The sequence below is a fragment of the Streptomyces sp. NPDC059788 genome (assembly GCF_042732265.1).
GTDB lineage: Bacteria > Actinomycetota > Actinomycetes > Streptomycetales > Streptomycetaceae > Streptomyces.
Map to the genome: position 1 here is coordinate 1 of NZ_JBHWHY010000036.1, position 56016 is coordinate 56016.

Consider the following 56016-nt stretch of genomic DNA (forward strand, 5'->3'; position numbering starts at 1 on the left):
GTGCCCGGACCGCGCGCTGCGGTCCGGGCACCGGGGCCCCGTCGTGCCGGCGTCCGCTACTCGGCCTTGATCGCCGCCAGCATGTTCAGCCGCGCGGCCCGGCGGGCCGGCCACAGCGCGGCCAGTACGCCGACCACCGCGGCGAGCGCCAGGAAGAGGCCCATCCGGCCCCACGGGAGCACCAGCTCGTAGGTGCCCATCGAGCTGCCGATCAGCTCACCGGCCGCCCAGCCGAAGAAGACGCCCAGGCCGATGCCGAGGACCCCGCCGAACAGCGCGATCACCAGCGACTCCAGCCGCACCATCCGCTTGACGCCGGCCCGGTCCAGGCCGATCGCCCGCAGCATGCCGATCTCCTGCGACCGTTCGAAGACCGACATCGCCAGGGTGTTGACCACGCCGAGCACCGCGACGACCACGGCCATGGCGAGCAGCCCGTAGAGCATGTTCAGCAGCAGGTTGATCATCTTCGCGATGCCCTCGGACACGTCCTGCTTGTCCTGCACGGAGATCGCCGGGTTCTTGCCGAGCGTCTCGACCAGCGAGTCCTTGGCCGCCTCGGACGCGCCGCCCTTCGTCTTGACCATCACCTGCCGGTCGGCGGGCTGCTTCTGGTGCGGGGTCAGCACGGAGGTGTCGAGCAGGATGCCCCGCAGCATGTCGTTGCCCTCGAAGACACCGGAGACGGTGAGCCGCCCCTTCTTGCCGTCCTCGAAGGTCGTCTCGAAGGACGAGCCGACCTGCCAGCCGTGCTGCTTCGCGGTAGCGCTGTCGACGACCGCCCGGTTCGCCTTCGGGGCGCCGAGCCCGTCGAGGGAGCCCGCGGTGAACTTCAGGTTCGTCAGCTCGCCGATCGCCTTGCCGTCGACCCCGGTCAGGGGCTCCGACTCGCCGCCGATCCGGGCGTCGGCCCGGCGCAGCGGGCTGGACGCGGTGACCTCGGGGTCGGCCGCCAGCTTCTTCGCCACGTCGGGGGAGAGCGGGCCCATGGTGGCCATGCCGACGACGTAGTCCGCCTTCAGGGAGTCGGTCGCCATCTTGTCGATGCCCTTTTGGACACTGCCCGCGATCACGGTCAGGCCGGTGACCAGGGTCAGGCCGATCATCAGGGCGGAGGCCGTGGCGGCCGTACGGCGCGGGTTGCGCACCGCGTTCTGCCGGGCCAGCTTCCCCGAGACGCCGAAGGCACGCAGGACGGGCGCGACGGCCGCGATCAGCGGGCGGGACAGCAGCGGGGTCAGCACGAAGACACCGATCAGCAGCAGCCCGGCGCCGAGCGCCATCAGGCCCTTGCCGTCGGCGCCGATCGCGGTGGCGCCCAGCACACCGGCGGTGCCCGCGGCGGCCAGGACCGCGCCGATGGCGTTGCGGACGACCAGGGACCGGGTGGTCGCCGCGGCGTGCACGCTGTTCATCGCGGCGACCGGCGGGATCTTCGCGGCGCGGCGGCCCGGCAGCCAGGCGGCGAGCACCGTCACCACGGTGCCCACCAGCAGCGAGACGACGATGGTGGAGGGGGCGACGACCAGCGGGCCCTCCGGAACGGTGCCGAGGGCGCCGGTCAGCGCGCGCAGCCCGGCGCCGATGCCGATACCGGCCAGCAGACCGGTGACGGCGGCCACCGCGCCGACCACGAACGCCTCGATGAGCACCGAGCGGGTGACCTGGCGGCGGCTGGCGCCCACCGCGCGCATCAGGGCCAGTTCCTTGGTGCGCTGGGCGACCAGCATGGTGAAGGTGTTGGCGATGATGAAGATGCCGACGAAGAGCGCGATACCGGCGAAGGCCAGCAGGCCGGTCTTCATGCTGTCCATGCTCTTGGCGATCATCTCGGCCTGGTCGTCGGCCATCTTCTTGCCGGTGACGGACTCGGCGGTGTCCGGCAGCACCTTGTCGACCGCCGACTTCAGCGCGTCCTGGGACGTGCCGGGCGCGGCCTTGACGTCGATCTCGCTGAACTCGCCGGGCGCGCCGAACAGCTTCTGCGCCGTCGCGGTGTCGAACAGCGCGAGGCTGCCGCCGGAGGTGACCGCGCCGTCGTCGGTGGTGAAGATGCCGGAGACCTTCATCTCGCGGACCGGGCCGTCGACGGACAGCCGTACGGTGTCGCCTGCCTTGTAGCCGGCCTTCCGGGCGGTCCCGGAGTCCAGCGCGACTTCGTGCGCTCCCTTGGGGGCGGTGCCGGACGCCATCGGGAAGCGGGCGTCCTTGCCGTCGGCGCCGGGGTAGTAGTTGCGGCCCTGGGAGCTGGCGCCGTTGCCGGCGAGCTCGCCCTTCTTGTCGGCGATGGCGGTGAACCCGTCGACGGTGCCGGTGGCGCCGGCCGCGCCGGGGACCTTGCCCGCCTTGTCGAGCAGTGCCTGGCTCAGCCCGGGGGCCTTGCCCGGATTGGCGTCGGCGGCGTCCGAGCGGTGCGGCGAGACGGCCACGTCCACGCCGGAGAGACCCTTCTGCGAGCTCTTCTGCGTGGCGTCGGAGAGGGTGGAGGTGAAGACCAGGGTGCCGGAGACGAAGGCCACGCCGAGCATGACGGCGAGGACGGTCATCAGCAGCCGGGCCTTGTGCGCGAGCACGTTGCGCAAGGCGGTTCGGAGCATTGTCAGTCCTGTGGGAGTGGGGCGGTGAGCTGGCTGCTGGTGCCGGTCAGCTGACCCGGCCCCTGGCGTCGAAGCCCTTCATGCGCTCCAGCACCCGGTCGGCGGTCGGGTCGGCCATGTCGTCGACGATCCGGCCGTCGGCGAGGAAGATCACGCGGTCCGCGTACGCCGCCGCCACCGGGTCGTGCGTCACCATCACCACGGTCTGGCCCAGTTCCCGTACGGAGTTGCGCAGGAAGCCCAGCACCTCGGCGCCGGAGCGGGAGTCGAGGTTGCCGGTGGGCTCGTCGGCGAAGATGATCTCGGGCCGGGAGGCCAGTGCGCGGGCCACCGCGACGCGCTGCTGCTGGCCGCCGGAGAGCTGGTTCGGCCGGTGCTTGAGGCGCCCGGACAGGCCGACGGTCGTGACGACCCGGTCCAGCCACTGGCGGTCGGGCTTGCGGCCCGCGATGTCCATCGGCAGCGTGATGTTCTCCAGCGCGGTCAGCGTCGGCAGCAGGTTGAACGCCTGGAAGATGAAGCCGATCTTGTCGCGGCGCAGCCGGGTCAGATGCTTGTCCTTCAGGCCGTTCAGCTCGGTGTCGCCGATGAGGGCCGAGCCGCGGGATATGGCGTCCAGCCCCGCCATGCAGTGCATCAGGGTCGACTTGCCGGACCCGGAGGGGCCCATGATCGCGGTGAACTCGGCCTGCCGGAAGTCGACGGACACCTGGTCGAGCGCGACCACCTGGGTCTCGCCCTGTCCGTAGACCTTGGTGAGATCCGTGGCGCGTGCGGCCACCGTGGCGCGGGTGGCGGTGGGAACGCCGGAGTGGGTGGTGGTCACGGGAAGGGACTCCTGTCGAACGTCGGGACCGTGGGGGCTGCCGGTGAAAAAGCCGCCCGTTCCATCGTGGGGGCGGTGCCGGTACGGCAACGTCAGCCCTTGAGGCGGTCCTGGGGGAGCCCTGGGGCGTAGCGCGGGGCCGGTCGGTCATCCCTGGGTATGACGGCGACCCTCGGTGGCGGGGGGCGGGAAGGGCGCTCGCGGGGGCGCGCGCCAGGCATCGAGTTTCCGTCAATCCGGGCACGTTTCGCGGCAGCCGCCGGAACGGCGGGGGTGGGCCGCAGGCATGTGCCCAAGGCCCGTACCAGTCGCTGATGACCCCTCAGTTGCCAATAAAATAAGACAACCTCGGGAAGACGGACCCCTGTTCAGACGGTACTGCGGGCTAGGCTCGTGCTGCCCCCTTTGAGGCGGCATGGGGGTTCCCAGGCCCGGATGGTGGAATGCAGACACGGCGAGCTTAAACCTCGCTGGCCTTCGGGCCGTGCCGGTTCAAGTCCGGCTCCGGGCACAGTACTTGGGCGTCGGCGGACGGCCGGCGCGTGGGGCGCGCGGGCGCCCGGAGTGGTCCGGCCCCGGCGGCCTGCCGGAGCGGTTACTTCCGATCGTGGAACCGGTGCGTGTGTGCGTCACCGCTCTTGACGTCATCGGTCTTGATGTCGCCTTCGTCCCTGTCGTCCGGCCCGCCGCCGTCGGGGCTCGCGGGCGCGGCACCGTCGGCGGACGCCGCGGCACCGCCGGGCGGCCAGACCGGACGGATCTCCGGCGGGACGGCGGCCAGCGCGTGCCCGACGGTCGGGAAGCAGGCCAGCGCGTCCACGGCCCGGGTGACCAGGAGGACGTGCAGGACGCGCACCCCCAGGGAGGCGAGCAGCAGCCGCCCGTTCATGCGCCGGCACAGCCATTCCAGGGCGAGCAGGCAGTTCAGGCCGCGGGAGTCGCAGAACCGCAGCGCGGTCAGGTCCAGCACCAGGAACCGGTGCCCCGCCGCGATCACGGCCCCGGACTCGTCCAGGAACTGCCGCTCCGCGTGCACGTCCAGCTCCCCGGCCACCCGGAGCACCGCGCACTCCTCGGCGTCGACGACCGTGGTGATCGTCAGGCGCCGCCTGCCTTGGGACATCGCTCCTCCACGTGTGCACCCGGACGCGGCCGGGCTGCCGGGGCGGATTCCCCGCTACTGCCCAGTGTGCCGGGCGGCGCGTCCGTCCCCCCGGCGCCGGTCCGCTCCGGGCGGCGCGCCCCTGCCGCCCGGGCCGTCGGGAGCCGCCCCGTGTGGGGGCGGGAGGCGCCCCGTACCGCGGGGCACGGCCGCATTCGGCGCACCGTGCGAATGCGTGCGGTCGCGGATAGCGCAAGCATTTCCACGGGGGAAACGCTGGTGCTGCAAATGGTCGCACTTCGGACCCGAACAGATATATCACATGGCAGCGCGTGTTCGATCACATGCGGGGCGGTAGACATCCGATGTCACATTTCTGCGCACGAGGAGAGAAAGCATGCGCAAGTTCATCGGTCGTACCGCCGGCTCGGTCGCCATCGCCGCCCTTGCCATCGTCCCGCTCTCGGGGATGGCCTCCGCTGCGTCCTGGGACGACGCGCCGCGGCTCACCGCCGGCAGCAACTGCGGTGCCAAGTACGGCAAGTTCCACTGTGACCGGGTGCACAAGGAGCACAACGAGTACAACGACAACAAGGCGTACACGTACAACGACAACGACACGTACAAGTTCAAGTACAAGAAGAACGTCACCAAGGTCGGCCTGGCGATCGGCAACGTCGAGCAGTGAGCCGGCTGCCGCGGGACGGGCGAAATCCCGTACCGCCGTCACGCTGAAGACCGGGAAAGGCCCCGCGGATCGCGGGGCCTTTCTCTGTGTGGCGGGATTATGACAGCCCGCAAGCGGAAAGACACGGTGAGCACAGCCGGCCGTGGTTTCGCTCATTTACGCGAGGCCGGCACCGGGCGGACGGTCTCGGGAGCGCTGTTCGCCATGCCCCACTCCCAGTCACCCCGGCAGTGCGGTGATATGTGTCTACGGTTTCGTGGCATTCGGGTGAACCGGCGAAACTGAACTGGCGGCCACGAGTTGTCCAGGACGCTCCGGAAACGGGCACTCCGCTTCGAGAAGGGTGAATCGTGATCAAGAAGTTCCTGGCCACGACGGCCGTAGCTGCGTCCATCGTCGGCGTTTCGGCCATGGCGGCTCCGCAGGCCATGGCGGTCGGTGACGGTCGCGGCACGTCGACGGCCAACGGCAACGGCGCGGAGCAGGCGTTCGGCAACTCCAGCACCGAAGGCGACATGGCCCCGCAGCTGAGCCTGATCGACGGCACGCTCAACAAGCCCTGCATCGGTATCCCGATCGACGCCAACCTGCAGTCGATCGTCGCGCTCGTCAACGTCGGCATCCTGCAGGACGTCCTGTCCTCGCCGCAGAAGCAGCAGTGTGTCGAGAACTCGACGCAGTCCAAGGGTGACGAGCCGCTGTCGCACATCATCGACAAGCTCCCGCTGCTGTCCGAGAACGGCGTCAACAACAGCTGAGCCGGGCAGTCGTAAAAGGCCCGGGACGTCGGTTCTCTCCTCCTGAACGAACCGGGCCTTTGCGCTTTGTGAAAAGCGCGCGCAGTACCTGCATTACCACTCTTCTGGCTGGGCCCCGCGCTGAACCATATGGGCGATTCCTCGTGAAAATCGACTTCGCGGGAGTTTCGTCGGCGCGGACGAATCGTTAGGCATATTGGTAGCGGTGTTACGGGTGATCTTGAGGGTGCCCGTGCGGCACGAAGGACGTGACCGTTTCGGACTCCGCTGCGGAAAGGGCTGAAAGTGAAGTACGCGAAGGTTGCCGCAGTCGCTGCTGGAACGCTCATGGCGGTCGGGGCCGCCACCCCGGCGTTCGCCGACGCCGGCGCCTCGGGCGCCGCCCAGAACTCGCCCGGCGTCATCTCGGGCAATGTCCTGCAGATCCCGGTGCACATCCCGGTCAACCTCTGCGGGAACTCGATCGACATCATCGGTCTGCTGAACCCGGCGTTCGGCAACACCTGTGTGAACGACTGACGTACCGCGTCGGACGGGTAGCAGAGGATGCAGCGAAAGGCCCCGGCGCGCCAGCCACGCGTGCCGGGGCCGATCGCCGTTCGAGGGGCCCAGAAGCGGTGAAACCAGCGGAGTTTCTCTTTCGGGCCGGCATCGTTAACCACTGAAAAAGCGGTGATCCGGGCAGTGCCGGAAAGATCGCGCGGCGAGTTCGGCCGCGGCTGCGGGCATCACCGCTCAGGAAAGGACAGCTGAAAGTGAAGTACGCGAAGACTGCCGCGTTTCTGGCCGGTTCCGCCATGGTTCTGGGAGCGGCGTCCCCCGTTTTCGCCGGCACACAGGGGCAGGTGCCGAGTTTCAGCCTGAACGGTGGCCTCACGGACGCCCTGAGCAACAAGCAGCTGGACGGCCGGCAGCTGGACCCGGTGGTCGAGACGGTCGAGGGCACGGCCGAGGGACTGCAGAAGTCCAAGGCCACCAGGAAGCTGCTGAAGACCGTCGGGGACGTCACCGAGAAGACGCCGGGACTTCGGGGTGTCGAGGTGGCCAAGCCGGCCGGAAAGCGCGGATAGCGCCCGGCCCGCGGATATGCCGCCGGGCGGTGCGCCGGCCGGGACGCGGCCGATTCCCGGGGAGCCGCGAAAGGCACCGCGGGGCCGGGGCGCCGGCCGCAGCCACAGCTGTTGCGCTCAGTTGTGTGCCACATCATTTGAGTGATGTAGCAAAACCATGCTCGTCACACCGAGTTGTTCAGATCGCCCCGGGTAAAGGGCATCCCGAAACGCGAAGGATCAAACATGATCAAGAAGGCGCTGGCAACGGCAGCCACGGCTGCTTCCTTTGTCGGTATCGCGGCCGCCGCCGCCCCGCAGGCGGTGGCCGTCGGTGACGACCGTGGGGTCAGTACGGTCAACGGCAACGGTGCGGCCCAGACCTACGGCAACTTCGCCACGGCGGGGAACATGAGCCCGCAGTTCGCGCTCATCCAGGGCTCCTTCAACAAGCCCTGCATCGCCCTGCCGGCCAAGGCCAACCTGCAGTCGATCGTCGCGCTGGTCAACGTCGGCATCCTGCAGGACGTGCTCTCCTCGCCGCAGATGCAGCAGTGTGTCGAGAACTCGACCCAGGTCAAGGGCGACGAGCCGCTGTCGCACCTCATCGACAAGCTCCCGGTGCTGTCCGCCAACGGAAACAACAATCAGTGACGGAACCCGTCGCTGCGTGAAACCGGGGCCGGGGCCTGCGGTGCCGTCGACCGGCATCGCAGGCCCTTTCGCGCGCACCGCCGGCCCGCCTCAGGCGGGCTCCTGCGGGCTTTCCAGCAGGTCCCTGCGCAGACTCATCAGCGCCTCGAAATCGGCGAGCCGCGCAAAGCGGCCCAGTAGTACATCGACGTCCACGTCGTCACCGCGGCGCACCGCGTCCACGATTTCCTCTTTCACGCGCATCGCGTCCATGGGGGCGGCCATGCCAGAACCCTTGCCCTTTCGTTATTCGGCGGACCGGGAGAAGCGTCCCCTGGAGAACCGTGCGACAGCCGACACGGAAGAGTGGAATTACGGGTCCGGGAACTGGAATGTCGATCTGTTCGGGTGATGATGCGCAACTTTCTCAGCCGTGACCGGTTGTTGCTTACAGGGCTCCCTTCGTCATGGGAGTTCATTTCCTGAAGGGGTTTCGAGATGAACAAGATGATGGCGAGCGTGGCGGTTGCCGCGTCTCTGATCGGTGTCTCCGCGGCCGCGGCTCCGCAGGCCATGGCAGTGGGGGACGACCGCGGTACGGCGACGGCCAACGGAAACCACGCGGGCCAGGCGTTCGGCAACGGCGGCACCGAAGGCGACATGAGCCCGGACGCCACGCTCATCGGCGACTCGCTGAACAAGCTGTGCATCGGCATTCCGGTCGACGCCAACCTGCAGTCGATCGTGGCCCTGGTCAACGTCGGCATCGCGCAGGACATCCTGTCCTCGCCGCAGAAGCAGCAGTGTGTCGAGAACTCGACGCAGGGCAAGGAGGACGAGCCGCTGTCGCACCTCATCGACAAGCTGCCGCTGCTCTCCCAGAACGGCGTCAACAACGAGTGACCCGTCCGGCGGCCGGCCACCGGCCGCCGAAACCCGTCGAGGGACCGCACGCCGCCCGCGTACGGTCCCTCGACGGCGTCCGGGCACCTTCTCGCCCTCCCGTACGTCCTACAGGGGAGATCCACTGGTGGGAATCGTCCCCGTGCGGGGTTGATCACCCGAAGTTGCGGTGAAGATCCTGCTCAAGAACTAGAACGTGCTTTTGCCAAGCCATTACCCTTGTGGGAAGGCCGCGCACGGCGGCCATGGAGGAGTGAGATGAGGAGCAGCAACCCGGTCTTCTCGCGACGGGGGTTCAGCCGCGACAACAACGGCTACGCGGGCTTCAACGCGCCGCCGCAGGCCGGGGGCCCCGCAGCGAACCCTTACGCCGGAACGAACCCGTACGCCCAGGGCGGCAACCCGTACGCCCAGGGCCCCACCGACGCATCCGCGCAGGGCACCCAGGCACCGCAGTACGCGCCGCAGACCACCCGCCCGATGACGATGGACGACGTCGTGCTGCGCACCGGCATGACGCTCGGCACGGTCATCGCCGGTGCGGCCGTCGGCTGGATCTTCCTGACGCAGAGCCTCGGCTTCGCCATCGGCGCCGGGCTGATCGCGATGGTGCTGGCGTTCGTCCAGTCCTTCAAGCGCAAGCCGTCGCCGGCCCTGATCCTGACCTACGCCGCCTTCGAGGGCCTGTTCCTCGGCGCGCTCAGCGGCGCGATCAACGATCTGCCGAAGCTCAGCGGCGCGCCCATGCAGGCGGTGATGGGCACCATGGCGGTCTTCGTCGCCATGCTCGTCGCCTACAAGACCCGCATCATCCGGGTCACCGCCCGCTTCACCCGCTACCTGATGATCGCGCTGCTCGGCTTCGTGCTGCTGTCGCTGGTCAACGTGCTGTTCATGGCCTTCGGCGGCGGTGACGGCCTCGGCTTCCGCAGCGGCGGCATGGGCATCCTGTTCGGTGTCGTCGGCGTCGTGCTCGGCGCGCTGTGCCTGGCGCTGGACTTCAAGCAGGTCGAGGACGGCATCGCGTACGGCGCGCCGCGCGAGGAGTCCTGGCTGGCCGCGTTCGGCCTGACCGTGACCCTGGCGTGGATCTACATGGAGCTGCTGCGGCTGATCTCGATCCTGAGGGACTGAGGTCCGCCGGAGGGCCGGCCGCCGTCCGTGCGGCCGGCGCCCGGCGCGGTGACGTGACGAAGGGCCCGTGGGGAGTCTTCCCCACGGGCCCTTCGGCGTTCACCCGGGCGGGCACGGCTACAGCTTGCGCGCGGCGCGCCTGAGGTCGTACTCGTGCACGATCGCCTTGGCGTGCCCGTAAGCGAGGTTGTGCTCGCCTCGGAGCCAGCTGACCTTCTCCTCGAAGCGGAAGAGAGCGGGGCCTTCATCTACCGTGCGAAGCCAGTCGGAGACTTCACGGCCGGTGCAGTGGGGGATGCGGGAGAGCAGGTTCCGGTGGGTCTCTTCGGAGAAGAGTTGAGACATCGGCGCCTCCGGACGCGTTCGATGCTGGTCCTTCAGCCCACCGTGCCTGACCGTTGGGGTGTTGGCAACCACCCGGGAGTGGCGCATAAGCTCGGCCTGTGCTTGACGTGATGCCTTTGCAGACTGCCGTGGACGCCCTCGCCGACCGCCTGCGGGCGCTGCCGCAGAGCACCCTGGCGCGCGGTTCGGCGGCCGAAGCGCTCGCGCTGGCGCGCGAGTTGGCGGGCCGTGCGGAGCGTATCGAAGAGCCCGGACGGGAGCCGCGCGCGTTCCCGGACGCGGGGATGTTCGCGGTCGGTGACCAAGTGGCGGTGGCCGGGCACGACTTGGTGGAGGCGGTGCGCGCCGCGGGCGACGAACGGGAGCTGGCGTCGGCGGTGGAGCTGGTACGGGGGGCCGCGGTGCGGTGCTGAGGCCCCCGGTGGGCTGCTTCCGGCCGGATTCTCAGAGGGACGCGATGACGCGGTCCGCGAGAATGTAGACACTCTCGTCGGCGGCCGGGCCCCAGGAGAACGTCAGGGCGTACGCGCCGGAGATGCCGGAGCCGCCCAGCAGGACCGGGGTGCTGCCCTCGCGCAGGGCCGCGGCGACGCGCTCGGCGGTCTCGCGGTGGCCGGGCGTCATACAGACCGTGGTGCCGTCGGCGAAGACGTACACGTCCAGGGTGCCGAGCGGGCCGGGGCGCACGTCCGAGAGCGGGGTGCGGTCGCGGGCCAGCTCCTCCAGGCGGTTGACGGTGCGCTCGTGGTCCCCGACGGCGGGGGACGGGGTGAAGTCCGGGTGCGAGGGGTGGCGCCGGCGGGCGGCGGCCAGGTCGGCGGCCTCGGCCTCCTCGGCCGTCTCGCTCTCCAGCGCGTCCACCGGCTCCAGGGCGCCCGGCCCGTCGGCGGCGTGCAGCGCGTCCGGGCCGAGCAGCGGCTCCAGCCCGGCCAGGTCCGCCTGCCGGGGCAGGAAGTACGGGTCGTCGAGGCGCTCGTGCGGATCGAGGTGGTCGGTGCCGCCGTCCAGCGGGCCCAGCAGGGACGGGGCGTCGGCGGCGTCCCGGGCCTCCTGGGCGGCCCAGAAGGCGCGGGCCTCGGCCAGTTCGCGTTCCCGTTCCTCGGCCAGCGCGTCGGCGACGGCGGCCCGTATGTCGGCGAGCGCGTTCTCGGCGGCGGGGGTGGCGCGGGCGGCGGGGATGACCGCCGCGGCGACCTGCGCCCGCGCCTCGGCGCGGGCCTCGGCGTGCGCGGCGAGCAGCTCGGCGCGCAGCGCCGTGACCTGGCGGCGCAGCCCGTGGGCGGTGTGCAGGGCGGCCGCTCCCAGAGCCACGGCGGCAGCCGCGGCCAGCAGCAGGGCAAGGGTGATGGCGCTCACTGACGTACTCCCATTAGCAGAATGTCCCCCGACTTCCTACATCAGGCTGCCGGTCGTCGGCGACCGGTCCCAGTGCCCCAGGTCCTTGAAAGGACAGGGATTTGGGCCTCGTACGTTCGAGTGACACCGCGCTGACCTGCGGGAACGCTGTTCCGTGGGGGGTTTGGTCACAATCGTGGGGGATCTTTGATCGCGATCCAGTCAACTGGTGATCCAGATCACCGATTGTCGCTCTGCGTACGTCAGTTGGGACTCAGGGTGCGCGTGTGGCGCCTCTGGGGGACGTACGGCCGCGTAGGGACACGGACGGTGGCGGGAGCGTGCCGGCCGTGCGGCTCCGGGCGGTCGGCACGGGACGGCCGTACCCGCCGGGCGGGAGTCTCCGGGGCAGGGCGCCGTCCGCCGGGGGCGGCGCCCTGCCCCGCCGGGGTCAGCTCAGGCGCTCGATGACCATGGCCATGCCCTGGCCGCCGCCCACGCACATCGTCTCCAGGCCGAACTGCTTGTCGTGCCACTGGAGGGAGTTGATCAGGGTGGTGGTGATGCGCGCGCCGGTCATCCCGAAGGGGTGGCCGACGGCGATCGCGCCGCCGTTGACGTTCAGCCGGTCCAGGTCGATGCCGAGGTCCCGGTACGAGGGGATCACCTGGGCGGCGAACGCCTCGTTGATCTCGACCAGGTCGATGTCGGAGATGCCCAGGCCCGCGCGCCGCAGCGCCTGCTTGGACGCCTCGACCGGGCCGTAGCCCATGATCTCCGGCGACAGGCCGCTGACGCCGGTGGAGACGATCCGGGCGAGCGGCGTCAGACCCAGCTCACGGGCCTTGGTGTCCGACATGACGACGAGCGCGGCGGCGCCGTCGTTGAGGGGGCAGCAGTTGCCCGCCGTCACCAGGCCGTCGGGGCGGAAGACCGGCTTGAGGCCCTGTACGCCTTCGAGGGTGACGCCCGCGCGCGGCCCGTCGTCCTTGCCGACCACCGTGCCGTCCGGGGTGGTCACCGGCGTGATCTCGCGCTCCCAGAAGCCGTCCTTGATGGCCTTCTCGGCGAGGTTCTGGGACCGGACGCCGAACTCGTCCATGTCCTGGCGGGTGATGCCCTTGGCGCGGGCCAGGTTCTCGGCGGTCTGCCCCATCGCGATGTACGGGTCGGGCAGCAGGCCGTCCTCGCGCGGGTCGTGCCAGTCGGCGCCCTCCTGCTCGGCCCGGCCGGCCGTACGGGCCTCCGCGTCGGCGAACAGCGGGTTGTGGGTCTCGGGCATGCCGTCCGAGGTGCCCTTCACCGAGCGCGAGACGGTCTCGACACCGGCCGAGATGAAGACGTCGCCCTCGCCGGCCTTGATGGCGTGCAGCGCCATGCGGGTCGTCTGGAGGGAGGAGGAGCAGTAGCGGGTGACCGTACAGCCGGGCAGGTGGTCCATGCCCATCTGCACGGCGACGATGCGGCCCAGGTTGTGGCCCTGCTCGCCACCGGGCAGGCCGCAGCCGAGCATCAGGTCGTCGATGTCCTTCGGGTCCAGGGCCGGGACCTTGGCGAGCGCCGCCCCGATGATCTCGGCGGTCAGGTCGTCCGGGCGCACGTCCTTCAGAGAGCCCTTGAAGGCGCGTCCGATCGGGGAGCGGGCGGCAGAAACGATCACGGCTTCGGGCATGACGGCTCCAGAGGAAGGACTGGCAGGGCTGTGGGGGAAGTTACCCGGACGTAGGGCGAAGGTCACGGGGGCGGGGTTGTGATGCGGGACTCTTTTCTAAGCGGGTGCTTATCGCTGCGCTCGGCCGGCGGGGAGCGTGGTGCGCGCAGGGGTGTCCGCGGGCCCGTTGCGCTTGCGGCGGGCGTCCTCAAGCGCCGGACGGGCTGTATCGCTTCGCTCGTCCTCAAGCGCCGGACGGGCTGGAATTGAGCGGACGGGCTGGAATTGAGCGGGCGGGGCGCCGCTGGGAGGCGCCTCAGGACCGGCCTGGACCGCTCACTCCCTCGCCCGGCTCGCCCCCGCTTCGGATTCCGCCGGGTCCGGGGTGGGGATCTGGCGCCGCCGGCGGTGCTTGAGGAGGGCCCACGGGGCGCGGGTGGGGGTGACTTCGGTGCCGCCCTCGTCGGCGGCCTGGGCGGCGGCCTCGGCGACCGGGAGGATGCCCTCGCGGCGGTGCGGCTCCGGGTGCTCCTCTTCGGGCCACAGGCCCAGCGCGGCGCAGAGGGTGGGCAGGACGGCCATCGCGGCGGTGGCGTAGCCCTCGGCGGAGGGGTGGTAGTTGTCGGGGCCGAACAGTTCGCGGGGGTGGGCCTCGAACTCGGGGCCGAGCAGGTCGCCGAGCGAGACCGTACGGGCGCCGTGCGCCACCACCCCTATGGTCTGCGCGGCGGCGAGCTGCCGGGACAGGCGGCGCGCGACCCAGCGCAGTGGCTGGTAGACGGGCTCGATGGTGCCCAGGTCGGGGCAGGTGCCGACGACCACGGCGCAGCCGGCCGCGCGGAGCCGGCGGACCGCGTCGGAGAGCAGGCGCACCGAGCGGGCCGGCGGCATCCGGTGGGTGACGTCGTTGGCGCCGATCATGATGACGGCGACGTCGGGCGTGGGGCCGGGCGCCGCGAGGACGAGGGTGACCTGCCGTTCGAGGTCGTCGGACTGGGCGCCGGGCAGCGCCACGTTGTGCAGGTCGACCGGGAGCTCCGCGACGGCGGCGAGGCCGGAGGCGAGCAGCGCGCCCGGTGTCTGGCGGGGGCGGTGCACGCCCTGGCCCGCGGCCGTGGAGTCGCCGAGGAAGCCCAGGCGCAGTGGGGGGCGGTCGGTGCGGTGGGCGAAGGCGGAGCCGTAGCGGCCGTCCGCGCTGGGCGGTACGGCGCTGGAGCCGCCGACCGTACGGCGGGCGAGGCGGACCTCGGTCACCAGCAGGCCGACACCGGCCACGCCGAGCAGACCGATCCCGCCGCCGCCCACCGCGGCGGCGGCGGCGATCCGCCGTGCCACCCTCGCCCTGGACATCGTCATCGGCATAGGCCGGGCACCTCCCCGTGCAGTGCGTGTGGAACGCGGTGTGAAGTGGCTGGTGGATGGAGTCGGGCCGGAGCCGGGACCGGTACGAGAGCCGGGGGCGCGGGCGGGTCGCGGGGCCTGGGACGGACGTCGTGGTGGCGGGAAAGAGAAGCCGTACACCAAGGTGGTGCCCCGTCGGGCGGGCCGCGCAACGCGCGGCGACTCCATGAGGGGCGGGCAATAGGCTGGTCGGATGGGCGCAGGACAGCGCGCCCCCGACAGCGGAGACCACCGTGCAGTTTTACGAATCCATGATCGAGCTCGTCGGCAACACCCCGCTGGTGAAGCTCAGGAACGTCACTGGAGGAATCCAGGCGACCGTTTTGGTGAAGGTCGAGTACTTCAACCCGGGCGGGTCCGTGAAGGACCGGATCGCCGTACGGATGATCGAGGCCGCCGAGAAGTCCGGGGAGCTGAAGCCGGGCGGCACGATCGTCGAGCCGACCTCGGGGAACACCGGGGTGGGCCTGGCGATCGTGGCCCAGCAAAAGGGCTACAAGTGCATCTTCGTCTGCCCGGACAAGGTGTCGACCGACAAGATCAACGTGCTGCGGGCGTACGGCGCCGAGGTGGTGGTCTGCCCGACGGCGGTGGACCCCGAGCACCCGGACTCGTACTACAACGTCTCGGACCGGCTCGTCCGTGAGACGCCCGGCGCCTGGAAGCCGGACCAGTACAGCAACCCGAACAACCCGCGCTCGCACTACGAGACGACCGGTCCCGAGCTGTGGGAACAGACCGAGGGAAAGATCACTCATTTCGTCGCGGGCGTGGGCACCGGCGGCACGATCAGCGGCACCGGCCGGTATCTGAAGGAGGCCAGCGAGGGCCGGGTGAAGGTCGTCGGCGCCGACCCGGAGGGCTCCGTCTACAGCGGCGGCTCGGGCCGCCCGTACCTGATCGAGGGCGTCGGTGAGGACTTCTGGCCGAGCGCCTACGACCGGACGGTCGCGGACGAGATCGTGCCCGTCTCGGACAAGGACGCGTTCCAGATGACCCGGCGGCTGGCCAAGGAGGAGGGCCTGCTGGTCGGCGGTTCCTGCGGCATGGCGGTCGTGGCGGGCCTGGAGGTCGCCGGGCGGCTCGGCCCGGACGACGTGGTCGTCGTCCTGCTGCCGGACAGCGGGCGCGGCTACCTCAGCAAGATCTTCAACGACGAGTGGATGGCGGACTACGGCTTCCTGGAGGACGCCGGTCCGGCGGCGCGGGTCGGCGACGTGCTGCGGCACAAGGAGGGCGCGCTGCCCTCGCTGGTCCACATGCACCCCGAGGAGACGGTCGGCGAGGCCATCGACGTGCTGCGCGAGTACGGCGTCTCGCAGATGCCGATCGTCAAGCCGGGCGCCGGGCACCCGGACGTGATGGCGGCGGAGGTCGTCGGCTCGGTCGTGGAGCGGGAGCTGCTGGACGCGCTGTTCGCGCAGCGCGCGTCGCTGACCGATCCGCTGGAGAAGCACATGTGCCCGCCGCTGCCGCAGGTCGGCTCGGGCGAGCCGGTCGGTGACCTGATGGCGGTCCTGGAGAAGGCGGACGCGGCGATCGTGCTCGTCGAGGGCAAGCCGAAGGGTGTGGTGAGCCGGCAGGACCTGCTGGCGTTCCTGGCCCGTGAGGCGAAGCAGGGATAGCGGCCTGTGTGCGGCGGGGGGTCGTTTCCAAGGTTGCGTTTGCACCGAGGACAGCCGGCGTCAAGTGACCGTCAGGAAACGGGCGGGCGCCGCAAGGTGTACGTATGCGTCACGTGCTCGCAGCACGGGCTTAACACTGACCGGGCACAGTGGTGACGGTGGCGATACGGACTTCCGGAGCGGCTCCCGGACCTTCCGCAGATCGCCCGGGACGCGACGACCGGCCCTGACCCGGTCCGCGTCCCCCCGCGGGGACCGCCGTCGTCCCGCCCCCGGCCCCGGCCGGGGTGCGGCGGTCCCCGCGCAACCACCCGGCCGCCGCCCGCGGGCGGGCCGGGTCACTCCCACCCGTCCGCGTCCCGCTCGCGCTGCTCGCGCGGGCGCTTGAAGAAGCCGGACGTGTGGACCGCGTTCACGCCGACGATGCCGGCCCAGCTGACGATCAGCCCGATGAGGCCCGAGTTGACCGCGCCGATCGCGGACAGCGGGACCGCGAGGACCAGGGAGACGGTGGCGAAGCCGAAGCGCTCGCCGAAGCCGTTGCCGTCGCCGGGCGCGCGGCGCGGGCGGGGTGGCTGCGCGCCGCGCGCCACCTGTATCTGCTGCTCGGCGAACTGCCTGCGCACCCGTTGGTCGACGGTCTTGTCGAGCTTCTCCAGGAAGGACTCGACCAGTTCGGACTCGTACTCCGGCCCCAGCTCTTTGCGCGTCTGGAGGGTCGCGTCGAGTTCTTTCCTCAGCTCGGGGTCATGGGTAGCCATAGTGCCGAGATTACGGACGGGGAGCGGGCGGCGCGGTAGGGCTATCCCCCGAATCGGCGGCCGTGACAGGGGCCGTGGCGGCGTCCGCGGCGGGGGCCGGTGCGGGGGCAGCCGTGGGGGCAGCCGTGGGGGAGCCGCCGGGGTCCGCCGCCGGGGCGGGCGCGACGCGTCCGGTGTCGTTGCGGGTGACGGTCCAGTACAGGGCGGCGGGTACGGCCAGGCCGACGAGCCAGGAGATGTCGGCGCCGCCGAGCGGGGCCACCAGCGGGCCGGTGTAGAAGTGGGTGGCCAGGAAGGGGAACTGGGCCAGCACGCCCGCCACGTACACGGTCAGTGCCCGGCCGTTCCAGGCGCCGTAGCGGCCGGTGGGATCGCTGAGCGCCGGGATGTCGTAGCGCTCCTTGGAGATCAGGTAGTAGTCGACGAGGTTGATCGCCGACCACGGGGTGAAGAAGGTCAGCAGGAACAGCAGGAAGTCCTTGAACGAGGTGAGGAAGGAGTCCTTGCCGAGCAGGGCGACGGCGGTGCCGGCGAGCATGATGCCGGTGATGTAGGCGGCCCGGCCGTGCGGCGTGAGGGTGCGGCGGCCGCGGAAGCCGCTGACGCTGGTGACCAGCGACATGAAGCCGCCGTAGGTGTTCAGGACGTTGATGGTGAGCTTGCCGAGGGCGATGACGAAGTACAGCGCCGAGGCGATCAGGCCGGTGCCGCCGAGGGAGACGAGGTAGGAGACCTCATGGCCGACGAACGCGGCGGGGGCCGCGGCGGCGGCGAGCGCGCCGAAGGTCATCGACCACTGCGATCCGAGGACCGAGCCGGACAGCGTCCACCAGAAGGTGGCGCGGGTGGAGGTGTGCCGGGGCAGGTAGCGGGAGTAGTCGGCGACGTACGGGCCGAAGGCCAGCTGCCAGGAGGCGGACAGGGAGACGGCGAGGAGGAAGAGGGGGAAGGAGAAGGACCGGTCGTGCAGGAGTACGGCCAGGTCGACGCGCTCCAGCAGACGGGCGCCGAGGTAGAGGAAGGCCAGTGCGCACACGACGCTCGCGACCCGGCCCAGGACGTGGATGAGCCGGTAGCCGACGGCCGCCGCGACGCCGGTGACCGCGGCGAAGACGACGATGCCCGTCGTGTCGCCCAGGTGCGTCAGCTCGCCGACCGCCTGCCCGGCCAGGACCGTGCCGCTGGCGAAGAAGCCGATGTACATGACGATCACCAGCGCCAGGGGCACCACCGCGCCGCGCACCCCGAACTGGGCCCGTGAGGAGATCATCTGCGGCAGGCCGAGGCGCGGTCCCTGGGCGGAGTGCAGTGCCATGACCGCGCCGCCCAGGAGGTTGCCGAGCAGCAGGCCGGTCAGGGACCAGAAGGCGTTGGCGCCGAAGACGACGGCCAGTGCGCCGGTGACCACGGCGGTGACCTGGAGATTGGCGCCGAGCCACAGGGTGAACTGGCTGACGGGCGTGCCGTGGCGTTCGTCGTCCGGGACGACGTCGATCGAGCGCTGTTCCACCACTGCCGCCATCGGCCGCCTTCTTCCGCGCATCGGCTGTATGAGTTCATGCAGGATCGATGCGGGTGAATGGAAAAATCAATACCCCGGACCGCAAAAAGTGGAACACGGACCTCCGGGCGCGGCTCCGGACGTGGTCCCGGGCGGAGGTCCGGCCCCGGCCCCGGACGCGGCCCCGGACGCGGCCCCGGACGCGGCCCCGGGAACGGCCGTACGGGAGTCCGCGCGGGCGGCGGGCTACAGGGGGCGCAGCTCGTCCGCGTACGAGACGGAGAGCCGGCGCATCAGACCGTCCTCGGTGATGGCGTACTGCCCGAGCCGCCACAGCGGCGGCGAGTAGGCGTGCAGGGAGACCGTGTCGTCGGTGGCGCCGGTGAGGCGGTGGATGTGGTCCGGACCGAAGCAGAAGGAGGCGCCGGCGCGCACCGCGGTGGCCAGGTGCGCGCCGCCGATGCGCGGATTGGACTCGGTCAGGACGCCCTGGACGACCCGCACCGCGCCGGACGACAGGTCGTGGTCGTGCCAGCCGGTGTCGTTGCGCCGGGTCCAGCACAGCAGCCAGACGTCGACGTAGGTGTCCCGGTGGAGGGAGGCGTAGTGCCGCTCGGCGTCCGAGAAGGCGACCTCGCCGCGCCAGAGGCCGGGCGCCCCGGCCAGCCGCTCGACGAGCGTGCGCAGTTCGCGCTTGCCGAGGTTGCGGCCGGGAAGGGCGGCGAAGAGCTCGGGGACGTCGTGCGGCGCGGGTGCCGCGGTGGCCTCGGAGGACATGTGCGGGCTCCTTACGCCGGGCCGAGGAGGCGGGCGGGGTTGGCGGTACGCAGGGCGTGTACGGCCGCGGCGCCCAGGTCGGGCAGGTCCGGGGCGGCGTACGGGCGGTCGCTGCCGCTGACGACGGCGTCGATGCCGACGGCGCGGACGACCGCGTCCACGGCGCGGGTGCCGTAGGAGGAGGTTTCGTAATAGACGTCGGGGTCGACGCGTCCGCGGTCCCCGCCGCGCGCGGCCAGCCGTTCGCCGTGCAGCGGGGCGAGGCCCGCGAGGGCGGCGAAGCAGACGCGCAGGCGCGGGTGGCGGGGGCGGCCGAAGGCGCGGAAGGCGAACCAGGCGGCGTGCAGCTGCTGGAGGTACGGGACCAGGGCGGGCCACCACGGAGGGCCGCCGGGCGGGGGCGGCGGCGCGGGGCCGGGGTGGACGAACAGGGGCTTGTCCAGGCGGGCCGCGGCGTCGAGGAGCGGGGCGCGGCGCGCCCATCCGGTGGCGTCGAGCAGGGCGGTGGCGGGGAGTTGGAGTCCGGCGCAGCCGCGGCGCAGCAGGCGTACGACGGGGGCGGGGTCGGGCGCGGGGGCGGACAGACACGGCGAGGCCCAGACGCCGAAGGGTGCGGGGAGGGCGAGCGCGCCCTCGTGGAAGGCGTCGAGCAGCGGGGCGGCCTCGGCGGGCGGCAGGTATTCGACACCGAGGGGGCTGGAGAGGGAGAGCAGGGCCCGGTCGAGTCCGTCGCCGCGGGCCAGCTCCGTCCGGGTGCTGGGGTCGTGGTCGGCGGGGGCGACGGCGTACGGGGGCTCTCCGGGCAGGTGCAGCGTCCAGCCGTCCAGGCGGGGCGGTGCGTCACGGGTGCGCAGCAGATCGACGAACTGCGGTGGCCACAAGTGCTGATGGACGTCGGCGGGCACGGGATTCCTCCCGCGATCGGGAGAGGTTAACCGCTTCAGTGATGCGATTAAGTGAAGCGATTAACCGGAGCGGCTGTCAAGGGAACGGCGGGGGCGGCCACGCGCGCCCGGCGGCGGGCGCCCGGTTCAACGCGCGGCCCGCGCGCGGGCCTTGGGTAGGCTTCCGGCATGGCCAGGCCCCGTAAGCGCACCACTCTCCGCGAGGTGGCCGAGGCCACCGGGCTCTCCACCGCCGCCGTCTCCTACGCACTGCGCGGCACGCACGTCTCCAAGGAGACCGAGGAACGGGTGCGCAAGGCCGCCGCCGAACTCGGCTACGAGGCGGACCCCATCGCCCGCGCCCTGGCCAGCGGCCGGACCAGCATGGTCGGCGTGCTGGCGGGCGACCTCCAGGACCTGTGGCAGCAGCAGTTGATGGCGGCGATAGGGCGGGAACTGCTCGCGGGCGACCGCTACGCGCTGATCCTCGACGCGGGCGGCGACCCGCAGCGCGAACTCGCTCTGGCCAAGCAGCTGCGCGACCAGCGCGTGGACGGCCTGTTGGTGTCACCGGTCGACCCGTCGGCGGCGGGCTGGGCGCAGATAGCCGAGGCGGTGCCGGTGGTGTCCATCGGCGATTCGCTGCGCCGCGCCCGTACGGCCGGTGAGGTGCTGTTCGACAACCGCGCCGGGATCGACGCCGTACTGGAGTACCTCACCGCACTGGGCCACCGCCGGGTCACGGTCCTGACGCCCACCGGACCCTCCACCCCGGACCGCCCCGCCGACGTGTACGTACGGGAAGCGGCGGGGCGGCTCGGCATCGCCGCCGAAGTGCTGCCGTGCGCCCAGGAGCTGGGCGAGGCGACGGCGGTCGCGCGGCGCGTGCTGCGCGGCGGCGAGACGGACGGGGCCCGCTCGACGGCGGTGTTCTGCTTCTCCGACTCGATCGCGTACGGCGTCTACGCGGCGGCGGCCGAGGCGTCGCTGAAGGTCGGCCGGGACATCTCGGTCGTCGGCTTCGACGACCACCCCGTCTCCCAGGTGCTCACCCCGGCCCTGACGACCCTGGACTGGGGGCTGGCCGGCATCGCCAAGGAGGCGGCGCGGCTGGCCGTCGCGGCGATCGAGGGACGGCGGGTGCGGCGCAAGCGGATGCTGTGCGCGCCGCGGCTGAGCGAGCGGGGGTCGGCGGTGGGGGTGTGAGGGCGCGGGGGCGGGGTGCCGCGCCGGCTGGGGGCCCGGCGCGGACGGACGGCCGGGCACCGGCCCCTTGCCCATGCTGTATATGGTCATGCAGAGTCATGGGTGAGTGAATAGAAGCGCCCGCGAGACCGTCAGGGAGGGAGCCGCGCACCATGCCGTCCCGGACTCCGGCCCAGGTCGGGCGGCCCGGCCGCACACCCGGGGACGCGGTCCCCGCCGCGCGGCCGTCCGTCCCCGCGGTCGTGCTCGACGGGCGCGGGCTCGGCGTGGCGGCGATCGCGGGCCTGGCGGACGGCACGGCCCGCCCCGCCCCCCTCGACCCCAAGGACCTGGCGTACGCCGAGGAGTCCTGGCGGACCGCCCGCCGCCTCGCCGCGACCGGCCGGGTCTACGGCCGCAGCACCGGCGTGGGCGCCAACCGCTGCGAGGACGTGACCGCCGACGGCGGGCACGGCCTGCGCCTGCTGCGCAGCCACGCCGGGGCGATCGGCGCTCCGCTGCCCGCCCGCGAGGTGCGCGCCATGCTCGCCGTGCGCGCCAACCAGCTGCTGGCGGGCGGCGCCGGACTGCGGCCCGAGGTGATCACCGCGCTGGCCGAGGCGCTGGCGAGCGGCGCGTACCCGGTCGTCAACGAGTACGGCGCGGTCGGCACCGGAGACCTCGCGGCACTCGCCCAGGCCGGGCTGGCACTGGTCGGCGAACACCCCTGGGCCGGCGGCCGCCCGCCCGGCCCCCTCACCCTGGACGGCAACGACGCGCTCGCCCTCATCAGCAGCAACGCCCTCACCCTCGGCCAGGCCGCCCTCGCCCTGGACGGGCTGCGGCGCCTGCTGGCCGCGGCGCTGCCGGTCGCCGCGCTGTCCCTGCTCGCGGTCGGCGGCTCCCACGAGCCGTTCGCCGAGCCGGTCGTCCTGGCCCGCCCGCACCCCGGATCGGCCGCCGTCGCGGCCCGGATGCGGGAGCTGACCGGCGCCGCGGCCCGGCCCGCGCCGCCGCTGGGCCGCATCCAGGACCCGTACGGCTTCCGCTGCATCCCACAGATCCACGGCCCCGCGCTGGACGCCGCCGACGCCCTCGAACGGGTCCTCGCCGTCGAGGTCAACGCCGCGGCCGAGAACCCCCTCATCAGCGTGGCCGACCAGGCCGCCTACCACCACGGCAACTTCTACGCCGCCCACCCGGCCCTCGCCCTGGACGGCTTCCGGCTCGCCGTGCTCCAGACCGCGCTGCTGTCCACGGCCCGCCTCGCCGCGCTCTCCGAGCCGGACCTCACCCGGCTGCGCCCGTTCCTCGGGGACCAGGCCCCGGCCAGCTCCGGCGTGATGATCCTCGAATACGCGGCCGGGGCCGCCCTCGGCGAACTGCGGGCCGCCTCGCAGCCCGCGTCCCTGGGGCACGCGGTCCTCTCCCGCGGCGTCGAGGAACAGGCCAGCTTCGCCTCCCTCGGCGCCCGCCAGACGCTGCGCGCCTGCGTCACGTACCGGCGGGTGCTCGCGTGCGAACTCGTCGCGGCCGTACGGGCGTTGCGGCAGCGTTCGCTGGAGCCCGAGCCGGGCGTGCCGGCGGCCCGCGCCTTCGCCCTGGCCGCCGGGGCCCTCGACGCGCGGATGGCGGACCGGCCGCTGACACCGGACGTGGCGGTGGCGGAAGACCTGCTGGACGGGCTGGCAGCCCTGTGAAGCGGGCGGAAAACGACGGGGAGCGCGTCCCGATTACGTACAGTCGGGCGGCGGGACGGCGGACGCGCGAGATGCCGCCCCCTGCGAGCAGGAACGACACGAAGGCCGGGAGCACGGCCGCGAACACGGCCGGGAGGCAGCGATGAACGGGGACGGCGGCGAGGACCGCGGCGGCACGGCGGCGGACGCGGGAGCCGAAGGGGCGCCCCTGCCCGGCCCCGGCGCCGCCACCGGCACGGCGGCGCGCCTCCAGAAACTCTTCGAAGGGCACCGCCTCACCCCGACCCAGCGGCGCATCGCGCACTGCATGGTGCGCCGGGCCGCCGACGCGCCCTTCCTGTCCAGCGTCGAACTCGCCGAACTGGCCGGGGTCAGCCAGCCCTCCGTGACCCGCTTCGCGGTCGCGCTCGGCTTCGACGGCTACCCGGCGCTGCGCAAGCACCTGCGCGAGGTCGCGCCCGCCCCGGCGGCGCGCGGCACCGGCACGTACAACGAGTACCAGCAGGCCGTGCAGGCCGAGATCGACAACCTGCGCCACCTGGCGGCGGTGCTGGCCGACCCCGGCCCGGTGGTCCGGGCGGGACGGCTCTTCGCGGTCTCCCGGCCGCTGCCGGTCCTCGGCCTGCGCGCCGCGACCGCGCAGGCCGCCGGCTTCGCGTACTTCGCCCGCAAGGTCCACCCGGACGTCCGGCTGCTCGACGAGGGCGGCACGATGCTCACCGACCGCATCGACGCGGCGGTGCAGGCGGGCGCGAGCACCCTGCTGTGCTTCGCGCTGCCGCGCCACCCGCGCGAGGTCGTGGACGCGCTGGAGTACGCGCGGGCCGTCGGCCTGACCGTCGTCACCGTCGCCGACAGCGCTTTCGCGCCGGTCGCCCGGCACACGGACCTGCTGCTGCCCGCCGCGGTCGGCACCGGCCTCGCCTTCGACACGGCCTGCGCGCCGATGCTGCTCGGCCGGGTGCTGCTGGAGGCCATGTGCGACGCCCTGCCGGACGCGCAGGCGCGGCTGGAGGAGTTCGACGCGAAGGCGGCGGAGCGGGGACTGTTCGTGGAGTGAGCCGCCCGCCCCACCGGCGCCCCGCCCGCCTCACGGAATTCTCAGACGGGCTGGCTAGCATCCGCCGCCGTGAAGTGAATCCGTAGCCGGATCGTGGTGCGAGGAGGATGTCGTGGGTCGCGGGGCTGTTGCGCTGGCGCGGGTGGCGGTGCTGCTGCGGGCGCCGGCCGGGTGGCTGTGGTGGCCGGGACTGCTGGCCGCCGGGGCCGGCGTGCTGGTGCCGGGCAGCCTGACCGGGCGGCGGATCGGGGTGTTCGCCGGGGCCGCGCTGTTCGTCGTCGCCGCGTACGTGGTCTTCGCGGTGCGCCGCAAGCGGTACGCCCAGCTGGCGAAGGCGGCGTCCCGGGCCGGGAAGTCGGCGGTCCTCCAGGACCGGGCCGTGACGCTGCGGGTCTGGCGGCGCGCCCACCGATGGTGGCTGCTCGTGGCGTTCCTGGCGGCGCTCGGCTCCTCGTTCGCGCTGCCCGCGGCGGGCGGGATGCTGCTGGCCGGCGCGGGGCTCGGGCTGTGGGCCAAGGCCCTGTGGCTGGGCCGCTGGGAGCACGGGCACGACGCGCTGCTGTGGGTGCGTACGGAGGCGGCCGTACGGGGCGGGCCCGCGGGCCGGGACGTGCGCGGCTACCTGACGACCGGCGTCGCGGCGAAGGACGCGCGGCCCGGAGGGGCGAAAACGGCGCGCCCGAAGGCCGCGCGGGCCTGAGCGGAGTCACTCGCCCCGGGCGCGCAGCACCAGCCGGTTCACGCCCCACAGCACGACACCGATCCCGACCAGCACGGCGGCCCGTACGTACACCTCCGCCGCCCGGTCGGCGAGCGGACTGGCGAGCACGAGGGCCCCGGCGGCGCCGAGCACCGGCAGGACCGTGGGCGTACGGAAGTGGCGGTGCGGCACCCGGTCGCGGCGCAGCACCAGCACCGCCACGTTGACGACCGCGAAGACGCACAGCAGCAGGAAGGCCGTCGTGTCGCCGAGCCCCTCGATCTCGCCGGTCAGGACCAGGCCCACGGCCAGCAGTGTGGTCAGGGCGATGCCGACGACGGGCGTGCGCCGCCCCGGCAGGACGCGGGCCACCGCGCGCGGCAGGATGCGCTCGTTGGCCATGCCGTAGCACAGCCGGGAGGCCATCATCATGTTGATCAGCGCGGAGTTGGTGACCGCGCACAGCGCCATCAGCGCGAACACCTCCGGCGGGAACGTCGCGCCGCTCGCGTGCACCACCTCCAGCAGTGGCGCCGACGACGCCTGGAGCCGCCGGTGGTCGACCAGCAGCGACGAGACCAGGGCGACCAGGACGTAGACGGTGCCCGTGATCCCCACCCCGAGGAAGATCGCGCGCGGGAAGTTGCGGCCGGGGTCGCGGGTCTCCTCCGCCATGTTCACCGAGTCCTCGAACCCGACGAAGGCGAAGAAGGCGAGCCCGGTGGCGCCCAGCACGCCGGTCAGCACGGCGAAGCCGGTACCGCCGGCGTCGAGCTCGGCCAGCCGCGCCGGCTCCCCGCCGCCCGTCCAGACCGCGGACGCCCCCAGCCCGATGATGATCAGCAGGCCGGACACCTCGACGGCGGTCAGCAGCACGTTCGCCTTCACCGACTCCGCCACGCCCCGCAGGTTCAGCGCGGCCAGCGCCAGCACGAACACCACCGCCACCAGGGTCGGCGGCAGGTCGGCGAAGGTGCGCAGGTAGTCGCCGCTGAAGGCACGGGCCGCGGCGCTCGCCGAGGACAGGCCCGAGCACATCACCATGAAGGCGACGAGGAACGTCAGGAACGGCACCCGGAACGCCTTCTGGGTGTAGAGCGCGGCGCCCGCCGCCTTCGGGTACTTGCCGACGAGTTCGACGTACGAGGCGGCGGTCAGCGCCGCGATGCCGAAGCCGATCACGAAGGGCAGCCACAGGGCGCCGCCGACCTTGCCCGCGACCTTGCCGGTGACGGCGTACACACCGGTGCCGAGGATGTCCCCGACCACCAGCAGGACCAGCAGCCTCGGGCCGATGGCACGGCGCAGCGGGGTGGGTGCGCCGGTACGGCCGGCGACGTCCGTGGAGGGGGTCCGCATGTGCCCGGCATGCCCGCCCGCGGTGATTTTTAGAGCTGGGTGAGCGCGTCCCCGTAGGCGCCGCCGCTCTCGGCGACCAGCTCGGCCGTCCCCTGCGGGGCGCGCACGGTCGCCCAGCGCAGGGCGCCGTCCGGGCCCGGTGCGTATCCGTGCACCCCGGGCCGGGGGAGCGAGTTGTACGCGAAATGGGTGGAGAAGTAGTACGCGCCGGTGTCCAGGAGGGCGATGTGGTCGCCCGGCTCCAGGAGCGGCAGGGGCCGGTTCCGGGCGACCAGGTCGCCCGCGAAGCAGCAGGGCCCGGCCACGTCCTGGGCGGCCGGCGGCCCGGTCTTCGGGCGGCCCTGCGCGTCGTAGGCGGCCACCCGCACCGGCCAGGAGTCAGGCGCGAAGACCGTACGGGTGGCGACCTGCGCGCCCGCGTGGGTGACGGCGATGCGCCGGCCGCCGGCGGACTTGGCGTACTCCACGCGGGCCAGGACCACGCCGTGCTTGGCCAGCAGCGACCGGCCGAACTCGGTGACCAGCCCGTAGCGGCCGTCGAACAGCCCCGGCACGGTGGCGTGCAGCAGCCGGGCGTACTCGCGGTACGTCGGCGCCACCGCGTCCGACGCGAAGTTCACGGGCAGGCCGCCGCCGATGTCCAAGGTGGTGACCTGGGCGCGCCCGGCCTTCCCGTTGACCTCCTCGGCCAGCTCGTACAGGACGCGTACCCCGTCCGCCAGCAGCCCGAGCGGCATCCCCTGGGACCCGACGTGGGCGTGCAGGCGGGTCAGCCACGGGCGGTCCAGGAAGGCCTGTACGACCCGACCGCGGGCGCCCTCGTCGCGCAGCGCCACGCCGAACTTCGACGTGCCGGTGGCGGTGCTCATCGCGTCGATGCTGCCGCCGCCGAGCTGCGGGTTGACGCGCAGGCCCAGGGGCGAGGAGGCCGGTGCGGCGGCCGTCAGCGCGTCCAGGCGGCGCAGTTCCGCGAAGCTGTCGGCGTTGACGGCGATGCCGAGGGCGAGCGCCTCGCGCAGCTCCGCGTGGGTCTTGGCGGGCGAGTCCAGCACCGTACGGGACGCCGGCACACCGGCCGCGCGGGCCAGGGCCAGCTCACCGGGGCTGGCGACCTCGCACCCGAGGCCCTCCTGCGCGAGCAGGCGCAGTACGGGGACGAGCGAGGCGGCCTTGACGGCGAAGGCGTGCAGGGCCGGCGTGCCGGGTTCGGTGAACTCATCGAATGCGGAGCGTAGTTCGGCGGCCGACCGGCGGATTCCGGCGATGTCCAGGAGACCCACGACGGGGTCGGCGGCACTGACCAGCCCCTGCGTGACGGCTGCCGCGACGGCGCGGTCCCGCAGGGCGGCCCCTTCCGCGTCCGGAGCGGCGGATGAGCCGGGAGGGCCGGGAGAGGCGGAGGAGGACGAGGGCGGGGGCGTCGCGGGACTCATGTCACCACTCCACCACCTGCCCGCCGTGGCCGCCATCGACCGGCCCGCCCGCAGGCGGTGTTGACCTCGTCGGCACGCGGCAATAACGTCACGGCGCTCGCACGAGGGCCCCTTCGCGGAACGGTGGTGCGGCTCCATGCGAAACCGGCGCGTCCAGGCGGGACCGGTGGTGCGGCGGGACGCGTGGCATCCGCGCGGCCCGGCGGCCCGGCCCCCGCACCCCGACGTGGTCGTGGTCGGCAGCGGCATCGTCGGCGCGGCCTGCGCCGAGGCGCTCACCCGGCGCGGCGTACGGGTCACCGTCGTGGACCGCGCGCCGCTCGCCTCCGGCACGACGGCCCACGGCGAGGGCAACCTCCTGGTCTCCGACAAGCCGCCCGGACCCGAACTGGCCCTGGCGCTGGCCTCGTCGGCCCGCTGGCCGCGGCTGCTCGCGGAGCTGGGCGACGAGGTCCGGGAGGGCCGCGGGTCCGGTGGCCGCGGCAGCGGCGGGCTCGCCGAGCGGTGCGAGTACGAGACGAAGGGCGGCCTCGTCGTCGCCCTCGGGGAACCGGGCGCGCGGGCCCTGGCCGCGTTCGCCGCCGCCCAGCGGGCCGCCGGGGTCACGGCGCACGAGATCGGCCCGGACGGCGCGCACGCGTACGAGCCGCACCTCACGCCGGACGTCCGCGCCGCCGTCCACTACCCGCAGGACGCCCAGATCCAGCCCGTCGCGGCGGCCACCGCCCTGCTCGCCGCCGTCCGAAGACGCGGCGGCACCCTGCGGGCGGACGTACGGGCGCTCGGTGTGGAGCGCGGCGCGGACGGGCGGGTGACGGCGCTGCGCACCTCCGAGGGGGCGCTGCCGTGCGGCGCGGTGGTCAACGCCTGCGGCCCGTGGGCGGGCGGGTTCGCGCGGGCGGCGGGCGCGCCGCTGCCCGTCCAGCCGCGCCGGGGCCTGGTGCTGGTCACCGCACCGCTGCCGCCGGGCACGATCCGGCACAAGGTGTACGACGCCGACTACGTGGGCGCCGTCGGCAGCGGCGAGGCCGACCTGCGCACCTCGGCGGTCGTCGAGGCCACCCGGGGCGGCACGGTGCTCATCGGGTCCAGCCGGGAGCGGGCCGGTTTCGAGGAACGTTTCCGCGTGCCGGTCCTGCGCGAACTCGCCCACAAGGCCGTGACGTTGTTCCCGGTGCTGGGCCGGGTCCCGGTGATCCGCGCGTACGGCGGCTTCCGCCCGTACACCCCCGACCACCTCCCGGTGATCGGCCCGGACCCGCGCCTGCCGGGCCTGTGGCACGCCACCGGACACGAGGGCGCGGGCATCGGACTGGCACCGGCGACCGGCGAACTCCTCGCGCGGCTGTACGCGGGCGAGCGCCCGCACCTCGATCCGGAGCCGTACCGGGTGGCGCGGCCGGGACTGGCGGAGGAGGCACGGTGTTCCGCGTGACGGTGGACGGCGCCGAGCGGTGGGCGCGGACCGGCCAGACCGCCGCCTCGGTCCTGCTGGCCGCGGGCCGCGCCGCCTGGCGGACCACGCGCGGCGGACGGCCGCGCGGCGTCTTCTGCGGCATCGGCGTCTGCCACGACTGCCTGGTGGTCGTCAACGGCGTACCGGACGTACGGGCCTGCCGGCGGGTGGTCGAGGCGGGCGACCGCATCGAGACGCAGGTGGGCGCGCGGTTGCCGGATCATCCGCCGGAGACGGGCGCCGACGGGTCCGCGGCGGCGAGTGACGTGGCCGTGCGTGAGGCGGCTGCGCGGGATCTGACGCCGCGCGACGTGCCGGTGCCCGTGGTCGTCGTGGGCGCCGGGCCCGCGGGCATGGCGGCGGCGCTGGCGGCGGCCGGGGCCGGGGCGCGGGTGGTGCTGGTGGACGACGGGGAGCGGCCCGGCGGACAGTTCCACCGGCAGGCGGCGGACGGCCCGGCGCGGGGCGCGGCGGTCCGTGCCGTACAGGAGCACCCGCGGATCGAGTGGCTGCCGGGGTGCACGGTCTGGGCACTGGAGCCGGGGGGTGGCCCGGTGCCGGAGGAGGGCGGCCCGGTGCCGGAGCCGGAGGGCGGCCCGGTGCCGGTGCCGGAGGGTGGCGGCCTGTCACCGGCTCCGCCTTCCGCTACGGAGGGCGGCTGGACCGTGCACGCCTTGCAGGGGCCCGCCGACGCCCCCTCCCGTACGGCACACACCCTGCGTGCCGCCGCGCTCGTCCTGTGCACCGGCGCGTACGACCGGGCCCTGCCGTTCCCCGGCTGGGACCTGCCGGGCGTCGTCACGGCGGGCGCGGCACAGGCTCTCGCCAAGGGGCAGCACACCGCGATCGGCCGCCGCGTGGTGGTCTCCGGCACCGGGCCGTTCCTGCTGCCGGTCGCGTCGTCGCTGCTCACCGTGGGCGCGCGCGTCCTCGGTGTGTACGAGGCGGGTTCGCCCGCAGCCTGGCTGCGCGCCCCCGTGGCCGCACTCCGCGACGGGCACGGCAAGCTCCCCGAACTCCTCGCCTACGCCGCCGGACTGGCCCGCCACCGCGTCCCGTACCGCACCCGCCGGGCCGTCGTGGCCGCGCACGGCCGGGGCCGCGTCGAGGCGGTGACGGTGGCCCGCCTCGGCCCCGACTGGCGCGTCCGGCCCGGCACCGAGCGCCGCATCGAGGGCGTGGACGCGGTCTGCGTCGGCTACGGCTTCACCCCGCAACTGGAACTCGCCCTCGCCGCCGGCTGCGCACTGCGCGACGCCACCTGGGTCGCGGTCGGCGCCCGGCAGCAGACCTCCGTCCCCGGTGTGTACGCGGCGGGCGAGCCCACCGGCATCGGCGGCGCGGCACTCGCGGCGGCTGAGGGCGAACTGGCGGGGCTGGCGGCGGCCCGCTGGGCCGGGCCCGCCGAGGCGGCCGACGCGGTGGCCGACGTGGCGGCGCGTGCCAGGGCCGCCCGGCGGCGCGTCCTCGCGGGCCGCCGCTTCGCCCGGCTGCTCGCCACCGCCCACCCCGTACGCGCCGGGTGGCACACCTGGCTCGCCGAGGACACACCCGTCTGCCGCTGCGAGGAGGTCCCGTACCGCCTGCTCCGTACGGGGGCGGGGGAGCTGGGCCCGGACGGTGCCCCCGGACTCGCGGCGGACGGCGGAAACGGTCCTGCGACGGGTGGCGCACCCGGACTCGCGGCGGACGGCCCGTACGAGCCCGCGGCGGACCGCGGAAACGATCCTGCGCCGGACGGCGCGTGCGGGCCCCCGGCCGACGGCGCGTACGGACTCGCGGCGGACGGCATGTGCACGTTCAAGCTGGCCACGCGCGTCGGTCTGGGCCCCTGCCAGGGCCGGATCTGCGCCCGCAACGCGGCCGAACTCCACGGCCCCGCCGCCCTGCCCGACCCGCAGACGGCCGACCGCCGCCCGATAGCCCAGCCGGTCCGCCTCGCGGACCTGGCCGCACCCACCACCGTGTCCCCGACTCCGCCGTACCGAGAGGACCCGTCATGACGGACCACGTGCCGACGCAGCCCCGTACGTCCCGCACCGCCGCCTCCCGTACGTCCCTGACCGGCGTCATCGTCGCCACCGCCCTCCCGTACGCCGAGGACCCGGGCGCCCCCGCCGGGCTGCGGCCCGACCTCGACCGGTACGCCGACCACTGCCGCTGGCTCGTCGACAACGGCTGTCACGGGGTCGGGCCGAACGGTTCGCTCGGCGAGTACTCCTCCCTCACCGACGCCGAACGGCGCGCGGTGGCCCGCACGGCCGTCGCGGCGGTGGGGCGGGACGCGCTGGTCGTCGTGGGCGTCCACGGGGCGGGCGGGCACCAGGCGCGGCACTGGGCGGAGCTGGCCGCCGAGGACGGCGCGGACGGCGTGCTGTGCCTGCCGCCCACCCTCTACCGGGCCAACACCGCCGAGACCGTACGGCACTTCGAGGAGGTCGCGGCCGCCGGCCTGCCGGTGATGGTCTACAACAACCCCCTCGACACGAAGATCGACCTGACACCGGAGACACTGCGCGAAATCGCCGCGATCGACGGCGTCGTGGCCGTCAAGGAGTTCTCCGGGGACATCCGCCGGGTGCTGCACATCAAGGAGCGGGCCCCCGGCCTGGACGTGGTGGCGGGCGCCGACGATCTGGTGCTGGAAGCACTGCTGATGGGCGCCACCGGCTGGTTCGCCGGCTTCCCCAACGTCTTCCCCGCCGAGTCCGTACACCTGTACGAGCTGGCGCGGGACGGACGCGTGGCCGAGGCGCGGGAGCTGTACGAACCGCTGGTCGCCGCGTTCCGGTGGGATTCGCGCACCGAGTTCGTGCAGGCCATCAAGCGCGGGATGGACCTGGTGGGCCGCTACGGCGGGCCCTGCCGGCCGCCGCGCGGGCCGCTCCTGCCCGAGCACCGGCGGCAGCTGGACGCGGACATGCGCGGTGCCGTCCAGGCGCTGGAGTCCTGGGCGAAAGCGGTCGGGTGACGGCGGCCGGGGGCGCGGCGGGCGCGTCCGGGGATGCGGCGGTGGCGGGCGGCAGCGCGGCGGGCGCTTCCGGCGGTGCGGTGGCGGGCGGCGCCCCCGCCCCGTTCGCCGCCCGCAGCCTGCACACCTTCGTCGCCGTTGACTCCCACACCGAGGGAATGCCGACGCGCGTCATCATGGACGGCGTCGGCACCATCCCCGGCGCGACCATGGCCGACCGCCGCCGCCACTTCGTCGAACACCTAGACCACATCCGCCAGTTGCTCGTCAACGAACCCCGCGGACACCCCGCGATGAGCGGGGCGGTCCTGCAACCGCCGACCCGCCCCGACGCCGACTGGGGCGTCGTCTATATCGAGGTCTCCGGCTGCCTGCCGATGTGCGGGCACGGCACGATCGGCGTCGCGACGGTCCTGGTCGAGACGGGCATGGTGGAGGTCACCGAGCCCGTCACCACCGTGCGGCTGGACACCCCGGCCGGGCTGGTGACGGCCCGCGTCGCGGTGCGCGGGGGCCGCGCCGCACACGTCACGCTGCACAACGTCCCCTCGTACGCGCACGAACTGGACGCCGTGGTCAAGGTGCCCGGTTACGGCGAGGTCCGCTACGACCTGGCGTACGGCGGCAACTTCTACGCGATCACCCCGCTCGCCGCGCTGGGCATCCCGTTCGCCGCCTCCCGCGCGGACGAGATCATCGCGGCGGGCCTGGCCGTCATGGCCGCCGTGGACGAGCGCGACCGGCCCGTCCACCCCGCCGACCCGGCCATCTCCGGCTGCCACCACGTGCAGTTCACGGCCCCCGGCACACCGGGACCGGACGGCTCCGACTCCCGTAACGCCATGGTCGTCCACCCCGGCTGGCTCGACCGCTCGCCCTGCGGCACCGGCACCAGCGCCCGCATGGCCCAGCTGCACGCGCGCGGCGCGCTGCCGCTGGACCGCCCCTTCGTCAACGAGTCCCTGATCGGCACCCGCTTCACCGGACGGCTGGTCGGCACGGACCGGGTCGGCGGGCGGGCGGCGGTCGTGCCCACGGTCACCGGTCGCGCCTGGATCACGGGCACGGCCCGGTACGTCCTCGACCCGACCGACCCGTTCCCGCGCGGCTTCGTGCTGTAGCGGAGGCAGTGGCGGGTTCCGGATGTGCGGCTGCGAAGGTGAACAGTCGTGCGCGGCCGTCGCGCACGAGCGGAGAGGAAGCGGAGCACATGTTCACCAGTGGGATATCGGGCCGGCAGTACGCGCGACGAGGGGGCTGCGCGCTGGTTGCCGCGGTCGCGGCGCTGGCGTTGCAGACCGGAACGGCGGCGGCCTCGGGTACGGATACGGGCGCGGTCCCGGCTCCCGCTCCGGCCACGCGTACGGCCTCGGCGCCCGCTCCCGCCGAGGCCGTACGGATCACCGAGGGCCAGGTCCGGGAGGCCGGCCCCGGCGGCACGCTGCTCTATCCGAGCGTGACCAGCTGCCTGACCGTAACGGTCCGCCTCGCCGACGGCGGCCTGGTGGGCGCGCACGCCAGCCTGTTCCAAGTGCCGGGGGAGTACCGCTCCGACCGCATCCTCGGCGCCCTGCGGGCCCGGGTGGGCGGCCGGGCCGTGACCGCGGTCGAGGTCAGGGGCGCGGTCGGCGCCTGGCTGCCCGGCTACTTCACCAAGGCCGTGGAGAGCTACGGGGACGGCGAGAGCGTGCCGTTCCCGACGCGCCCCGACCCCGACGGCCTGGCGGCGGCGGTCGCGGACGGCCTGGGACAGCCGCGCGAGAAGGTGACGGTGGCGGACGTACCGGACGGCGATCAGACGGTGCGCTGACCGAGTGGTGCGCTGACCGGGCGGTGCGGTGACCGGACCGTGCGCTGACCGGGCGGTGGGCGGGCTGGGCCGTGCGCGTACCGGGCCGTGCACCGAGGGCGCCGGGACGGAACCGGCGGGGGTTCCGGTCGGCCCCCGTCGGCCGCGGAATCCCGCCGGAACCGGAAACCCGCCGCACGGCCTGCCCCGACCCTGTTGACTAGCCATATTCAACGCCCCAAGATGTGAATAGCTCGATCCACTCGCATCGACGTCAGGGAGGCACGGCCCATGTCAGGACCGCGACCCGTGCGGGCACCGCGCGGTACGGAACTGAGCGCCCGGGGATGGCAGCAGGAAGCCGCTCTGCGCATGTTGCAGAACAATCTCGACCCGGAGGTCGCCGAACACCCGGACCAGCTCGTCGTCTACGGCGGCACCGGCAAGGCGGCCCGCGACTGGCGCTCCTTCGACGCGATGGTGCGCACGCTGACCACGCTCAAGCAGGACGAGACGATGCTCGTCCAGTCCGGCCGGCCGGTCGGCGTCATGCAGACCCACGAGTGGGCGCCGCGGGTGCTGATCGCCAACTCCAACCTGGTGGGCGACTGGGCCAACTGGGAGGAGTTCCGGCGCCTGGAGGCCCTGGGCCTGACCATGTACGGGCAGATGACGGCCGGTTCGTGGATCTACATCGGCACCCAGGGCATCCTGCAGGGCACGTACGAGACGTTCGCCGCCGTCGCCGCCAAGAAGTTCGACGGCTCGCTCGCCGGGACGATCACGCTGACCGCCGGGCTCGGCGGCATGGGCGGCGCCCAGCCGCTCGCCGTCACGATGAACGACGGCGTCGCCATCTGTATCGACTGCGACCCGCGCGCCATCGAGCGGCGCATCGAACACCGCTACCTGGATGTGAAGGCGGACAGCCTCCAGCACGCCCTCCAGCTCGCTGTCGAGGCCCGCGACCAGCGCAAACCGCTCTCCATCGGTCTGTTGGGCAACGCGGCGGACCTGCTGCCGCAGATGCTCGCCGACGGCGCGCCGATCGACATCGTCACCGACCAGACCTCCGCCCACGACCCGCTCGCGTACCTGCCGACCGGCGTGGACTTCGCGGACATGGCCGCCTACGCGGCCGAGCAGCCCGCCGACTTCACCCGCCGCGCCCGCGAGTCGATGGCCCGGCACGTGGAGGCCATGGTCGGCTTCATGGACGCCGGCGCCGAGGTCTTCGACTACGGCAACTCCATCCGCGGCGAGGCCGAACTCGCCGGATACAAGCGCGCCTTCGCCTTCCCCGGCTTCGTGCCCGCCTACATCCGGCCGCTGTTCGCCGAGGGCAAGGGGCCGTTCCGCTGGGCCGCGCTGTCCGGCGACCCCAAGGACATCGCCGCCACCGACCGGGCGATCCTGGACCTCTTCCCGGAGAACGAGTCCCTCGCCCGGTGGATCAAGCTGGCGGGCGAGCGGGTGCACTTCCAGGGTCTGCCGGCCCGGATCTGCTGGCTCGGCTACGGCGAGCGCGACAAGGCCGGCGAGCGCTTCAACGACATGGTCGCCGACGGCACCCTCCAGGCGCCGCTGGCCATCGGCCGCGACCACCTGGACTGCGGCTCGGTGGCGTCCCCGTACCGGGAGACCGAGGCGATGCTCGACGGCTCCGACGCCATCGCCGACTGGCCGCTGCTCAACGCCATGGTCAACGTCGCCTCCGGCGCCTCGTGGGTCTCCCTGCACCACGGCGGCGGCGTCGGCATGGGCCGCTCGATCCACGCCGGGCAGGTCACGGTCGCCGACGGCACGCCGCTGGCGGGCGAGAAGATCCGCCGGGTGCTGACCAACGACCCGGGCATGGGCGTCATCCGCCACGTCGACGCCGGATACGAGCGCGCCGACGAGGTGGCCGCCGAGCGCGGTGTGCGCATCCCGATGCGGGAGGGCGAGTGACCCCGTCGAACGACGGGCCGGCGGCAGGCGCCGCCGGCCCGGCCGCACCCCCGGCGGGCCGGACGGCCCCGGCCGCGCCCCGGCCGGGCGGGCCGTCCTTCCACGAGATGTGGCGGGACCTCGCCGGCATCGGCCGGGACACCGGCAGCGGCGGCTACCGCCGCTACGCCTGGACCGGCGCGGACGCCGACTGCCGGGCCTGGTTCGAGGCCCAGGCCCGCGCCCGCGGCCTCGCCTACGAGCGGGACCGCAACGGCAACCAGTGGGCCTGGCTCGGCGCCGCCGGCGCCGCGGACGTGGCCCCCGGCGAGGCCGTCGTCACCGGCTCCCACCTGGACTCCGTCCCGGACGGCGGCGCCTTCGACGGCCCGCTCGGCGTCGTGTCCTCCTTCGCCGCGCTCGACGAACTCCGCCGCCGCGGCGCCGAGCCCGCCAAGCCGCTGGCGATCGTCAACTTCGGCGACGAGGAAGGCGCCCGCTTCGGCCTGGCCTGCGTCGGCTCCCGGCTCAGCGCCGGGCAGCTCACCGTCGAGGCCGCCCACCAGCTGCGGGACGCCGACGGCACGTCGCTGCCGCAGGCCATGGAACGGGCCGGCTACGACCCCGAGGCCATCGGCCCGGACCCCGACCGGCTGTCCCGCGTCGGCGCGTTCGTCGAACTCCACGTCGAACAGGGCCGCGCGCTCGACCTGACCGGCGACCCCGTGGGCATCGCCTCCGCCATCTGGCCGCACGGCCGCTGGCGCTTCGACTTCCACGGCGAGGCCAACCACGCCGGCACCACCCGGCTGGCGGACCGGCGCGATCCGATGCTCACCTACGCAGCGACCGTGCTCGCCGCCCGCAAGAGCGCCGAACTGGCCGGCGCGCTGGCCACCTTCGGCAAGATCAGCGTCGAGCCGAACGGCGTCAACGCCATCCCGTCGCTGGTGCGCGGCTGGCTGGACTCGCGCGCCGCCGACCAGGACACGCTGGACACCGTCGTCGCCGCCATCGAGCGGGAGGCCGCCGAGCGCGGCGAGCGCGACGGCGTCGACGTCCGTGTCACCCGGGAATCCTTCACCCCCGTCGTCGAGTTCGGGCACGCCCTGCGGGACGAGCTGGCCAAGATCCTCACCCAGGCGGCGGACGGCCGCCCCGGCGGCGCCCGCGAGGTGCCCGTACTCGGCACCGGCGCCGGACACGACGCGGGTATCCTGTCCGCCACCGTCCCCACCGCCATGCTGTTCGTACGCAACCCCACCGGCGTCTCGCACTCGCCCGCCGAACGCGCGGCCGAGGACGACTGCCTCGCCGGGGTGACCGCACTCGCCGACGTACTGGAGGGCCTGGCGTGCAGGTGACGCCGCAGGAATCGGAGCCGACCCCGCGACCCGGCGACGGGCCGGGGCCGGCCGCCCCGAAGACGTACTGGCTGGAACACGCCTGGCTCGGCACGCACGTCGAGCCGGGCGTGGCCGTGGACGTGGACCTGGCCGACGGCCGCATCGACGCCGTACGGACCGAGGTCCCCAGCCCGCCGCCCGGCGCCGTGGTCCTGCGCGGCCTGACACTGCCGGGCCTCGCCAACGCCCACTCGCACGCCTTCCACCGGGCCCTGCGCGGCACGGTCCAGGTCGGTTCCGGCACGTTCTGGACGTGGCGGGAGGTGATGTACCAGGTCGCCTCGCAGCTGACCCCCGACAGCTACTACGCGCTCGCGCGGGCCGTGTACGCGGAGATGGCCCTCGCGGGCATCACCTGCGTCGGCGAATTCCACTACCTCCACCACGGCCCCGGCGGCACCCGCTACGCCGACCCCAACGCGATGGGCGAAGCCCTGATCGCCGCCGCCGACGAAGCGGGCATCCGCATCACCCTGCTGGACACCGCCTACCTCTCCTCCGGCTTCGGCGCCCCGCCCAACCACCACCAGCTGCGCTTCTCCGACGGCACCGCCGACGCCTGGGCCGAGCGCGCCTCCGCTCTGAAGGAAGGCCGCCCGCACGCCCGCATCGGAGCGGCCGTGCACTCCGTACGCGCCGTGCCCGCCGACCAGTTGGCGACCGTCGCGCAGTGGGCCGGGCACCGGCGGGCGCCGCTGCACGTCCACCTCTCCGAGCAGACCGCCGAGAACGACGCCTGCCGCGAGGCACACGGCCGCACGCCCACCGAACTGCTCGCCGAACACGGCGTCCTGGGCCGCCGTACCACCGCCGTGCACGCCACCCACCTCACCGGCGAGGACATCCGGCTGCTGGGCGCCGCCACCACCGGCGTGTGCATGTGCCCCACCACCGAACGCGACCTCGCCGACGGCATCGGCCCCGCCGCCCGGCTCCAGGCCGCCGGCAGCCCCCTGTCGCTCGGCAGCGACAGCCACGCCGTCATCGACCTCTTCGAAGAGGCCCGCGCGATGGAGCTCGACGAACGGCTGCGCACCCGCACCCGCGGCCACTGGACCGCCGCCGCCCTGCTGCGCGCCGCGACCGCCGACGGCCACGCCGCGCTGGGCTGGGACGAGGCGGGCACCATCGAGCGCGGCGCGCTCGCCGACCTCACCACGATCGCGCTGGACTCCGTCCGCACCGCGGGGCCACTGCCCCGGCTGGGCGCCGAGACGGCCGTATTCGCCGCCTCCGGAGCGGATGTGCGCCACACGGTCGTCGGCGGCCGTCAGGTCGTACGCGACCACGTCCATGCGCTCGTGCCCGACGTCCCCACCGCGCTGGCCGAGGCCATCGAGGCCGTACGCGGCTGAAGGAGAGCACCCCCACGATGAACCACCCCAGCACCGCGGCCACGGAGCACACCGCCACCGGCCGCACCACCGCCATCACCAACATCGCAAGCCTCGTCACCAACGACCCCTCCCTCGGCGAAGGCCCCCTCGGTCTGATCCAGGACGCGGCGGTCGTCTTCGACGGCGACCGCGTGGCCTGGGTCGGTACGACAAGCAAAGCACCCGCCACTGACAGTCACCTCGACGCAGGCGGCCGCGCCGCCATCCCGGGCTTCGTCGACTCCCACTCCCACCTGGTCTTCGGCGGCGACCGCACCGCCGAGTTCAACGCCCGGATGTCCGGCCGCCCGTACTCGGCCGGCGGCATCCGCACCACCGTCGCCGCCACCCGCGCCGCCACCGACGAGGAACTGCACGCCAACGTCGCCAAGTACCTCGCCGAGGCGCTCCGCCAGGGCACCACGACCCTGGAGACCAAGTCCGGCTACGGCCTGAACGTCGAGGACGAGGCCCGCGCCCTGCGCATCGCCGCCGCCCACACCGACGAGGTCACCTTCCTCGGCGCGCACATCGTCTCCCCGGACTACGCCGACGACCCGGCCGGCTACGTCGACCTCGTCACCGGCCCGATGCTGGACGCCTGCGCCCCGCACGCCCGCTGGATCGACGTCTTCTGCGAACAGGGCGCCTTCGACGGCGACCAGGCCCGCGCCATCCTCACCGCGGGCAAGGCCAAGGGCCTGCTGCCGCGCGTCCACGCCAACCAGCTCCACCACGGCCCCGGCGTCCAGCTCGCCGTCGAACTCGACGCCGCCTCCGCCGACCACTGCACCCACCTGGACGCCGCCGACATCGACGCGCTCGCCAACAGTGCGACCGTCGCCACCCTGCTGCCCGGCGCCGAGTTCTCCACCCGCGCGCAGTGGCCCGACGCGCGCCCCCTGCTCGACGCGGGCGCCACCGTCGCCCTGTCCACCGACTGCAATCCGGGCTCGTCCTTCACCAGCTCCATGCCCTTCTGCATTGCGCTGGCTGTACGGGACATGAAGATGACCCCCGACGAGGCCGTCTGGTCCGCCACCGCGGGCGGCGCCGCGGCCCTGCGCCGCACCGACATCGGCCGCCTCACCCCCGGCGCCCACGCCGACCTCGCCCTCCTCGACGCTCCCTCCCACGTCCACCTCGCCTACCGGCCGGGCGTACCGCTGGTCTCGCAAGTCTGGCAGCGGGGCGTCCGCGTCTGACCCATCGGCAACGGCAGCAACGACAGCAACGGCAGAGATGTCGGCAATGGCGGAAATGTCGTCACTTTCAACCACGGCAGCAACTTCATGAAAATCCGGTACCGGACATTGCGTAGGCCACGTAATATTCGGACCTCAAAGCGAACAACTGTCGCAGTCACCCGCACAGTCGGCGGAACCCCCGGGTTTCCCTTCTTTTCCCCTGTGCGCGACCAAGGTGACTGCGCGGGGGGAAGGGACCCACATGAAGTCGACCCGTCTGAAGGCCCGCGTCGCCGGCACCGCGGCCGCCGTAGCCGTCCTCGGTGGCGCCGCCCTGGCCACGGCGCCGACCGCCGCGGCGAAGGCGAACCTGATCTCGATCGAGCGGGCGCAGCTCCGCGGGGACGCGCTGAGCGTCACCGTCAAGTACTCCTGTGACACCGGCCTCTCGTTCCGGATGGTCAGCAAGATGACCAAGGTGGACCAGGAGGAGGACGCCACGTCGGCGGCGACCGCGACCGTCCCGGCCGACAAGATCACCTGTGACTACCAGGACCGCATCCTGAAGCTGAAGCTCCAGCCGACCCCCGGTTCGCACTTCGTGAAGGGCGACGAGGTGGAGGTCACCGTCGGTTACCTGGAGGAGGGCGAGCAGGGTTACCCCGCGCTCGCGAAGACCTCCGTGGTGCTGTAACCACGCGACGGACGTGCGGGGCCGGGCCCCGGAACCTGACCGGTTCCGGGGCCCGGCCCTCTTCGCGTACGGGGCGCGAATCGGCGCGTACGGGGTGAATGCCGGGCCGAGGAGAGCGCCGCAACGCAAAGGAGGGCCCGTCCCGAATATCGGGGCAGGCCCTCTTCCGCGCGGGCGGTTGCCGGCTCGTCAGACCGGCAGCGACCGCGGAGAGTTCGCCGGACTCACTCCTCGACCATCAGCCCCTTGCGGAGCTTGACGAGCGTGCGCGACAGCAGCCGCGAGACGTGCATCTGGGAGATGTTCAGCTCCTCGCCGATCTCCGACTGCGTCATGTTGGCGACGAAGCGGAGCGAGAGGATCTTGCGGTCGCGCGGGGGCAGCTCGGCGATCAGCGGCTTGAGCGACTCCACGTACTCGATGCCTTCGAGGCCGTGGTCCTCGTAGCCGATGCGGTCGGCCAGCGCGCCCTCGTTGTCGTCCTCCTCCGGCTGGGCGTCCAGCGAGCTGGCGGTGTACGCGTTGCTCGCGGCCATGCCCTCGACGACCTCGTCATTGGTGATGCCGAGGCGCTCGGCGAGCTCGCTCACCGTCGGGGAGCGGTCCAGCTGCTGCGCCAGCTCGTCGCCGGCCTTGGCCAGGTCCAGACGCAGTTCCTGCAGGCGCCTGGGCACCCGTACGGACCAGCTGGTGTCGCGGAAGAAGCGCTTGATCTCGCCGACGATGGTCGGCATGGCGAACGTCGGGAACTCCACGCCGCGGCTCAGCTCGAAGCGGTCGATCGCCTTGATCAGGCCGATGGTGCCGACCTGGACGATGTCCTCCATGGGCTCGCTGCGGGAGCGGAACCGGGAGGCCGCGAACTTGACCAGCGCGAGGTTCAGTTCGACCAGCGTGTTGCGGACGTAGGCGAATTCGTGGGTGCCTTCTTCCAGCGACTCCAGGCGCTCGAAGAGGGTCTTGGACAGGGCCCGTGCGTCCAGCGGCCCCACCTCGTCGTACGGGGGGATCTCGGGCAGTCCGTCGATCTCGGGAATTCCCGCCACGTCCGGTTCGGACGATTCAGATGTGATCTGCGGGGAATGAGTCGTTCGGGACTGATCGGGCAGGGCGGCCTCGGACAGGACGGCCTCGGTGAGCGCGGCCTCCGCGAGGGTGGTCTCTGACATGGGAGTCGACGACGCGGTCTCCGTGGTGTCTTCGGTGCGCAATTCGTCGAGCCGGGGTGACATGTTGTCCTCCATCGTTCTCGGCATATGGCTGCCGATGCCTCTACGCGAAGCTGCGGTGTGCGGCGCCTCCAAAGCCGGCCGTTTCGAATGTGTCCTTCTACGCCTACCTGGGTTTGCCGGAAGATGGCAAGTGCGTGTTGTCCAGGTTTGTTCCTATTTGCGTATTGTTCGGCTACCAGCTGCGTGTATCGAAGGCGTAGTGTTCGGTCAGCGCAGTCGTAAGCAATCGGACGCCGAGACAGCAAGAGGGGTGCACGCGCATGGACCGCGGGACGGTCGGCAGTGCCAGTCGGGGACGGCTCAATGTCGCGATCCGGCATCAGGGTGCCAGCGCGATCGTGACCGTCGCGGGTGAGCTGGATCACCACACCGCGGACCTGTTGCGCGAATCGCTCGAAGGATGCGTCGCGGACGGCTTCGCGCGACTGGTCGTCGACTGCTCGCAACTGGAGTTCATGGACTCCACCGGCCTGAACGTACTGCTCGGCGCCCGCCTGAAGGCGGAGGCCGGGGGAGGCGGGGTACATCTGGCCGGGATGCAACCGGTGGTGGCGCGGGTCTTCGAGATCACTGGCGCGGACGCGGTGTTCACCGTGCACGACTCCCTCGACAAGGCTCTCGCCGACTGACGGTGGCGGCGCAGGCGGTGCTTTACGGGGGGTTCCTCCCGTACGCGTTGCCCGCGTCACAACTTCCGTACCCAAGAAGTGGGTGTTCTCACGGTCCCGTCGGGCAGGAGACATCTGAATCTGTTGAATCTGTCAGGTAACCGCTATCCGTGAAATGGCGAATCGGTGAGGTGAAGCGCTGATGAGCACCACCCGGCCGTACCCGCCGGGCGACCTCGGCCCGGAGCCGGGCAACGCCGGCGCTCCCTCCGCCTCCCCGGCCGTCCCGGCCGGCCAGATCCGCAGGCTGCGCCTGGCGGGTGTGCAGGGAGCCGTTGCGCGGGCCCGTGACTTCGCCCGGCAGGCCCTCCACGACTGGGGCTGGCTGCCGGCCGCCAGTGCCGATCAGCGGGCGGCTGCCGAGGACGTACTGCTCGTGGTATCCGAGCTGGTCACCAACGCCTGCCTGCACGCGGAGGGACCCGAGGAACTGCGGCTGCGCAGCAACGCCAAGGTGCTGCGCCTCGAGGTGACCGACCTGGGCGCGGGCTCGCCCGCGCCCCGCACCCCCCACCGTGCGGGGCGGCCCGGCGGGCACGGCATGTTCATCGTGCAGCGCCTGTGTCTGGACTGGGGGGTCGTACGCAACCCCGACGGCACGGGCAAGACCGTGTGGGCGGAGCTCGCGGCTCCCTCTTAGGGCCCCTGGCCGGGGCCCTCCTTTGCGCCGCGAAGCGCTGGGGAGGCGGCGGAAAGCGCCGGGGGGCGCCCCGGGGCGCCCGTGTGGCGGGCGGCTGCGGCGCCGCGAGCGCCGCGCGGGCGCGTACACGGGTACAGCGGGACACGGGTGTGGCCGGACCGCAGGCACGCACAACACGGGTGCTGCCGTCCTCACGCGCGCCCATGCCGTCCTGTTCTCGAACGGTGACCACGGGGCCGTCCGCACACCGGGCCCCGGAGTCCCGCCTCCGCCGCCCCTTGCGTCACTCGCGTCTCTCTCACCCCTTCCTCCGCTCTCCCCGCCTTCCCCTGGCGTCCCGCGCCGCACGGATCCGGCCTGTTCTGTGACTTCCCTCGACAAGGTCCCCGGCGTACCTTGAGCCACCGATCTGATGTGCCGTCAGTAACATCGGGCGGCGCTCAACCGCGAGAAGGGGAACTCAAGGTGGCCCGCTTCTACGAACAGCACGCCGCGCGCCCCCGCCGCGCGGCAGGCCTGGCCGCGGCCGTGGCGCTGACGGCGGGGTCCGTGGTCCTGCTCGCCGCGCCCACCGCACGGGCCGGCGTGGTGGACGTCAACTACCAGTGCAAGACGCCGATCGGGAACAAGGGCGCGGTCTCGCCCATCGACATCAGAAGCACGCGCAGCGGCAGCGCGTACAAGCTCGTGATGTCCTTCCAGAAGGGCGTCTCCTCCAGCCCCGTCGAACTGGGCGCGGGCGCCATGAAACCGAGCGCGCTGATCAAGCTGGGCGGCGCGGAGAGCGGCACCGTGCCCGTCTCCGGGCCGCCCAACGACAAGGCGATCCCCGCCAACACCCCCATCAAGATCAGCGATCTGAGCGGTACGTACACGCCCAAGGCGAGTGGCAAGGTCACCTTCACCGCCGCCACACTCACCATCAAGGCCCTCGGTACGACCACCACCTGCGCGCCCGCCAACAACCCGAAGCCGTCGCTCACCCTGGACGTCAAGGACTCGGGCGGAACGGGCGGTTCCGGTGGCTCCGGCAGTACCGGCGGCAGTGACGGCAGCGGTTCCGCTTCCGGCGGCGGTACGGGTTCGACGGCGGGCTCCTCCGGTGGCGGAGAGCTGCCGCAGACCGGCCCGGCCGACTCCGCCGTCGCCCTCGGCACCCTCGGCGGCACGGTGCTCCTCGCCGGAGCTGCGGGTGTGCTCTGGCTGACCCGGCGCAACCAGAAGCGCGCGTAGCAGCCCGCGCGGGACCCGGCCCGCCCGGCCCCTACGGCCCCTTTCGGCCCCGCCCGCGAACGAGCACAGCACCTGCACCAGCACCTGCACCAGCCCCAGGAGCCGCCGATGCCGTCCCGTATCCGCTCGGTGGTCCCGGGTGCCGTCCTCGCGACCGCCGTCGCGCTGCTGGGCCCGGCCGGGGCGGCATATGCCGCGTCTCCCGTGCCCGCCGCCCCCGGCCCGGACGGCGGGCGATGGACCGCCGCGCCCGCTCCCGGCGGCGGCGCCCGGCCGAGCGCCCAGGACCGTCCGTACTTCTACCTGGAGGGCCCGCCCGGCGCGGTCCTGGACGACCGGCTCTCGCTCACCAACCCCGGTGCCGCACCCGTGACGCTCCGGCTGCACGGCGGGCCGACCCGGTCCAGCGGCTGGCTCTCGACGGCCGCCAGAGAGGTACGCGTGCCCCCGCGCACCCGGGCGGACGTGCCCTTCACCGTCACGGTCCCGAAGGACGCGGCGCCGGGCGACCACCCGGCCGCGCTCGTCGCCGAAGGGGGCGGCCGGACGGCCGGGGTCCGGGTGCACCTGCGGGTGACCGGGCCCGCGCTGGCCGCGCTGAGCGTCGAGGACGTGGCGGTGGAGCGCCGGGGGAGCGCGGCGGTCATCCGCTACGTACTGGTCAACCGCGGCAACACCACGCTCGCGCCGCGGCTCGCGGTCCGCGCCGACGGGCTCTTCGGACCGGCCCTGCGCCGCGCCGCGCGCGCCCTGCCCGTCACGCTGCCGCCGGGCCGCCGGGTCCCGCTGACCGAGCCGTGGCCCGATCCGCCCGCGCTGGACTCGGTGGACGTACGGCTGACGGTCACGGCGGCGGGCGGTGCGCAGGGGGCGGCCGGGGCGACGTACACGGCGGTGCCGTGGGCAGCCGCGGCGCTGCCGCCTGTCGGGCTGCTGGCGGGCGCCGCGGTGTGGCGCGTGCGGCGCCGGGGGCGGGTGGCGGAGCCCCGGCGGGGCGCGGCTCCTACGGATGCCGCCCGTACGGGGCTCTCCCGCAGTGCCCCCTCCTGTACGGCCCTCTCTTCCACGGGGACGAACACGTGAGCGGCGGCGTACGAGCCCGAGCAGCGACGACCGCGACCGCTCTCACCCTCCTCTGCCTCGGCCTGCTGCCCGTACCGGCAGCGCCCCCCGCCGCAGCCGCGCACCCGGCGGCTCCCGGTCCCCGCGTCCAGGTGTCCGCGCGGGAAGCGGGCAAGGGCGGCACCGTCACCGTGACCGGCCGGGGCTGGCGCCCCAAGACGCTGCTGACCCTGCTCATCTGCGGGCAGAACATGATCGGCGGCACCAATTCCTGTGCCAACGGCGACGGCCGGGCCGTGACCACCGGCTCGGACGGCTCCTTCCGCAAGGACATCCCGGTCGCCGAGCCGCCCCGGCCCTGCCCGTGCGTCGTGCACGCCGCGACCGTGACCGGCGCGCCCGCCACCGCCGACGCCCCGTTCACGGTGGCCGGGCACCCGGTCGCGCCGCTGCCGCGCCAGAACGCGGGCGGGCGGCTGAGCGTCCTGGCGCCGCCGCGCCTGGAAGGCTCCAGCGGCCTGCTGACCTGGTTCGGCGCGCCGCCGCAGCGCCGGCTCGTGGTCACCGTGGGCAACGTCGGCGCCACTCCCGCCAGGGACCCGGTCTTCGAGGTCGGCACCTCGCACGGCGTCTACGCCCCGCAGTGGGAGGAGCAGCAGTGGCGGGGGACCGTGCCCGCCGGGCGCAGGCAGCGGGTCGAGCTGCCGGTGGAGCTGCCCGCCGGGGCGCACGGCGACTACCTCGTCTCGCTCAAGTACGGCGGCAAGGTGCTCGTCGAGCAGCCGTGGGGCGTCGGGCGGCCGTGGGGCGTGACGCTGTTCTGGATTCTGCTGGCCATCGTCGTGCCGGCCGCGGTCTTCCGTGCCGGCATGGCGGTCGTCGACCGCGTCCGACCGCGCCCGGGAGCCGCCCGTACGCGGGGACGGGCGGCCTCCCGAGGCGCGGCAGCCGCCGGACGCCACCGTGACGCCCGCGTCCCGGGCCGCGCCGGACGGTTCTCCGGCCTGGCCGGACGGCTCCCCGGAGGCCTGGCCGGACGGCTACCGGGCCGTGGGCACGCCCCCGCCTCCGTCACCGGCGCCGCGGAGCCTGCCCCGGCGGACGGCGACGCCGCCACCCCTTTGCCGTGGTTCACCCCGGACACCGCACCGTCCGCCACCACAGCACCACCGACCGACCCGCCGAGACCGAAAGGTTCCACGTGATGAGGCAACGCAGGAGAGTGAGCGCGGGCGGGTTCGCCCTGATGCTCGCCGGTGCGGGAGTTCTGGCGGCCGCCGGGCCGGCCGGGGCCGCGGAGACGGCGTACCGGACCGAGTGCGTACCGCCGCCGATCTCGGGCCTGCCCGCGATCCAGGGCACCACGAAGGTGTCGGTGACCGCGCCCGCGACGGCGAAGGTCGGCGACGAGGTCGAGGTGGTGTGGAAGACGGTCGAGGCCGCCTCCAAGAACCCCGACGTCCTCGACCTGGCCGAGAACACCGTGCAGCCCACCGGGAAGATGAAGGTGGGCGGCGCGCAGAGCGGCGAGCTGAGCGTCAAGGGGCCCCGGCAGAATCCGCCGATCCCCAAGAACAGCCCGATGAAGCTCCCGGACATGAAGGGCACCCTGAAGCTGGAGAAGCCCGGCGAGGTCACCCTCGCGCCCGGCTTCTACAACATCAACGTCAACAAGCCGATCTCCACGGACACGAAGTGCACTCCAAAGGAGGACGTGAAGCCCGCCGTCATCATCAAGGTGACCGACGGCGGCGGCACGAGCGGCGGCACCACCACAGGTGGCACCACCGGCGGCAGCGCTACGGGCGGCACGGGCGGTACCGGCAGCACGGGCGGTACGGGCGGTACGGGCGGCTCCTCCGGCGGCGGGGGCGACCCCGACGGCACCGCCTACGAAGGCAAGCAGGTCCAGGTCCCGTACGCCTGCAAAACCCCCATCGGCGACAAGAAGGCCACCTCACCGGTCCGGATAGACGCCGCGAAGAAGGGCGGCGGCTACGGCCTGACGGTGAAGTTCGCGAAGTCGGTGATGGACAGCCCGGCGGACATCCCGGCCGGCGCCGTCAAGCCGTCCATGGAGGTCCGGGTCGGCGGCGCGGACAAGGGCACGGTCCGGACCGAGGGCCCGGCGAACAAGGAGCCCATCAAGTCCGGGCAGCCGATCGCGATCCCCGACCTGAAGGGCACCTACACCCCGGGCGCCACCGGCAAGGCGACCCTGACGCCGGGCGTGCTGACCGTCAACGCGCTGGGCACGACCACCACCTGCACCCCGGAGAAGGACCCGGGTGTCTCCCTCGCCCTGGACACCACGGCCCAGCAGGGCGGCACCGGCGGCGGTTCCGCGTCCGGCGGTACGGGAAGCGGCGGTACGGAAGGCGGTACGGGAAGCGGCGGCGCGGCGGGCCCGGCGAGCGCGGGCGGCACCTCCGGCGGCCTCGCGCAGACCGGCGCGAGCGACCACGGGAGCCTGCGGGCCCTCGCCCTCGTCGCGGGCACGGTGATCCTGCTGGGCGGCGCCGTCCTCACCTTCACCCCGTGGCGGCGCCTGGGACGCTGACCGGCCCGTACACGGAAACCCGTACACGGAAAAAGGCCGAGGGCCCCGGCGCGGAATGTGCGCCGGGGCCCTCGGCCGAGTGGGCGGAAGCGGTGTGCCGCCTAGTTCACGTCGTTCATCTGACCGTTGATCCGCTTGCGGTTCAGGAAGAGGATCACACCGGCCAGGGTGGCGAGCACCGCTTCTCCCACCAGCACTCCCTTGCCCGAGAGGTTGGCACCGGCCTGCCCCAGGAGGTTGACGACACTGTCGCCGGCGGTGTTGGCGAGGAACCAGACACCCATCATCTGGCTGGCGTACTTCGCCGGAGCCAGCTTCGTGGTCACCGACAGGCCGACCGGGGAGATGCACAGCTCACCGATGGTCTGCATGCAGTAGATGCCGATCAGCCACAGCGGGGTGACCTTCGTGCCGTCCGAGGACAGGGTGATCGGGAGCAGGAAGATGAAGTAGGAGGCACCGATCATCACCATGCCGAAGGCGAACTTCGCGGTGGTCTTGGGCTCCTTGCTGCGGTTGGCCAGGGCCAGCCACACCGAGGCGAAGACCGGGGCCAGGGCCAGCACCCAGATCGGGTTGACCGACTGCAGCCACGACGAGGGGAAGCTCAGCCCGAAGATCGTGTCGGCGGTGTTCTTCTCGGCGAAGACGTTCAGCGTCGAACCGGCCTGGTCGAAGATCATCCAGAACGCGGCGGCCGCGACGAAGAACCAGACGTAGCTGCTGACCTTGCTCTGCTCGTCGGTCGACAGGTCCTTGTCCCGCTTGATGCGGAGCAGCACCACGAAGGGGACCAGGATGCCGATCACGCCCAGCGGGACCAGCAGCCACTTCTCGTTGAAGACGCCGGAGAAGCCGACGATGGCGTAGAAGACCACGGCGAGGCCGGCCCAGAACAGGCCCTTGCGCAGCCAGCCCTTGCGCTCCGCGGACGACAGCGGGGTCGGGATCTGGCTGCTCTTCGGGTCCAGGTGCTTGGTGCCGAACAGGAACTGGACCAGGCCCAGCGCCATACCGACCGCCGCGATGCCGAAGCCCAGGTGCCAGTTGACGCTCTGGCCGATACCGCCGATGACCAGCGGGGCGGCCGTGGAGCCGATGTTGATGCTCATGTAGAAGACAGTGAAACCACCGTCGCGGCGCTTGTCCGTCGGGCCGTTGTAGAGGTGGCCCACCATCGTGGAGATGTTGGACTTCAGCAGACCCGAACCCAGCGCGACCATCGCCAGGCCGACGAAGAACGTCTGGCCGGGGATCGCGAGCACGATGTGACCGGCGATGACCACGGACGAGCCGACGATCACCGTCTTGCGCGGGCCCCAGACCCGGTCACCGAACCAGCCGCCGGGCATGGCGAGCAGGTAGACCATCGCCATGTAGACGGCGTAGATCGACAGGGCGCTGCCCTCGGGGATGCCGAGACCACCGCCCTGGGACCCGTCCTTGGCATCAGGGCCGCCCGAGATCAGGTACAGGACGAGGAGTGCCCGCATACCGTAGAAGCTGAACCGCTCCCACATCTCGGTCATGAAGAGGGTGGCCAGTCCGCGGGGGTGGCCGAAGAAGGTTTTGCCGTCGCTGGCAGGGTTCCCCTGCGCGCCGGCGTCCTTCGTCAGGCTGGACGCCATGGTGCTTCCTTGGTGTGCTCGGGACGCGTGGGGAGACCGCAGCGCGCCCGGGTCGGCTGACCGGCACCGGCGCCACACTGCCCACCCCACGTCCCTGGGGGGTCGACACCACTGGATGAGGAATCGGCAGGACAGTCGCGACACCGGGATCCACGCCCCCGTGCTGCTCGCGCGGTGGACCCGGTCGACAGGTCTTCACTGTGCATCGGGGCCGGTGGTTCCGGCCCCGCACACAAACAAGGACCGATGACGTCGTTCGACAGTCACTGGTCCCAGGGTTGTGCACGGACGTTGGGACACCATACGTCCAGCGGCTGGGCTGGTGGGGCCACTGAGACAACGGTCACATGTGGAACCGGGAACCGCGGACGGGGTTGCGCGTGCGACGGCCCGCGTGCCCCGCCGTCGCGCGCCGGTCGCGAGCACGCCGCCGGCGCGCCGCCCGCAGGACGTTTTCCGGCCACCTCCGGGCGCCCCGGGTCCGGCCCGTGGAGGTAAGACCTGGGACTACCATCGGCCCATGACCCGTGTACTGCTCGCCGAGGATGACGCGTCCATCTCGGAGCCGCTCGCCCGCGCCCTGCGCCGCGAGGGTTACGAAGTCGAGGTGCGCGAGGACGGCCCCACGGCGCTCGACGCCGGTCTGCAGGGCAATATCGACCTGGTCGTCCTCGACCTGGGCCTGCCCGGCATGGACGGCCTGGAGGTGGCCCGCCGGCTGCGCAACGAAGGCCACTCCTTCCCCATCCTCGTGCTCACCGCCCGCGCCGACGAGGTCGACACCGTCGTCGGCCTGGACGCCGGTGCCGACGACTACGTCACCAAGCCCTTCCGGCTCGCCGAACTGCTCGCCCGCGTCCGCGCCCTGCTGCGCCGCGGCTCCTCCGTCGAGCCGCAGCAGCCGCCCGCGACGCACGGCGTACGGATCGACGTCGAGTCGCACCGCGCCTGGATGGGCGACGACGAATTGCAGCTCACGGCGAAGGAATTCGACCTCCTGCGGGTGCTGGTGCGGGACGCGGGCCGGGTCGTCACCCGCGACCAGCTGATGCGCGAGGTCTGGGACACCACCTGGTGGTCCTCCACGAAGACCCTGGACATGCACATCTCCTGGCTCCGCAAGAAGCTCGGTGACGACGCGGCCAACCCGCGCTACATCGCCACCGTCCGCGGCGTCGGCTTCCGCTTCGAAAAGAGCTGAGCGCCCGCCGCCGGGCGGGAAGAAGTAGAAGAACGAACGCATCCCGCCCGGAGGACACCGTGCGCCGCCGTCTGATCAACTCCACGCTCGCCGTGGTGCTCGTCGTGATCGCCGTCTTCGGCGTCTCGCTCGTCATCGTCGAGACCCGCACCATCCAGTCGGGGGCGCAGGACAGCGTCGCCGCCGAGGCGGTACGGCTCGTCGGCATCGTCGAGAGCCGGCTGGGCAGCGGCGAGAAGCTGACCCCCGAGATCCTCTCGGAACAGATCACCACCAAGCGGTACGCCGAGATCAAGGTGCCCGGCCGGTCCCGCATCGAGATCGGCACCCGGCCGGCGGGTGACGTGATCGCCTCGACCCAGCACGGCGACCGCGGCGAGGTCGTCACCGTCCAGGAGCCGCGCTCCGCGGTCAGCGCCGAGATCGGCCGGACGCTGCTGGTCATCCTGGCCGTCGCGATCCTGGCGATCCTGGCCGCTGTGGTGCTCGCCGTGCAGCAGGCCCGGCGGCTGACCGCGCCGCTGACCGACCTCGCCGAGACCGCCGAACGCCTCGGCTCCGGCGACCCCCGCCCGCGCCACCGCCGCTACGGCGTGCAGGAGCTGGACCGGGTCGCGGACGTCCTGGACGCCAGCGCCGAGCGGATCGCGCGGATGCTCACCGCCGAGCGCCGGCTCGCCGCCGACGCCTCCCACCAGCTGCGGACGCCGCTGACCGCGCTGTCCATGCGGCTGGAGGAGATCACCGTCACGGACGACCCGGACACGGTGAAGGAGGAGGCCACCATCGCGCTGGGCCAGGTCGAGCGGCTCACCGACGTCGTACAGCGGCTGCTGACCAACTCCCGCGACCCGCGTTCCGGCTCCGCCGTCGCCTTCGACCTCGACGAGGTCGTCAAGCAGCAGGTCGAGGAGTGGCGCCCGGCCTACCGCAGCGCCGGCCGGGCCATCGTGCGCTCCGGCAAGAAGGGGCTGCGGGCGGTCGGCACACCCGGCGCGGTGGCCCAGGTGCTCGCCACCCTGATCGAGAACTCGCTGATGCACGGTGACGGGACGGTGGCGCTGCGCACCCGCGTCACCGGCAACCAGGCGGTCGTCGAGGTCACGGACGCCGGCCGGGGCGTACCGCCGGATCTCGGCTCGCGGGTCTTCGAGCGGACGGTCAGTGGCCGGAACTCGACGGGGCTGGGGCTGGCCGTCGCCCGCGACCTGGCGGAGGCGGACGGCGGACGCCTGGAACTCCTCCAGCAGTATCCGCCGGTGTTCGCCCTGTTCCTCGCCCGCGAGGCCGAGCCGTCCGCGGAGTGATCCGGGGCGCGCCCGCCGGCTCGCGGGGGCGCTCGCCGACTCGTGAGGCGGCTCCCGGCCGCCCGGTTTCCGGAGCCGCCCGGCTCCTACTCGCGCGGCCGCTCGGCGGCTGACGCGCTCGCCGCGCGCTGCGGCTGCGCGCCCTCGGCCAGGAAGGACTCCGCGGTCTCCACGGCCTTCCGCGCGGGCAGCGCGCGGAACACCCAGGTGCGGTAGGACCAGAAGCGGAAGAGCGTGGCCAGGCCGATGCCGAGGAACTTGAAGACGTTGCTCGCCAGCGGCGTGTCCCAGTGGAATCCGTACGTCGCCACGTACAGGACACCGTTCTCGATCACCAGGCCGACGACGCTGAACAGCAGGAAGAGCGTCAGCTCCTTGGTCCGCCCGTTCTTGTCGCGGTCCCGGTAGGTGAAGTAGCGGTAGCCGAGGTAGTTCGTGGCGGTGGCCACGACGGTCGCCACGATGCTGGCCCGCACGACGGGCAGCTCGGTCAGGTGCCGTACGAGGTTGAAGACGGCGAAGTTGACGAGGACCCCAGCACCACCGACGGCGCCGAACTTCATGAGTTCGCGGGCCAGCGCGTCCAGTCGGGCCCGCAGTGCGCTCCGTTCACTCATGGTGATCGTTCAGCTCCTGTGGTGGGCGTTCGTGGGCGTTTTTGTGCGGTCGTCCCCGTGCAACCGCACGCTCATGCTAACCAGGCGACCTGTGTGCTGCCTGCCATCCGGGACCGCGGGGACCCGCGTTTTTTGTCAGTCCACGGTCACGCGGAACCGTCGGGTCCGGTTGTTCTCGTCCTGCTCGTCGGCCTGCGGGGTCCCGCACCGGAAGCAGTATCTGAGAGTGACCTCGGTACGCCCGGCGCCGCGGGCCATGAAATCCACGTAGCGGATGCCGCCCGTTCCCGGGCGGACCGGCTCCCCGGCGTCGTAGTGGCCGCCGGTCTCCTTCAGTACGGCCGGGTCCGGCTTCGGTGCCGTCAGGACCCACCGGAAGCCCGTGGCGGGGTTGTCCTTGAGGCGGATCGAGAACCGGGTGCCGGAGGTGACCTCGATCTCCCGGTGGTCCTCGTCGAAGACGACCGGCCCCGTCAGCTGGGTGACCACCGCGTAGACGGCGGCGATCAGCGCCGCCACCGCGACGACGAGGCCCACGGTCCTGGTGCGCCTGGGTATATGACCGTCGCCCATGCGTTCCTTTCCCCTTCGCGCGGGCGGCGAGCCTACCGCCCCGGGTGATCGCAGGGGGGCGGAACGGCCAAGGTGGCGCACTTGTGTTCGTACGTTCCTCCAAGGGGGCGACCGGGCTCCGTGGGCGGGCGGATACCCTGGGGGCGTGACGTTCCCGGTAGTCGGCATGGTCGGCGGCGGTCAGCTCGCCCGTATGACCCACGAGGCGGGCATCCCCCTCGGCATCAAGTTCAAGCTCCTCAGCGACACCCCGCAGGACTCGGCGGCCCAGGTGGTGAGCGAGGTCGTCATCGGCGACCACCGCGACCTGGACACGCTGCGCGCCTTCGCCCGTGGCTGTGATGTGATCACCTTCGATCACGAGCACGTTCCCACCGAGCATTTGAGGGCACTGGAGGCCGACGGCATCCCCGTACGGCCCGGCCCCGACGCGCTGGTGCACGCCCAGGACAAGGGGGTGATGCGAGCGAAGCTCGACGCGATCGGGGCGCCCTGCCCCCGGCACCGCGTCGTCGCCGACCCGGCGGACGTGGAGCGGTTCGCCGAGGAGAACGACGGTTTCCCCGTCGTCCTCAAGACGGTCCGCGGCGGCTACGACGGCAAGGGCGTCTGGGTCGTACGATCCTCCAAGGAGGCCGCCGAGCCGTTCCGTGCGGGAGTGCCGGTTCTGGCCGAGGAGAAGGTCCCCTTCGTACGGGAACTGGCCGCCAACGTCGTCCGCTCGCCGCACGGCCAGGCCGTCGCGTACCCGGTCGTGGAGTCCGTCCAGGTCGACGGCGTCTGCGACACGGTCATCGCGCCCGCCCCCGGCCTGAGCGAGGAGCTGTCCGGCCGGGCCCAGGAGCTGGCGCTGCGCATCGCGCACGAACTCGGCGTGATCGGCCACCTCGCGGTCGAGCTGTTCGAGACCGCCGACGGCCGCATCCTCGTCAACGAGCTGGCCATGCGCCCGCACAACTCCGGCCACTGGACCCAGGACGGCGCGATCACCTCGCAGTTCGCCAACCACCTGCGGGCCGTCCTCGACCTCCCGCTGGGCGACCCCCGCCCGCGCGCGAAGTGGACCGTGATGGCCAACGTCCTCGGCGGCGACTACCCGGACATGTATTCCGCGTACCTCCATTGCATGGCACGGGACCCGCAGCTGAAGATCCATATGTACGGAAAGGACGTGAAGCCCGGCCGCAAGGTCGGACACGTCAACACCTACGGCGACGACCTGGCCGACGTGCGCGAGCGCGCCGCGCACGCCGCCGGCTACCTGCGAGGAACCATCACCGAATGACTGCGAGCACTTCCCCCGTCGTCGGCATCGTCATGGGCTCCGACTCCGACTGGCCCGTCATGGAGGCCGCCGCCAAGGCCCTCGACGAGTTCGAGATCCCCTACGAGGTCGACGTGGTCTCCGCGCACCGGATGCCGCACGAGATGATCGCGTACGGCGAGCAGGCCGCCGGCCGCGGCCTGAAGGCGATCGTCGCGGGCGCCGGGGGAGCGGCCCACCTGCCGGGGATGCTCGCCTCCGTCACCCCGCTGCCGGTCATCGGCGTCCCCGTACCCCTGAAGTACCTGGACGGCATGGACTCGCTGCTGTCCATCGTGCAGATGCCGGCCGGTGTGCCCGTCGCCACCGTCTCGGTCGGCGGCGCCCGCAACGCCGGGCTGCTCGCCGCCCGGATGCTCGCCGCCCATGACCCGGACCTGCAGGCCCGGATGCGCGAATTCCAGCAGCACCTGAACGAGCAGGCCACCGAGAAGGGCAAGCGGCTGCGCAACAAGGTCGCCTCCCCGGCCGGCTTCGGCTTCGGGAGCGGCAAGTGAGCACGTCACTGGAGGCGGCCCGCGCGCTGCTCGCCGAACACCCCGTCGTCGACGGTCACAACGACCTGCCCTGGGCGCTGCGCGAACAGGTCCGCTACGACCTCGACCGGCGCGACATCGCCGCCGACCAGACCGGCCACCTGCACACCGACATCCCCCGGCTGCGCGCCGGCGGCGTCGGCGCGCAGTTCTGGTCGGTGTACGTACGGACCGACTACACCGGCGACCAGGCCGTCAGCGCCACCCTCGAACAGATCGACGTGGTGCGCCGGCTCGCCGCCCGCTACCCCGGCGACCTGCGCCTGGCGTACACCGCCGACGACATGGAAGCGGCCCGCGCCGACGGCCGCATCGCCTCCCTGATGGGCGCCGAGGGCGGCCACTCGATCAACAACTCGCTGGCCACCCTGCGCGCGCTGTACGAACTGGGCGTGCGCTACATGACGCTCACCCACAACGACAACATCGCCTGGGCCGACTCGGCCACCGACGAGCCCCGCGCGCACGGCCTCACCGCCTTCGGCCGCGAGGTCGTCCGCGAGATGAACCGTCTCGGGATGCTCGTCGACCTCTCGCACGTCTCCGCCGACACCATGCGCCACGCGCTGGACACCAGCGAGGCGCCCGTCGTCTTCTCGCACTCCTCCGCCCGCGCCGTCTGCGACCACCCGCGCAACATCCCGGACGACGTGCTGGAGCGGCTGCCCGCCAACGGCGGCATCGCGATGGCCACCTTCGTACCGAAGTTCATCCTGCCCGAGGCCGTCGACTGGACCCTGCGGGCGGACGAGAACATGCGCGCCCACGGCCTCCACCACCTCGACACCACCGCCGAGGGCATGGCCGTGCACCGCGCCTTCGAGGCCGGCAATCCCCGCCCGTTGGCCACCGCCGCCACCGTCGCCGACCACCTCGACCACATGCGCGAGGTCGCCGGCATCGACCACGTCGGCATCGGCGGCGACTTCGACGGGACGGCCTTCACGCCGGCCGACCTGGCCGATGTCTCCGGATATCCGCGGCTCATCGCCGAACTGCTCGACCGCAACTGGTCCGCCGCCGACCTGGCCAAGCTGACCTGGCAGAACGCGGTCCGCACGCTGCGCGGAGCGGAGGACGTCGCGCGTACGGTGCGTACCGCGCGCGGCCCGTCCAACGCGACGATCGAACAGCTCGACGGCTGAGGGACGGACCCCACCCCACCGTGATGCGCCGAGGGCCGGATTCCTTGCGGAGTCCGGCCCTCGGCGTTCGTTCCC

52 protein-coding genes and 1 tRNA gene are annotated in these 56016 nt (G+C 72.8%); 35 read left to right on the forward strand and 18 right to left on the reverse strand.

Going from position 1 to position 56016, the window contains the following annotated elements; genetic code table 11:
• Positions 1-56: 56 nt before the first annotated feature.
• On the reverse strand, positions 57-2597 hold the full coding sequence (locus ACFV57_RS28450) for an ABC transporter permease (RefSeq protein ID WP_385238129.1): 2541 nt from the start codon (positions 2595-2597) through the stop codon (positions 57-59).
• A 46-nt stretch (positions 2598-2643) separates the two neighbouring features.
• Complete coding sequence (locus tag ACFV57_RS28455; RefSeq protein ID WP_385238130.1) at positions 2644-3423, reverse strand: ABC transporter ATP-binding protein; 780 nt, start codon at positions 3421-3423, stop codon at positions 2644-2646.
• A 429-nt stretch (positions 3424-3852) separates the two neighbouring features.
• Between ACFV57_RS28455 and ACFV57_RS28460 the strand changes: the two genes are divergently transcribed.
• Positions 3853-3934, forward strand: a tRNA-Leu gene (locus ACFV57_RS28460).
• An 84-nt stretch (positions 3935-4018) separates the two neighbouring features.
• Here the strand turns inward: ACFV57_RS28460 and ACFV57_RS28465 are convergent.
• Positions 4019-4546 carry an STAS domain-containing protein gene (locus ACFV57_RS28465; RefSeq protein WP_385238132.1) on the reverse strand — a complete coding sequence of 176 codons (528 nt, stop codon included), beginning with the start codon at positions 4544-4546 and terminating at the stop codon, positions 4019-4021.
• 376 nt (positions 4547-4922) lie between these two features.
• Here ACFV57_RS28465 and ACFV57_RS28470 point away from each other — a divergent pair, with 376 nt between their 5' ends.
• From ACFV57_RS28470 to ACFV57_RS28490, 5 genes are all read left to right on the forward strand, one after another.
• Positions 4923-5213: a hypothetical protein gene (locus ACFV57_RS28470; protein ID WP_385238133.1), complete on the forward strand. Its 291-nt coding sequence runs from the start codon at positions 4923-4925 to the stop codon at positions 5211-5213.
• Positions 5214-5563: 350 nt separating this feature from the next.
• Entirely contained in the window at positions 5564-5971 is a 408-nt protein-coding gene (locus tag ACFV57_RS28475) for a rodlin (protein WP_385238135.1), read from the forward strand.
• Between the two features lie 285 nt (positions 5972-6256).
• Positions 6257-6490 carry a chaplin gene (locus tag ACFV57_RS28480; protein ID WP_385238136.1) on the forward strand — a complete coding sequence of 78 codons (234 nt, stop codon included), beginning with the start codon at positions 6257-6259 and terminating at the stop codon, positions 6488-6490.
• A 236-nt stretch (positions 6491-6726) separates the two neighbouring features.
• The gene (locus ACFV57_RS28485; protein ID WP_385238138.1) at positions 6727-7041 is read left to right on the forward strand and encodes a hypothetical protein; all 315 of its coding nucleotides are present in this window, start codon (positions 6727-6729) and stop codon (positions 7039-7041) included.
• A 225-nt stretch (positions 7042-7266) separates the two neighbouring features.
• Positions 7267-7674 carry a rodlin gene (locus ACFV57_RS28490; RefSeq protein ID WP_385238139.1) on the forward strand — a complete coding sequence of 136 codons (408 nt, stop codon included), beginning with the start codon at positions 7267-7269 and terminating at the stop codon, positions 7672-7674.
• 90 nt (positions 7675-7764) lie between these two features.
• Here ACFV57_RS28490 and ACFV57_RS28495 read toward each other — a convergent pair whose 3' ends face one another.
• Entirely contained in the window at positions 7765-7938 is a 174-nt protein-coding gene (locus tag ACFV57_RS28495) for a hypothetical protein (protein ID WP_385238141.1), read from the reverse strand.
• Positions 7939-8151: 213 nt separating this feature from the next.
• Here ACFV57_RS28495 and ACFV57_RS28500 point away from each other — a divergent pair, with 213 nt between their 5' ends.
• Together ACFV57_RS28500 and ACFV57_RS28505 are read left to right on the forward strand one after the other, a co-directional pair.
• Positions 8152-8556, forward strand: coding sequence for a rodlin (locus tag ACFV57_RS28500; RefSeq protein ID WP_385238142.1), 405 nt, complete (start codon positions 8152-8154; stop codon positions 8554-8556).
• Between the two features lie 258 nt (positions 8557-8814).
• Positions 8815-9690, forward strand: a complete 876-nt coding sequence (locus ACFV57_RS28505) for a Bax inhibitor-1/YccA family protein (protein ID WP_385238144.1) — start codon at positions 8815-8817, stop codon at positions 9688-9690.
• Between the two features lie 117 nt (positions 9691-9807).
• On the opposite strand, the gene ACFV57_RS28510 is transcribed toward ACFV57_RS28505, so the two are convergent.
• The gene (locus tag ACFV57_RS28510) at positions 9808-10035 is read right to left on the reverse strand and encodes a DUF4287 domain-containing protein (protein ID WP_003984087.1); all 228 of its coding nucleotides are present in this window, start codon (positions 10033-10035) and stop codon (positions 9808-9810) included.
• A gap of 110 nt (positions 10036-10145) precedes the next feature.
• On the opposite strand from ACFV57_RS28510, the gene ACFV57_RS28515 reads away from it, so the two are divergent.
• Positions 10146-10448 carry a hypothetical protein gene (locus tag ACFV57_RS28515; protein ID WP_385238146.1) on the forward strand — a complete coding sequence of 101 codons (303 nt, stop codon included), beginning with the start codon at positions 10146-10148 and terminating at the stop codon, positions 10446-10448.
• 31 nt (positions 10449-10479) lie between these two features.
• Here the strand turns inward: ACFV57_RS28515 and ACFV57_RS28520 are convergent, their stop codons facing one another.
• From ACFV57_RS28520 to ACFV57_RS28530, 3 genes are all read right to left on the reverse strand, one after another.
• Positions 10480-11391, reverse strand: coding sequence for a hypothetical protein (locus tag ACFV57_RS28520; RefSeq protein ID WP_385238147.1), 912 nt, complete (start codon positions 11389-11391; stop codon positions 10480-10482).
• A gap of 430 nt (positions 11392-11821) precedes the next feature.
• A complete protein-coding gene (locus ACFV57_RS28525; protein ID WP_385238149.1) occupies positions 11822-13042 on the reverse strand; it encodes an acetyl-CoA C-acetyltransferase in 1221 nt (406 codons plus the stop codon).
• A gap of 315 nt (positions 13043-13357) precedes the next feature.
• Positions 13358-14371: an SGNH/GDSL hydrolase family protein gene (locus tag ACFV57_RS28530; protein ID WP_385238151.1), complete on the reverse strand. Its 1014-nt coding sequence runs from the start codon at positions 14369-14371 to the stop codon at positions 13358-13360.
• Between the two features lie 284 nt (positions 14372-14655).
• Here ACFV57_RS28530 and ACFV57_RS28535 point away from each other — a divergent pair, with 284 nt between their 5' ends.
• The gene (locus ACFV57_RS28535) at positions 14656-16047 is read left to right on the forward strand and encodes a cystathionine beta-synthase (RefSeq protein ID WP_385238152.1); all 1392 of its coding nucleotides are present in this window, start codon (positions 14656-14658) and stop codon (positions 16045-16047) included.
• A 338-nt stretch (positions 16048-16385) separates the two neighbouring features.
• Here the strand turns inward: ACFV57_RS28535 and ACFV57_RS28540 are convergent, their stop codons facing one another.
• The 4 genes from ACFV57_RS28540 to ACFV57_RS28555 form a co-directional block, all read right to left on the reverse strand.
• Complete coding sequence (locus ACFV57_RS28540) at positions 16386-16808, reverse strand: hypothetical protein (protein WP_385238154.1); 423 nt, start codon at positions 16806-16808, stop codon at positions 16386-16388.
• A 10-nt stretch (positions 16809-16818) separates the two neighbouring features.
• Positions 16819-18330 carry a purine-cytosine permease family protein gene (locus ACFV57_RS28545; RefSeq protein WP_385238155.1) on the reverse strand — a complete coding sequence of 504 codons (1512 nt, stop codon included), beginning with the start codon at positions 18328-18330 and terminating at the stop codon, positions 16819-16821.
• Positions 18331-18555: 225 nt separating this feature from the next.
• Positions 18556-19086 (reverse strand): cysteine dioxygenase, encoded by a 531-nt coding sequence (locus ACFV57_RS28550; protein WP_385238157.1) that lies wholly within the window; start codon positions 19084-19086, stop codon positions 18556-18558.
• An 11-nt stretch (positions 19087-19097) separates the two neighbouring features.
• Positions 19098-19991, reverse strand: a complete 894-nt coding sequence (locus tag ACFV57_RS28555; RefSeq protein ID WP_385238158.1) for an amidohydrolase — start codon at positions 19989-19991, stop codon at positions 19098-19100.
• 168 nt (positions 19992-20159) lie between these two features.
• Here ACFV57_RS28555 and ACFV57_RS28560 point away from each other — a divergent pair, with 168 nt between their 5' ends.
• The 4 genes from ACFV57_RS28560 (at position 20160) to ACFV57_RS28575 (ending at position 24615) form a co-directional block, all read left to right on the forward strand.
• Entirely contained in the window at positions 20160-21176 is a 1017-nt protein-coding gene (locus tag ACFV57_RS28560; protein WP_385238160.1) for a LacI family DNA-binding transcriptional regulator, read from the forward strand.
• 152 nt (positions 21177-21328) lie between these two features.
• Positions 21329-22855 (forward strand): aromatic amino acid lyase, encoded by a 1527-nt coding sequence (locus ACFV57_RS28565; protein ID WP_385238161.1) that lies wholly within the window; start codon positions 21329-21331, stop codon positions 22853-22855.
• 142 nt (positions 22856-22997) lie between these two features.
• On the forward strand, positions 22998-23915 hold the full coding sequence (locus tag ACFV57_RS28570; RefSeq protein ID WP_385238163.1) for a MurR/RpiR family transcriptional regulator: 918 nt from the start codon (positions 22998-23000) through the stop codon (positions 23913-23915).
• 112 nt (positions 23916-24027) lie between these two features.
• Positions 24028-24615 (forward strand): hypothetical protein, encoded by a 588-nt coding sequence (locus tag ACFV57_RS28575; RefSeq protein WP_385238164.1) that lies wholly within the window; start codon positions 24028-24030, stop codon positions 24613-24615.
• Positions 24616-24621: 6 nt separating this feature from the next.
• Here ACFV57_RS28575 and ACFV57_RS28580 read toward each other — a convergent pair whose 3' ends face one another.
• Together ACFV57_RS28580 and ACFV57_RS28585 are read right to left on the reverse strand one after the other, a co-directional pair.
• A complete protein-coding gene (locus tag ACFV57_RS28580) occupies positions 24622-25974 on the reverse strand; it encodes an APC family permease (protein ID WP_385238166.1) in 1353 nt (450 codons plus the stop codon).
• A 29-nt stretch (positions 25975-26003) separates the two neighbouring features.
• On the reverse strand, positions 26004-27407 hold the full coding sequence (locus tag ACFV57_RS28585; protein ID WP_385238167.1) for a diaminopimelate decarboxylase: 1404 nt from the start codon (positions 27405-27407) through the stop codon (positions 26004-26006).
• Positions 27408-27543: 136 nt separating this feature from the next.
• Here ACFV57_RS28585 and ACFV57_RS28590 point away from each other — a divergent pair, with 136 nt between their 5' ends.
• The 10 genes from ACFV57_RS28590 to ACFV57_RS28635 all read left to right on the forward strand — a co-directional run bounded on the left by ACFV57_RS28590 (position 27544) and on the right by ACFV57_RS28635 (position 40215).
• Positions 27544-28842, forward strand: a complete 1299-nt coding sequence (locus ACFV57_RS28590; RefSeq protein WP_385238169.1) for an NAD(P)/FAD-dependent oxidoreductase — start codon at positions 27544-27546, stop codon at positions 28840-28842.
• A complete protein-coding gene (locus ACFV57_RS28595) occupies positions 28830-30866 on the forward strand; it encodes an FAD-dependent oxidoreductase (protein ID WP_385238170.1) in 2037 nt (678 codons plus the stop codon). Before ACFV57_RS28590 ends, ACFV57_RS28595 begins: the two co-directional genes overlap by 13 nt.
• Positions 30863-31834: a dihydrodipicolinate synthase family protein gene (locus tag ACFV57_RS28600; protein ID WP_385238172.1), complete on the forward strand. Its 972-nt coding sequence runs from the start codon at positions 30863-30865 to the stop codon at positions 31832-31834. The genes ACFV57_RS28595 and ACFV57_RS28600 overlap by 4 nt, the downstream gene beginning before the upstream one ends.
• Before the next feature lie 80 nt (positions 31835-31914).
• Entirely contained in the window at positions 31915-32955 is a 1041-nt protein-coding gene (locus ACFV57_RS28605) for a proline racemase family protein (RefSeq protein WP_385238254.1), read from the forward strand.
• Between the two features lie 89 nt (positions 32956-33044).
• On the forward strand, positions 33045-33644 hold the full coding sequence (locus ACFV57_RS28610; protein ID WP_385238173.1) for a hypothetical protein: 600 nt from the start codon (positions 33045-33047) through the stop codon (positions 33642-33644).
• A gap of 270 nt (positions 33645-33914) precedes the next feature.
• On the forward strand, positions 33915-35573 hold the full coding sequence (hutU, locus tag ACFV57_RS28615) for a urocanate hydratase (RefSeq protein WP_385238175.1): 1659 nt from the start codon (positions 33915-33917) through the stop codon (positions 35571-35573).
• 107 nt (positions 35574-35680) lie between these two features.
• A complete protein-coding gene (locus ACFV57_RS28620; RefSeq protein WP_385238256.1) occupies positions 35681-36916 on the forward strand; it encodes an allantoate amidohydrolase in 1236 nt (411 codons plus the stop codon).
• A 71-nt stretch (positions 36917-36987) separates the two neighbouring features.
• Positions 36988-38313 (forward strand): formimidoylglutamate deiminase, encoded by a 1326-nt coding sequence (locus tag ACFV57_RS28625; protein ID WP_385238257.1) that lies wholly within the window; start codon positions 36988-36990, stop codon positions 38311-38313.
• Positions 38314-38330: 17 nt separating this feature from the next.
• On the forward strand, positions 38331-39539 hold the full coding sequence (gene hutI, locus ACFV57_RS28630) for an imidazolonepropionase (RefSeq protein ID WP_385238176.1): 1209 nt from the start codon (positions 38331-38333) through the stop codon (positions 39537-39539).
• Between the two features lie 244 nt (positions 39540-39783).
• Positions 39784-40215: a hypothetical protein gene (locus ACFV57_RS28635; protein ID WP_385238178.1), complete on the forward strand. Its 432-nt coding sequence runs from the start codon at positions 39784-39786 to the stop codon at positions 40213-40215.
• Positions 40216-40439: 224 nt separating this feature from the next.
• On the opposite strand, the gene ACFV57_RS28640 is transcribed toward ACFV57_RS28635, so the two are convergent.
• The gene (locus ACFV57_RS28640; RefSeq protein WP_385238179.1) at positions 40440-41447 is read right to left on the reverse strand and encodes an RNA polymerase sigma factor SigF; all 1008 of its coding nucleotides are present in this window, start codon (positions 41445-41447) and stop codon (positions 40440-40442) included.
• 260 nt (positions 41448-41707) lie between these two features.
• Here ACFV57_RS28640 and ACFV57_RS28645 point away from each other — a divergent pair, with 260 nt between their 5' ends.
• From ACFV57_RS28645 to ACFV57_RS28670, 6 genes are all read left to right on the forward strand, one after another.
• Positions 41708-42076: an STAS domain-containing protein gene (locus ACFV57_RS28645; RefSeq protein ID WP_031009365.1), complete on the forward strand. Its 369-nt coding sequence runs from the start codon at positions 41708-41710 to the stop codon at positions 42074-42076.
• A 181-nt stretch (positions 42077-42257) separates the two neighbouring features.
• On the forward strand, positions 42258-42755 hold the full coding sequence (locus ACFV57_RS28650) for an ATP-binding protein (RefSeq protein WP_030594971.1): 498 nt from the start codon (positions 42258-42260) through the stop codon (positions 42753-42755).
• A gap of 465 nt (positions 42756-43220) precedes the next feature.
• Positions 43221-43988: an LPXTG cell wall anchor domain-containing protein gene (locus ACFV57_RS28655; RefSeq protein ID WP_385238181.1), complete on the forward strand. Its 768-nt coding sequence runs from the start codon at positions 43221-43223 to the stop codon at positions 43986-43988.
• A gap of 108 nt (positions 43989-44096) precedes the next feature.
• Positions 44097-45071, forward strand: a complete 975-nt coding sequence (locus ACFV57_RS28660) for a hypothetical protein (protein ID WP_385238183.1) — start codon at positions 44097-44099, stop codon at positions 45069-45071.
• Positions 45068-46255 (forward strand): hypothetical protein, encoded by a 1188-nt coding sequence (locus tag ACFV57_RS28665; RefSeq protein ID WP_385238184.1) that lies wholly within the window; start codon positions 45068-45070, stop codon positions 46253-46255. Before ACFV57_RS28660 ends, ACFV57_RS28665 begins: the two co-directional genes overlap by 4 nt.
• On the forward strand, positions 46255-47610 hold the full coding sequence (locus ACFV57_RS28670; protein WP_385238186.1) for a hypothetical protein: 1356 nt from the start codon (positions 46255-46257) through the stop codon (positions 47608-47610). The genes ACFV57_RS28665 and ACFV57_RS28670 overlap by 1 nt, the downstream gene beginning before the upstream one ends.
• Before the next feature lie 101 nt (positions 47611-47711).
• Here ACFV57_RS28670 and ACFV57_RS28675 read toward each other — a convergent pair whose 3' ends face one another.
• Complete coding sequence (locus ACFV57_RS28675; protein ID WP_385238187.1) at positions 47712-49238, reverse strand: peptide MFS transporter; 1527 nt, start codon at positions 49236-49238, stop codon at positions 47712-47714.
• Between the two features lie 520 nt (positions 49239-49758).
• On the opposite strand from ACFV57_RS28675, the gene ACFV57_RS28680 reads away from it, so the two are divergent.
• Together ACFV57_RS28680 and ACFV57_RS28685 are read left to right on the forward strand one after the other, a co-directional pair.
• Positions 49759-50439 (forward strand): response regulator transcription factor, encoded by a 681-nt coding sequence (locus tag ACFV57_RS28680; RefSeq protein ID WP_385238189.1) that lies wholly within the window; start codon positions 49759-49761, stop codon positions 50437-50439.
• Between the two features lie 59 nt (positions 50440-50498).
• Positions 50499-51746 carry an ATP-binding protein gene (locus ACFV57_RS28685; protein WP_385238190.1) on the forward strand — a complete coding sequence of 416 codons (1248 nt, stop codon included), beginning with the start codon at positions 50499-50501 and terminating at the stop codon, positions 51744-51746.
• Between the two features lie 86 nt (positions 51747-51832).
• On the opposite strand, the gene ACFV57_RS28690 is transcribed toward ACFV57_RS28685, so the two are convergent.
• Together ACFV57_RS28690 and ACFV57_RS28695 are read right to left on the reverse strand one after the other, a co-directional pair.
• Complete coding sequence (locus ACFV57_RS28690; protein ID WP_385238192.1) at positions 51833-52363, reverse strand: GtrA family protein; 531 nt, start codon at positions 52361-52363, stop codon at positions 51833-51835.
• 135 nt (positions 52364-52498) lie between these two features.
• Complete coding sequence (locus ACFV57_RS28695) at positions 52499-52936, reverse strand: protease inhibitor I42 family protein (RefSeq protein WP_385238193.1); 438 nt, start codon at positions 52934-52936, stop codon at positions 52499-52501.
• Between the two features lie 166 nt (positions 52937-53102).
• Here ACFV57_RS28695 and ACFV57_RS28700 point away from each other — a divergent pair, with 166 nt between their 5' ends.
• Genes ACFV57_RS28700 through ACFV57_RS28710 form a run of 3 tightly spaced genes read left to right on the forward strand, consistent with a single transcriptional unit; the run spans position 53103 to position 55941 of the window.
• Entirely contained in the window at positions 53103-54221 is a 1119-nt protein-coding gene (locus ACFV57_RS28700) for a 5-(carboxyamino)imidazole ribonucleotide synthase (RefSeq protein WP_385238259.1), read from the forward strand.
• Positions 54218-54757: a 5-(carboxyamino)imidazole ribonucleotide mutase gene (gene purE / locus ACFV57_RS28705; RefSeq protein WP_385238194.1), complete on the forward strand. Its 540-nt coding sequence runs from the start codon at positions 54218-54220 to the stop codon at positions 54755-54757. The genes ACFV57_RS28700 and purE overlap by 4 nt, the downstream gene beginning before the upstream one ends.
• A complete protein-coding gene (locus tag ACFV57_RS28710) occupies positions 54754-55941 on the forward strand; it encodes a dipeptidase (RefSeq protein ID WP_385238196.1) in 1188 nt (395 codons plus the stop codon). The genes purE and ACFV57_RS28710 overlap by 4 nt, the downstream gene beginning before the upstream one ends.
• Positions 55942-56016 lie beyond the last annotated feature (75 nt).

Excerpts from the sequence above, each read along its gene's own strand:
- ACFV57_RS28620 (WP_385238256.1), top strand. The coding sequence starts at position 35,681 with ATGTGGCGGGACCTCGCCGGCATCGGCCGGGACACCGGCAGCGGCGGC.
- ACFV57_RS28670 (WP_385238186.1), top strand. The coding sequence starts at position 46,255 with ATGAGGCAACGCAGGAGAGTGAGCGCGGGCGGGTTCGCCCTGATGCTC.
- ACFV57_RS28660 (WP_385238183.1), top strand. The coding sequence starts at position 44,097 with ATGCCGTCCCGTATCCGCTCGGTGGTCCCGGGTGCCGTCCTCGCGACC.
- ACFV57_RS28470 (WP_385238133.1), top strand. The coding sequence starts at position 4,923 with ATGCGCAAGTTCATCGGTCGTACCGCCGGCTCGGTCGCCATCGCCGCC.
- ACFV57_RS28490 (WP_385238139.1), top strand. The coding sequence starts at position 7,267 with ATGATCAAGAAGGCGCTGGCAACGGCAGCCACGGCTGCTTCCTTTGTC.
- ACFV57_RS28635 (WP_385238178.1), top strand. The coding sequence starts at position 39,784 with ATGAAGTCGACCCGTCTGAAGGCCCGCGTCGCCGGCACCGCGGCCGCC.
- ACFV57_RS28495 (WP_385238141.1), bottom strand. The coding sequence starts at position 7,938 with ATGGCCGCCCCCATGGACGCGATGCGCGTGAAAGAGGAAATCGTGGAC.
- ACFV57_RS28650 (WP_030594971.1), top strand. The coding sequence starts at position 42,258 with ATGAGCACCACCCGGCCGTACCCGCCGGGCGACCTCGGCCCGGAGCCG.
- ACFV57_RS28610 (WP_385238173.1), top strand. The coding sequence starts at position 33,045 with ATGTTCACCAGTGGGATATCGGGCCGGCAGTACGCGCGACGAGGGGGC.
- ACFV57_RS28560 (WP_385238160.1), top strand. The coding sequence starts at position 20,160 with ATGGCCAGGCCCCGTAAGCGCACCACTCTCCGCGAGGTGGCCGAGGCC.
- ACFV57_RS28645 (WP_031009365.1), top strand. The coding sequence starts at position 41,708 with ATGGACCGCGGGACGGTCGGCAGTGCCAGTCGGGGACGGCTCAATGTC.
- ACFV57_RS28565 (WP_385238161.1), top strand. The coding sequence starts at position 21,329 with ATGCCGTCCCGGACTCCGGCCCAGGTCGGGCGGCCCGGCCGCACACCC.
- ACFV57_RS28590 (WP_385238169.1), top strand. The coding sequence starts at position 27,544 with ATGCGAAACCGGCGCGTCCAGGCGGGACCGGTGGTGCGGCGGGACGCG.
- ACFV57_RS28675 (WP_385238187.1), bottom strand. The coding sequence starts at position 49,238 with ATGGCGTCCAGCCTGACGAAGGACGCCGGCGCGCAGGGGAACCCTGCC.
- ACFV57_RS28580 (WP_385238166.1), bottom strand. The coding sequence starts at position 25,974 with ATGCGGACCCCCTCCACGGACGTCGCCGGCCGTACCGGCGCACCCACC.
- ACFV57_RS28600 (WP_385238172.1), top strand. The coding sequence starts at position 30,863 with ATGACGGACCACGTGCCGACGCAGCCCCGTACGTCCCGCACCGCCGCC.
- ACFV57_RS28510 (WP_003984087.1), bottom strand. The coding sequence starts at position 10,035 with ATGTCTCAACTCTTCTCCGAAGAGACCCACCGGAACCTGCTCTCCCGC.
- ACFV57_RS28545 (WP_385238155.1), bottom strand. The coding sequence starts at position 18,330 with ATGGCGGCAGTGGTGGAACAGCGCTCGATCGACGTCGTCCCGGACGAC.
- ACFV57_RS28505 (WP_385238144.1), top strand. The coding sequence starts at position 8,815 with ATGAGGAGCAGCAACCCGGTCTTCTCGCGACGGGGGTTCAGCCGCGAC.
- ACFV57_RS28500 (WP_385238142.1), top strand. The coding sequence starts at position 8,152 with ATGAACAAGATGATGGCGAGCGTGGCGGTTGCCGCGTCTCTGATCGGT.
- ACFV57_RS28690 (WP_385238192.1), bottom strand. The coding sequence starts at position 52,363 with ATGAGTGAACGGAGCGCACTGCGGGCCCGACTGGACGCGCTGGCCCGC.
- ACFV57_RS28540 (WP_385238154.1), bottom strand. The coding sequence starts at position 16,808 with ATGGCTACCCATGACCCCGAGCTGAGGAAAGAACTCGACGCGACCCTC.
- ACFV57_RS28450 (WP_385238129.1), bottom strand. The coding sequence starts at position 2,597 with ATGCTCCGAACCGCCTTGCGCAACGTGCTCGCGCACAAGGCCCGGCTG.
- ACFV57_RS28680 (WP_385238189.1), top strand. The coding sequence starts at position 49,759 with ATGACCCGTGTACTGCTCGCCGAGGATGACGCGTCCATCTCGGAGCCG.
- ACFV57_RS28695 (WP_385238193.1), bottom strand. The coding sequence starts at position 52,936 with ATGGGCGACGGTCATATACCCAGGCGCACCAGGACCGTGGGCCTCGTC.
- ACFV57_RS28550 (WP_385238157.1), bottom strand. The coding sequence starts at position 19,086 with ATGTCCTCCGAGGCCACCGCGGCACCCGCGCCGCACGACGTCCCCGAG.
- ACFV57_RS28525 (WP_385238149.1), bottom strand. The coding sequence starts at position 13,042 with ATGCCCGAAGCCGTGATCGTTTCTGCCGCCCGCTCCCCGATCGGACGC.
- ACFV57_RS28640 (WP_385238179.1), bottom strand. The coding sequence starts at position 41,447 with ATGTCACCCCGGCTCGACGAATTGCGCACCGAAGACACCACGGAGACC.
- ACFV57_RS28530 (WP_385238151.1), bottom strand. The coding sequence starts at position 14,371 with ATGTCCAGGGCGAGGGTGGCACGGCGGATCGCCGCCGCCGCCGCGGTG.
- purE (WP_385238194.1), top strand. The coding sequence starts at position 54,218 with ATGACTGCGAGCACTTCCCCCGTCGTCGGCATCGTCATGGGCTCCGAC.
- ACFV57_RS28585 (WP_385238167.1), bottom strand. The coding sequence starts at position 27,407 with ATGAGTCCCGCGACGCCCCCGCCCTCGTCCTCCTCCGCCTCTCCCGGC.
- ACFV57_RS28570 (WP_385238163.1), top strand. The coding sequence starts at position 22,998 with ATGAACGGGGACGGCGGCGAGGACCGCGGCGGCACGGCGGCGGACGCG.
- ACFV57_RS28700 (WP_385238259.1), top strand. The coding sequence starts at position 53,103 with ATGGTCGGCGGCGGTCAGCTCGCCCGTATGACCCACGAGGCGGGCATC.
- ACFV57_RS28515 (WP_385238146.1), top strand. The coding sequence starts at position 10,146 with ATGCCTTTGCAGACTGCCGTGGACGCCCTCGCCGACCGCCTGCGGGCG.
- hutI (WP_385238176.1), top strand. The coding sequence starts at position 38,331 with ATGAACCACCCCAGCACCGCGGCCACGGAGCACACCGCCACCGGCCGC.
- hutU (WP_385238175.1), top strand. The coding sequence starts at position 33,915 with ATGTCAGGACCGCGACCCGTGCGGGCACCGCGCGGTACGGAACTGAGC.
- ACFV57_RS28465 (WP_385238132.1), bottom strand. The coding sequence starts at position 4,546 with ATGTCCCAAGGCAGGCGGCGCCTGACGATCACCACGGTCGTCGACGCC.